The sequence below is a fragment of the Mesorhizobium sp. WSM4976 genome (assembly GCF_029625685.1).
In the GTDB taxonomy this organism is placed as follows: Bacteria; Pseudomonadota; Alphaproteobacteria; order Rhizobiales; family Rhizobiaceae; genus Mesorhizobium.
In genome coordinates this window covers 1-57,671 of the sequence record NZ_JARTVT010000009.1, presented here as the reverse complement: position 1 = coordinate 57,671, position 57,671 = coordinate 1, and the positions used below count along the sequence as shown (strand labels likewise).

Sequence of the window (57,671 nt, the reverse complement as noted above, 5' to 3'; positions counted from 1 at the left end):
TCGATCAGCAGCGCCTTGACGCCCGAGGTGCCCAGGTCGAGGCCGAGATACATGATTTCCTCCCATTGCCATTAATTTTTTCGGATCTCGAAAAAATCTGGCTTGGCCAGTTTTTAGGACAAGATCCGTCCCGGGTCAATTCTCAGACAAATTGGATGCCCGCCGCAGGAACAACGCCGACAGCGGGCTGTCGGGCCGGGCGAGCTGCCGCTCCGCGGTCAGCGCCCCCGCGAGCGCCTTGTCGCCGGCGCGCAACGCGGCCTCGATCAGGGTCAGGTCGATCACGTCGCGTTGCGCGTGACTGCCGCCAAAACGATGCGCGATTGAGCGTATCGGCCGGATCAGCCGCACGGCCTCATCGTACTTTCCCTCGCCGAAGGCCTTGATCGCGAGCGTCAGCGGATGGCCGACATCGCGCGTGAAGGCCGCGTTGTCGTCGCTGCCACGCATCGCTTCGCGCTGCGCCTCGAGCAGCGTCTTCGCCGGTGCCTCCAGCCCGGCGCCGACAAAGGCCATCATCGCGTGCGCGTCGTTGAAGGCGTAATTGCCGGCGGCGGCTTTCGGGATCCAGTTGGCGGCGAGTGCCGCCCAGCGGTCGCCGACATCGACGCCGCCGAGATGGAGACGCCACAGGATAGCCGACGCATCGACCATGTTGAGCGCCAATGTCGAGCGCGCCCCATAGATCGGTCCATCGTAGAGGTTGAGCACCTCGTCGGTTTCGCCGAGATCGTAGTGGAACAGCGCCAGGTGCCACCAATTGTGGATCTGGAGAAAACTCTCTTTCGACCAGGCCTCCGGGTTGGCGCGCATCCAGGCGATGCCGTCTTTCTGCCGGCTTTGCATTTCCATGACATGCGCCACCGCGTGCTGCGCCCAGCCGTCGCGCGGTTCGATCTCGATGGCTTGCCGGCCGAAGGACTCGGCGCGGGCATAGTCGCCCATTTCCTCCAGCCCGAAAGCCTGCATGCCGAGAACGGCGTGGTAGCCAGGCATGCCCTTCTGCCAGGCCGGCAGTGCCCGGCCGATGCGGTCGCGAAGCATGCGCGCATTGCCGGTGAAGAAATCGATCTGATGCCCAACCTGCAGCGCAAGCGCATCGCGCGGATTAACGATCGCGATATCCTCCAGGATACACGCGGCCTCATGCCAGCGTCCGTCGGCAAGATGACCAAGCGCCGCGACATGCGCCGCTTCGCGCGCGGTGGCGGCAAGGGGCAGCGCCGCCTGATGGCTTGACCTGGCGACCGCCGTCGCGTCCCGCTCGGTTGCGAGGCCGAACAGGTAACCTTTGAACACATGCGCCATGACAAAGGCCGCGTCATCGGCGATGGCGCGGTCGATCGAGCCGACCGGATCGCCGATGAAGCATTGCAGCTCGTGCACGGCGCGGGCGTAGGATGAGAACCCGGCTTCGGTCGCGCCCGAGTAAGCCAGGCCGAATGCGTCCTTCAGCGCCATTGGGTGTCCTTCGATGCTAGCAAATCGGCTCTCCGGAGCCCGATCCTAAGGCATCGCCATCCAAGCCGCCAAGTCGTGGTCGATAGTGCTTCCGGCCTGCCGGGCTGCGCGCCGGCTCAATTGCTGGAGCGCAGCGCCACCGTAGCGATGCCGGCGCCGACCAGCAGCGTGCCGCCGGCGCGGTTGAAGATGCGGATGGTCCTCGGGTTGCGCACGATCGCGCGGGCCCGCGACGCAATCAGCGCATAGCCGAAGGCGTTGGCGAAGGCCAAGGTCAGGAAAGTCGTCTCGAAGACCAGCATCTGCGTCCAGAAGTCGGCGTGCCGGTCGAGGAACTGCGGCAGGAAGGCAACGAAGAAGGTGATGCTCTTCGGGTTCAGCGCCGTCACCAGCCAGGCATGCCCCATCATTCTTGACGCCGAGACCGCGTCGGTGCGCGGCTCGGCTTTAAGCGCGCCGCCGGCGCGGAACAGCTTTATGCCGAGGTAGATCAGGTAGCCGGCGCCGATCACCTTGAGCACGGTGAACACCGTGGCCGAAGCCGCCAGCAGCGCGCCGATGCCGAGCATCGACAGCGTCATCGCGGTGAAGTCGCCAAGTGCCACGCCCACCGCCATCGGCAGCGCGGTGCGCCAGCCCTGGCCCAGCGCATAGGAGACGACCAAAAGGATCGTCGGGCCCGGAATGACGAGAAGGATGGAAGAGGCGGCGGCGAAGGCGGCCCAGTTTTCGAAGGACATTTCCCTGCTCCTTGAGCGCAAAGAACAGGATAAATCCCGGGGCCGTTGGGAATGTAAAGAGGCTGTGCGGAAAATCTTCCGCATGCCCCTGCGCCTTTGCGGGCCGATCAAGCAACCCTTGGTTAGGGTTAAGTTCGGGTTCGGCACTTTCACGCTTTATCAACCATGACTGGTGAAAATGCCGTTATCCGGCCGGACCGTGCTTCCCGCCGGCAGCGTAGGGTTTGGTGTATGCGCGAGTTGCCGCAAGGTTTGACGCCGCCTTCCAATGGCGCCGCAATCGATACCGAAATTCAGCTTTCCCGCCGCGCCGTGCTCTCCGGCGTCGGCGCCATGGCGCTGCTGGGCCTTGCCGGCTGCAGCACGACCGACACGCTCGACCTGCCGCAAATGCAGCTCGACAACACCGTCACCGGTTCCGTGCCGCCGATGCGTCCGGCGATCAGTGTCGACAAGAACATCACCGACCCGGACGTCATGTACGCCTCGCTCACCGATGGCGGTTTCGAGGTGCCGGCGGTGCCGTGGCAGAAGGTCAAGCCGCAGTTCCGCCGCCAGATCGTCGTCGACAAGACCGGCGAGGCGCCCGGCACCATCGTCGTGCATCTCGAGGAGCGAATGCTCTATCTGGTGCAGCCGGGCGGCGACGCCATCCGCTACGGCGTTGGCATCGGCAAGGACGGTTTCCGCTGGTCGGGCCGCGCCAACATCCAGTATGGCCGCGAATGGCCGGTGTGGACGCCGCCGCCGGAGATGATCCAGCGCAAGCCGGAACTGGTGAAGTGGCAAGGCGGCCAGCCCGGCGGCCTCACAAATCCGCTCGGCGCCCGCGCCCTCTACATCTACCAGAACGGCAAGGACACCGGCTACCGCATCCATGGCTCGCCCGAATGGTGGAGCATCGGCCAGGCCATGTCCTCGGGCTGCGTGCGTCTGATCAATCAGGACATCATCGACCTCTACAGCCGCGTGTCCAAGAAGAACCCGGTCGTCGTGGTCTGATTGCTCGTCAGTCCACTCTTCCGTTGCGCGATGCCGCAAGACAGGCGAAGGTGCCGTGAAAACCTTCGCCTCGGGAGATAAAAGGCATGGCTGGAACCTTCGTCATCGCGCAGGGCGGCGGCCCCACCGCTGTCATCAACCAGACGGTCGTCGGCGCCACGCTGGAAATCCGTAGGCGTCACCCCGGCGCCAGGGTGCTGGGTTCGATCCATGGCGTGCGCGGCATCCGCGACGGCAATTATGTGGATCTCTCCGCCATCCCCGAGGACAGGCTGAGGCTGATCGCCGGCACGCCGAGCGCCGCCCTTGGCTCGACTCGAGACAAGCCGGACGCAGCCTATTGCGAGGTCATCCTCAACGGCCTGAAAAAGGCCGGCGCCGATGCCTTCATCTATATTGGCGGCAACGACACCTCGGGCACGCAGCAGATCCTGACCGATGCCGCGGGCGGCTCGATCGCCTTCGTCCATGCGCCCAAGACCATCGACAACGACCTCGAGGAGAACGACCACACGCCGGGTTTCATCTCGGCCGCCGAATTCGTCGCCGGCGCGTTCCTGTCGGTCGATCTCGACTTCCGCGCTTTGCCGGGCATCTATGTCGGCATCGTCATGGGCCGGCATGCCGGCTTCCTCACCGCCGCCGCGGCCGCCTGGCAGCTCGATCCCGACAGCGGCCCACATCTGGTCTATGTGCCGGAGCGCGCCTTCTCGGCCGAGCGCTTCATCGAGGAGGTGCGTGAAAAGCTGGATCGCCACAAGCGCTGCATCGTCGCCGTCTCGGAAGGCGTCAGCACCGCTGATGGCAAGGCGCTGGTCGAAAGCCTGGTGCCGCCGGAAAAGCTCGAGCGCGACCAGCACGGCAACGTCAAGCTGTCGGGCAGCGACCTGCCGGCGGCGCTGGAGCGGGCTCTGGCCGAAGGCCTGCCGGGCAAGCGGGCGCGGGTCGACGCGCTGGGCTATATGCCGCGTGGCTATGTCGGCGCGATCAGCGCTGTCGACGCCAAGGAGGCTTTCGATGCCGGCGCCTTCGCAGTTGCCGTCGCCGACGAAGGCGGCGGCTCCGTCGCGCTGCAATATGACGGGTCGAAAACCGTGTTGAAGAAAGTGCCGCTGAAGGCGGTGGCGGGCAAGACCCGCCACATGCCCGACGATTTCATGCAGCCGGACGTCAACCAGCTTTCGGAGTCCGGCATGGCCTATCTCAGGCGGTTGGTGCCGGAGAAATACAAGGTCGGGAAGCCGTTTGTCTGATGGGCAGTCCGATGCCCGAGCTTATGGTTGGCGACTGGTTCGGCAAGGCGAACGTCGATGCCGCCACGACGATGCTGACCGAGCCCTTCGTGCATGATTTCGTGCGCGCCAACATCTGGCATTTGAAGGGCCGCGACGCGGACCTTCTGGTTGACACCGGCATGGGCATTCGTCCGCTGGCGCCAGAGGTCGACACGCCGCCCGGCAAGCCGCTCATCGTCGTCGCCACACATATCCATCTCGACCATGTAGGCTCGCTGCACGAATTTCCTCTCAGGATGGGACCGAAGGACAGCGCGGCGCAGTTCGCCAGCATGGATGATGCCGTCACCTACGCCTACATGTTCCACAATCTCGACGGCGCCGTCTCGAAGCTGCCGGCGCCGGGCTGGAAGGTGGCTGACTATCGCATTCCGTCCGCGCCGCTGACCCGCGCGCTCGACGAGGGCGACGTCATCGATCTCGGCGATCGGAAATTCCGTGTGCTGCACCTGCCCGGGCATTCGCCGGATTCGATCGCGCTTTTCGACGAGACCGATGGCCTCTTCTTCGCCGGCGATACGATCTATGACGGCATGCTGATCGACGACCTGCCGGATTCGGACCGCACGGCCTATTGCCGGACCATGCAGCGCCTGCTCGACCTGCCGATCCGCATCGGCCATGGCGGCCACGGTCCAAGCTTCGACGGCGCCAGAATGCGCGGAATTGCCTCCTCCTATCTGCGTCGGCGGGAACGGTTCGTGAGCGGCCTCTGAATTAAATCTTTGTAAGGTCACCCAAAGGCCCTGATTCGGGCCATTCCGCGTCCTAAATCTTGATTGTCGATCCGGCCGGCTGCCATGTGCGGCGAGGCAGGCATTTCCCGGTCGCCGACACGTCGACGGGCGCTCCCCAGAAGCGCCTGCGGCGCTGGATCAACCACTCGCCCGGACAGAACGACCATGTCACCATCAAGCATTCTTCGCAGACATCGCGTCGCCGCCCTGCTGGGCGCCGCGCTGATCATTTCGCCCGTCGTCGTTTCCTTTGCCCAGAGCGATGCGAGCCTCAGCACCGTAGCCGCGACGACCCAGACCCCAGTCGCCGGCATCACGGCCCCGAACGGCTCTTTCGCCCCGGTCATCGCCGTTACCAAGCCGGCCGTCGTCACCATCACTTCGATCATGAAGGCGCAGCCACAGCCGGGTAATGACGGTTCACCGCTCGGCGGCAATGTGCCATTCGACCAGTTCTTCCAGCAGTTCTTCGGTGACCAGGGCATGCCGATGCCGCGGACGCCGCCGCAGCAGCAGGGGCAGCGCTCCGAGGCGCTCGGCTCCGGCTTCATCGTCGGCGCGGACGGCACCATCGTGACCAACAATCACGTCATCGATGGCGCAAGCTCGATCAAGGTGACGCTCGACGACGGCACCGAGCTTCCCGCCAAGCTCGTCGGGCACGACGCCAAGAACGATCTCGCGGTGCTCAAGGTCAAGGCCGACAAGCCGCTGCCGACCGTCAAATGGGGCGATTCCAGCAAGCTGATGACCGGCGACCAAGTGCTGGCGATCGGCAATCCGTTCGGCATCGGCACCACCGTCACCGCTGGCATCGTCTCGGCGCGTGGCCGCGACCTGCATAGCGGGCCGTTCGACGATTTCATCCAGATCGACGCGCCGATCAACCACGGCAATTCCGGCGGTCCGCTGGTCGACGTCAACGGCAATGTCATCGGCATCAACACCGCCATCTATTCGCCCAATGGCGGCAGCGTCGGCGTCGGTTTTGCCATCCCGTCGGACCAGGCGCAGAAGGTCGTCGCCAAGCTGATGAAGGGCGGCGACATCGAATACGGCTATCTCGGCGTGCAGATCCAGCCAGTCACGCCGGATGTCGCCAGCGCCATCGGCCTCGACCATCCGGGCGGCGCGCTGGTTTCCCAGGTCACCGACGGGTCGCCGGCGGCCAAGGCCGGCATTGAAACCGGCGATGTCATCACCGGCTTCGGCGGCCAGGAAATCAAGGATCCCAAGGACCTGTCGCGCGCCGTAGCCGACGTGTCGCCCGGGGCTAAGGAAACCGTCAATATCTGGCGCAAGGGCAAGGCGATGCAGATCTCCGCCGATGTCGGCCGCAACGCCGAAGATCAGAAGACGGCGTCGAACGGCAATGAAGGCCGCAGCCCGTCGGCCGGACAGGGCTTGCGCGTTCCCTCGCTAGGCCTCGGCCTGACCGACCTCACGCCCGATATCCGCGACCAGCTCAATCTTGCCGGCAACCAGCATGGCGCGGTTGTCGAGCGGGTCAATCCGGACAAGGCGGCTTCGGCGGCCGGCATCCAGCCGGGCGATGTCATCGTCGGCGTCGACCAGACGCCGGTAAGGACGGCCAGGCAAGCCAATCAGGCGATCGCCGAGGCCGGCAAGTCCGGCAAGAAGTCGGTGCTCCTGCTGATCGATCGCGGCGACGCGCAGATCTTCGTCGCCGTGCCCTTTGCCGCCGGCTGAGAAGCGCTTCGACAAGGCCCGCCGGCATCTCCGGCGGGCCTTGCCTCAAGATTTCTGTTGCCCGCCGAGGCGTATTCGAGAACACTCCCCGCATCGTCCCACCGGTGCAGGAAGGCGTCTCCATGGTCACGCGCGGCTTCTTTTCCGGACGACGCCCTCCTTCCGACACCGACGCGCGCATTCCCCCCGGCCAGTATCTGGAGCAGGGCTTTCCCGTGCTCTCGGCCGGGCCGACGCCGCGCGTGCGCACCGAGGACTGGTCCTTCACGCTCAAGCAGGGTCCCAAGCCGATCAAGAAATGGAACTGGGCCGAGTTCAACGCCTTGCCGCAAAGCAAGATGACACGCGACATCCATTGCGTGACGGCCTGGACAAAATTCAACACGCCCTGGCAGGGCGTCATGATCGACGACATCCTCGCCGACGCCGGCATCGAGCCGCCGACCGCCTACACGCTGGCGCTGTCCTTCGACGGTTACTCCACCAATGTCCCGACCAAGGACCTCGTCACGGGCAAGGCGATGGTGGCGCTGCTCTATGAGGGCAAGGCGATCACGCCCGATCATGGCGGGCCGGCACGGCTATTGGTGCCGCATCTCTATTTCTGGAAATCGGCCAAATGGGTGAACGGCCTGCAGTTCACCGAGCGCGACGAGCCGGGCTTCTGGGAGCTGCGCGGCTATCATATGTATGGCGACCCCTGGCGCGAGCAGCGCTATTCCAGCGACCCGTGAGGGGCGATCCGTGAGCAGCAATCGATGACCGCCGAGCCGTCGCCGCAGTCGCCCTGGCAGGCAGCCACGATCACCCGCATCGAAAAGCGCACGCCGCGCGTCACCAGCTTCTGGTTCCAGCCGTCGCGACCTTTCACCCATCTGGCGGGCCAGCATGTCGATATCAGGCTGACGGCCCCGGACGGCTATCAGGCGCGCCGTTCCTACTCCATCGCTTCGGCGCCGGAAGCAGGCGGCGGCGTCGAGCTGGCGATCGAGCGTCTCGACGACGGCGAGGTCTCGCCCTTCTTCCACGACGTAGCCGCCGTCGGCGACGAGATCGATCTGCGCGGGCCGCTGGGCGGCCATTTCATCTGGGAGGAGGGTGACGGCGGCCCGATCCTCCTGGTCGGCGGCGGCTCGGGCGTCGTGCCGCTGATGGCGATGGTGCGTCATCGCACGCTGCGCAACAAGGCGGTGCCGGTCGCGCTGGTGTTCTCGGCGCGGATCTGGGACGAGGTCATCTTCCGCGACGAGCTGATCGGCTTGGACGACCGGCTTGACGGATTCAACCTGGTGCTGACGCTGACCCGTGAGCCGGCGAGGCGCCCCTCCGACTATTCTCGGCGCGTCGACGCCCGCATGATGGCGCAGGCCGCCGAGCGCCTGCCGAAGGCGCCGAGGCTCGCCTATGTCTGCGGCTCGAATCCGTTCGTCTCAGCCGCCGCCGACGCCTTGATCGGCGCCGGTGTACCGGCGGAAATCATCCGCACCGAGCGCTACGGGGTTTAGAAGCATGATCCCGAAAAGTGGAACCGGTTTTCGGAGGGGATCATGCTCCGACAAAGAGCTGGATCAGCATGGCGATTCAACGAAACGTCATTCTGATCCAGCGCGCCGATTGCTCGGCGAGAGTTCGCCAGGAGACGCGTCCTGGCACTGAACGGCGGTTCGGCAGGGCAGCGGCCGGCGAGGGTGATCCGACAACGGGTCCTCGCCTCGACCGACAAGCCTTCAGGCCTCGATGTCCAGCGCCGACAACGGCCTCGAGCAGCAGGCCAGGATATAGCCGTCATCGATCTCGTGATCGAGGATGCCGCCATTGTGGCTCATCGAGACCGCGCCCGAGACCTTTTTCACCTTGCAGGTTCCGCAGAGGCCGAACTCGCAGGCCGCAGGGATCCTGACGCCGGATGCGCGCGCCGTCTGCAGCACGGTCTGTCCGGCGACGCATTCCGCATCGACGTTTGAAAGCGAAAAGCGGACCGGCGTCACCGCCTCGGCGAGTGGCTTGGCCTCGTCACCGGCCGGCATCGCGAACGGCGCCGGGACTTCTTCCACGGTCGGCGCCGCGAAGCTCTCCTGATGGTAGCGGCTCATGTCGAAGCCGGCAGCCTCCAGCATCTGCCGCACGGCGCGCATGAAGGGGTCAGGCCCGCAGCAGAAGATCTCCCGCTCGCGGAAATCGGGCGCCAGAAGCGGCAGCCGGATAGCATCGATGCGGCCCATATGGCCGAACCAGCCCTCACGGCTCGACCTTTCCTCGATCATGAAACCGAGCGACAGGCCGGGCATGCGGCTGCCGAGCAGTTCGAGCTCCTTGCGGAAGATGATCTCTTCCGGCCGGCGCGCGCAGTTGACGAAGCCGACATCGGTCCAGGGCGCGCAGTCGTTCAGCCAGCGCAGCATCGACATCATCGGCGTAACGCCGGATCCGGCCGAAATGAACAGATATTTGGCCGCCGGATGGCTGTGCAGCGAGAAATCGCCGGCCGGCCCGTAGGCTTTCACATGGACGCCGGGCTTCAGATTGTCGAACATCCAGCGCGTGCCGACGCTTCCGGCCTGCGCTTTGACCGTCACAGAGATCGAGAACGGTCGCGACGGCGAGGACGACAGCGTGTAGGTGCGCATCAGCGGCCCGTCGGCCGTAGGCAATTCCAGCGTCACGAACTGCCCGGGCTTGTAGCGGAACCAGGTCTGATTGTCGGAGCGGAAGGTGAACGTCTTCACTTGCGGCGCCTCGTCGCTGACGCCGATCACTTCCAGCACCTGCAGCCTGTCGTTCCAGGGCGCCATCTCGTCGAGATGGCGATAGAGGCCGAGATCCGTCATCGCGTTCATCTCCTCAGCCCTCAGGCGACGCTGCGCAGCGCCGGGCGACCGTCTTCGGCGAGGCGCGGGCCGATGAAGGAGGCGTACCACTCGACGAACTGGATGACGCCACCCTCATGCAGCGCGGAATAGGGACCGGGCTCGTACGCCGGAGACAGGATGCCGAGCGCGTTTTCCTCCACGATTCGGCGGTCCTGATCGTTGGTCTCGGTCCAGACATGGGTGAGTTCTGTCAGATCGTAGTCGACGCCTTCCGCCGCGTCCTTGTGGACCAGCCATTTCGTCGTCACCGCGGTCTCGGTGGCGCTGATCGGCAGCACACGGAAGGTGACGGCATGGTCGATGAGGATGTGATTCCACGTGGTCGGATAATGGTAATGCATCAACGTCCCGATGCGATCGGCGGCGACGCCGGCGGACAGGTTTTTCGCCACGGCGCGCTTGCCGTTCATCGTGTAGCTAACGGCGTCGCGCAGCAGCGGTGCGCGCGTGGCGCGATATTGCCCGGCCGGATCGATCCGAAACCGGCTCGGCAGACCCGCCGCCTCGCATTTCGCCCAGTGCGCAAGGATTTCCGGGTCGCTGTCGGCGCCCTGCACACCTGTCACAGTCGGCGCTTCCGGGAAAGTCTTGCACAGTTCCGGATGGTTGCCGGCGCAATGATAGCACTCGCGGTTGTTTTCCCAGACGAGCTTCCAGTTGCCCTTTTCGATGATCGTCGATTCGAATGCGACCTTCGCCTCGCTCAACCGGTGCGGCAGGAGATAGGGTTCGATCATGGCGCGCATCGGCGCGAAGTCGGCCGGATCCTTTGCCAAACAAATGAAAATGTAGCCGCCGACGCTCTCGCAGGCCACGGGCCTCAGGCCGAACTGGCTTTTGTCGAAACCTTCCGCCATTTGGCGGGCAAACAGCAGCCGCCCGTCGAGTTCGTAAGTCCACTGATGGTAGGGACAGACCAGCTTGGCGGCAGTCCCCCTGTCGGTGTTGCACACGCGGCTGCCGCGATGCCGGCACGAGTTATGGAAAGCGTTGATCCTTCCCTTCTGGTCGCGGACCAGCACCACCGGATAGTCGCCGATCTGAACGGTGATGTAGCTGCCTGGTTTCGGCAGCTCGCAATCATGGCCGATGAACAACCAGTCGCGATACCAGATCAGCTCCATGTCGAGCTTGAAATAGTCGGGATCGGTGTAGAAGGGCTGCTCAAGCGAGTAGCCCGGCTTGCGGCTCTGCAGGAGCCTCAGCATCTCGTTACGCGCATCCATGTCCTGTCCTCGCATCAAGGGCTGAACTGGTGGTGATGGAGAAGAACGATCGCCACCGGCAGGGCCGGGCACGCGCCGTCCGCCTCTTGACCGCCCACCGCGATCAGTCGGGTTCAAAATGCCTCTGGCTGGTTTCCGGGCTTTGGAGCTGCCCTCGCGGGCGGTCGCAACACCTTCCCAGGCCCCTGGCCCAGTGGTCTCCCGTTGCGACTTCACTCCACCACCGTTGCGGGGGCAGCGCCGGATTTCGACCGGCTTCCCAATTCTCCGCCTCGTCGCGGCGAGGCGGCACCTGAGATGGCCTGATCTAACCACGACAGCCGGTTTTCCGTCGGCATGAAAACGACATCCCATCCATGCGGCGCGACAATAGGCGCCGTGTTCACGGTGCCGATTCCCGTCCCTTTCGCCTTGCCCTCCGGCTTCCGGGGCGAGGTTCGGGAGGGCTTTGATGGTTAATAGTATCAAAAAGTGACTATTAGCAGATTCTAAAATCGAACCGAACGGTTCGTTTCTGTTGACGGTGCGTGCAGAACGTTGTGAACGTCGGTGCTCGGACACACTTGGTGAGCCAACTGTCGAACTCAAATAACTTACTGATTTTATAGCATAAAAATTCGATCATAGGCATGCTTATGAAAACTTCAAGAGGCGGGTTCATGGTCCAGACGAAAAAACTTCGTGATTGGAATTCGGCAGTTGGCTCACCCAGATGAGCGCTGTCCGAACGACGCGATTTCATCCCCAAGACACGCCGCTAGACGGACTGAATAAAGATACTGGAGTAGCAAAAATGAAAAAGATTGTTCTCACTGCCGCGGCCCTTCTGGCGATTTCCGGCAGCGCCTTTGCCGGTAGCGACAATTATGGTTCGCAGGCTGCCAATCCGCCGGCCGCCACGGTCGACTCTTCTTACACCGCGTCGGTCCGCAAGTCCGAACCGGCTGAACAGAAGCCTGTCACCACGGGCGCCGACCACAACCTTTTCGGTAACAACTAACAGCCGACTTCGAACGGCGACGGGTTTGCCCGTCGCCTCGGTCGGATCAGGAAATTCAGGAGCACGAAAATGAAGAAGATCGTTCTTGCCGCCGTCGCCTTTTTGGCCGTTTCCGGCACCGCCTTTGCCGGTAGCGATAACTACGGTTCCAACGGCGCCCACCAGCCGGCCGTCGCGGTCGACTCGTCCTATACGGCATCTGTGAACAAGTCGAACTCGGCTGCCGCGCAGAAGCCTGTCACCACGGGCGCCGACCACAACCTTTTCGGCAACAACTAACAGCCGACTTTGAACCGGCGACGGACCCGTCCGTCGTCTCGGATCAAGAAATCCAGGAGTACGTAAAATGAAAAAGACTATTCTTGCCACCGCGGTTCTCATGGCGGTTTCCACGGCTGCTTTTGCGGGTAGCGATAACTACGGCAACAGCGGCGCCAACCAGCCGGCTCCCGCCGTGGATACGACCCGCACCTCGTCGATCGGAACCGACTCGCCTGTCTACAAGCTGCTGAATTCGTCGAGCGACGCGCAGAAGTCGGCTCCGCAGGGCAGCGACCGGGATCACTTCGGCAATCATTAACAGCCGACCGTGATTTTTGAAAACAGCAGCGGTGGGCCAAGGCCCGCCGCTTTTTCTTTGCCGCAGCGGCTCTGCGCGCTCAGGCCGCCTTCGCTTCCTCGCGATGCAGCGTGAAGGAATGGCCATCGGCGTCGAAGATGTGCAGATCGCCGGCGCTCGCGTTGAGCCGCAGCGTCTCGCCGCGCTTGACCTCGACATTGCCGGGCAGCTTGGCGACCAGCGGCAGATCGGCGCGGCCGATATCGATATAGACCAGCTGAACCTCGCCGAGCTGCTCAATATAGTCGACCTTGCCCTCGAAGAGGTAATCGGAACCGGTGGCGATCACGAGATCCTCCGGCCGCACGCCGAAACTCACCGCGGCGCCATTCGCCGAGGCTGGTGTCGCGATCGGCACGGTCGCCTTGCGGTCGCCGACATGGCTGACCACCGTCGGATTGCCTGCCTTCTCGATCTTTGCCGGCAATATGTTCATCGCCGGCGAGCCGATGAACTGGGCGACGAACAAATTGCCCGGCCGCTTGTAGAGCTCCATCGGCGTGCCGACCTGCTCGACCCGGCCTTCCTTCAGCACCACGATGCGGTCCGCCAGCGTCATCGCCTCAACCTGGTCATGCGTCACATAGATCATGGTGGTGTTCGGCATCGATTCCTTGAGCTTGGCGATCTCGATGCGGGTGGCGACGCGCAGTGCTGCGTCCAGGTTCGACAGCGGCTCGTCGAACAGGAACACTTTCGGGTTGCGCACAATCGCGCGGCCGATCGCGACGCGCTGGCGCTGGCCGCCCGACATCGCCTTGGGCAGGCGATCGAGATATTTGGTGAGTTGCAGGATTTCGGCCGCCTGGCGCACCCGCTTGTCGATCTCGGCCTTGCTTTCCTTGCCGATCTTCATCGAGAAGGCCATGTTGTCGTAGACGGTCATGTGCGGATAGAGCGCATAGGACTGGAACACCATGGCTATGCCGCGCTTCGACGGCGGCACGTCGTTCACCACCTCGCCATCGATCTTCAGCTCGCCCGAGGTGATCTCCTCGAGGCCCGCGATCGACCGCAGCAAGGTCGACTTGCCGCAACCCGAAGGCCCGACGAAGACGATGAACTCGCCCGATTTGATGTCGAGGTCGATGCCGTGAAGAATGTTGAGGTTGCCGTATGATTTCTTCACCTGGTTGAGCGTGACATCGGCCATGTTTTTCCTCTCCCGTTGATCTCTGTCTGCAAGTTCAATCGATGCGCCCGAACCAGGCGCCGTATCCGCCGAGCCGGACCGGCCCGCTGCCAGTCTGTCCCGAAAAGCCATGCCCGGGCAAGGGCTGCAGCGAGCCTCGGCCCAGATCGACCTCGGCGGGCTTGCCGCCGAGGTTGAAAACGCAGACGATCCGCTCATTGCCCTCGCGGCGGGTGAAGGCCACGGTGTCGCCGTCGCTTTCGATGAAGTCGATATCGCCCTTGACCAGCGCCGGATGCTGGCGACGAAAGGCGAGGAAGCGGCGGTAATGCTCGAGCAGCGAGGTTGCGTCGCCCTGTTGCACGTTGACGGCTTGCGACAGGTGCTTGCCCGGGACCGGCAGCCAGGGCTTCGCGGTCGAGAACCCGCCATTCTTGGCGGCGGCATCCCACACCATGGGCGTGCGACAGCCGTCGCGACCCTTGAACTCCGGCCAGAAGCGGATGCCGTAGGGGTCCTGCAGGTCCTCGAATTTCAGCTCGGCCTCGCCGAGGCCGAGCTCCTCGCCCTGATAGATGCACACCGAGCCGCGCAGCGACATCAGAAGCGCCGAGATCACCTTTAGATAGGCGGTCGAGTCTGCTTCGTTGGCCGCCCAGCGCGAGGCGACGCGCATCACGTCATGGTTCGAGAAGGCCCAGCACGACCAGCCGTCGCTGGCGACCCGGCCGAAGGCTTCCAGCACCGCGCGCACTTTCGCCGCGCTGATCTTCTCCGGCGCCAGGAAGTCGAAGGAATAGCACATATGCACGCGCTTGCCGTCGGCGGTATAGGCGGCGACAACTTCCAAGCCGCGCTGGGAGTCGCCGACTTCGCCGACGGCAGCCTGCGCCGGATATTCATCCAGAAGCGCGCGGAAGCGTTCGAGGAAGCCGAGATTCTCCGGCCGGCTCTTGTCGTAGATATGGTCCTGGTAATTGTAGGGATTGACCGCCGGCGCCGTCTGGTCATTGCGCTGTTCCGGCGGCAGCGGCGGGTTGTCCTCCAGCCCCTGGCTGTGGAAATAGAAATTGATCGTGTCGAGCCGAAAGCCGTCGACGCCGCGCTCCAGCCAGAAGCGGGTGATGTCGAGCAGCGCGTCCTGGACTTCCGCGTTGTGGAAATTAAGGTCGGGCTGCTCGGCCAGGAAATTGTGCATGTAATATTGCTGGCGGCTGGTGTCCCATTGCCAGGCCGAGCCGCCGAAGATGGACAGCCAGTTATTGGGCGGCGTGCCGTCCGGCTTGGCGTCGGCCCACACATACCAGTCGGCTTTCGGGTTGTTGCGGCTGGAACGGCTTTCCTTGAACCAGGGGTGGATGTCGGCGGTGTGCGACAGCACCTCATCGATCATTACCTTGAGGCCGAGCCGGTGGGCTTCCGTCACCAGCGCGTCGAAATCGGCCAGCGTGCCGAACATCGGATCGACGTCGCAATAATCCGACACGTCATAGCCGAAATCCTTCATCGGCGATTTGAAGAAAGGCGAGATCCAGATGGCGTCGACGCCGAGCGAAGCGATGTAGGGCAGGCGCTGAACGATGCCCTTCAGGTCGCCGATGCCGTCGCCGTTGGAGTCCTGATAGGAGCGCGGATAGATCTGGTAGATCACCGCGCCCCGCCACCAATCGCGGTCGATCGCAGGGTCTGGGGCGGGGTCTGGTCTCGAAGTCGCCTTCATAGCCGATTGCATGTCTTCAACCTCCTTTCACCGAGCCGGCAAGCAGCCCGCGGACGAAATAGCGCTGCAGCGAGAAGAACACGATCAGCGGCACGATGATGGTGATGAACGCCGATGTCGTCAGGATCTCCCAGTTGCCGCCGCGTGAGCCGAGCAGCGCGTTGAGCTTGGCCGTCAGCACGATCTGATCGGGCGCCGTGCCGAGGAAAACCATCGCCACCAGGAGATCGTTCCATACCCACAGGAACTGGAAGATGGCGAAGGAGGCAAGCACCGGGAACGACAGCGGCAGCACGATCTTGACGAAGATCTCGAAATCGCTGGCGCCGTCGATGCGCGCCGATTCCATGATCTCGCGCGGCAGGCCGGCGATGTAGCTCCTGAGCAGGTAGATGGCGAAGGGCAGGCCAAAGCCGGTATGCGCCAGCCAGATGCCGAGATAGGTCTTGGACGGCACGCCGAAGAAGGTGCCGACGCCGTTATAGAGCTTGAGCAGCGGGATGAGCGACATCTGCAACGGGACGACAAGGAGGCCGATAATGACGGCAATCAGCAGCGCCCGCCCCGGAAAGCGCATCCATGCAAGCGCATAGGCCGCGAAGGCCGCGATCAGGATGGGGATGATCGTTGCCGGAATGGTCACCGTCAGCGAGTTCATGAACGAGCGGCCGATGCCTTCGGAAAACAGCACGGCATCGTAGTTCGCGGTGGTGAATTTCGGCGGCGCCGAGGAGGCGAAATAGACGCGCTGGCCGCGGTCGCCTTCGAATGCCTTCGGCGAGGCGAGCACGAAGCTGCCGTCCGCATTAACCTGCAAGGTGACGCCGTCGCCGAGATCGGCCGCCGTGCCGGCCTTGTACTGCGTCGGGGCCGCCGCCTTGGTGCCGAAGGCGCTGATGGCGCGTTTGGCGCCGTCGCCGAAAACGTTGCCTTCGATGACATATTTGCCGTCCTTCTGCGTCTGCGCCGAGGCGGCCGGCAGCCGTCCGGCCTCGGTCTGGCTGGAACTGGCGAAGGAATTCCACCAGCCCGACGCGATGATCTGGTCCTTGTCGCGCAGCGACGATACGAGAATGCCGAGCGTCGGGATGGTCCAGATGACGACGAAGACCAGCACGGCGATATGAACCCCGAAGCGGCCGACGAAGGACTTTCCGGTGGACGCGGCCATCTCAATGCCCTCCCGTCTCTTTGTTGGCCTGGCGGATGTTCCAGACCATGATCGGAATGACCGCGATCATGATGATGATGGCGATGGTCGCGCCGCGGCCGAAATCGCCGCCGCCGCGGAACATCCAGTCGAACATCAGATTGGCCAGCACCTGGCTGTTCCATTGGCCGTTGGTCATGGTCAGCACGATGTCGAACACTTTCAACACCAGGATGGTGATGGTGGTCCACACCACCGCGATGGTGCCCCAGATCTGCGGCACCATGATCTTCCAGAAGATCTGGAACGGGTTGGCGCCGTCGATCACCGCCGCCTCGAGCGTCTCTTCCGGGATGCCGCGCAGCGCCGACGACAGGATGACCATCGCAAAGCCGGTCTGGATCCAGATCAGGATCACCATGAGGAAGAAATTGTTCCAGAACGGCAGCGATATCCACACCTGCGGCTGGCCGCCGAAATACTGAATAATGGCATTGAGCAGGCCGATCTGCACCTGGCCCTCGCCGCGATACTCGTAGATGAATTTCCAGATCACGCTGGCGCCGACGAAGGAAATCGCCAGCGGCAGGAAGATCAGGCTCTTGGCAATCGTGCCCCACCAGATCTTGTCGGTGAGCACGGCGATGATCAGCCCCAGGAAGGTGCAGGCCGCCGGCACCACCGCCAGCCACAGGATGTTGTTGAGGATCGAGTTGCGGAAATCGTGGTCGCCGAACGCCCACTCGTAATTGGCGAGGCCGACGAAATTCTGGCCGCCGCGATCGAGGAAGGAGAGCCGCAGCGTCTCGATGACCGGATAGATGAGATAGATGGTGAGGATGATCATCGCCGGGCCGACGAACAGCCAGGGCCGCACTAGTCCCTGACGGCGCAGATTGTCGACGGCTGCCGCGCCAGAGACGCCGCGCGACGGGAAAACGAGATCGAGCAGTTTGTTGGCGCCCCAGAAATAGGCGACACAGCCGCCGACGCCGATGATGATGACGAATATGGCCGAGAAAATCTGAGCCGCCATGGGTCCCTCTCCCTGCGCATGACCGGCCGGCCAGGGCTGGCGGTCGGATGCACCGACTTTCGGTTATTCGGAACAATCGAAACGCGAAGGCTTCCGGCGTGGACCGCCGGTCGGATCCGGGCCGTAGCCCGGATCCAGGTGGAGGATGAGGAGAATATCAGGCCGCGCGCGGCGGCCTGTTTGCCGGATGGCTACTTGATTGCATCCCAGCTTTTCTGGATGTCGGCGGCAACGTCCTGCGCGGACTTGCCGCCGACCAGGTCGATCATGCCGGTCCAGAACGAGCCCGCGCCGACCTTGCCGGGCATCAGGTCGGAGCCGTCGAACCGCACCGTGGTGGCTCCAACGAGGATCTCGCCCTGCTTCTTCAGCGCGTCGCTGCCATAGGCGTCCTTGTTGGCGGCCTTGAAGGGGGTGACGAAGCTCTTCTGCGCCATCCACAATTCATGCGCGAGCGGCATCTGCAGGAACTTGATGAACTCGCGCGAGGCCTTGGAGTCCTTGGTGATCATCACCAGCGTTCCGGCCACTTCCAGCGGCGTGCCCAGTTCCGGCTTGGAGGCGTAGGGCGGATAGGGGAAGAAGTCCGCATCCTGGCCGAGCTTCACGTTTTCTGGGAAGAAAGACGGAATGAACGATGCCTGATGGTGCATGTAGCACTTGGGCGGCACGGTGAAGAGGCCCTTCGGGCTGTCGCGGAAGTCGGTCGCCGCGACCGCCTTGGCGCCGCCGTCCACCATCTTGTCGTCGGTGGCGATCTTGCCGAAGACGTCGATGGCATTGACCACGGCCGGGTCGGTGAACGGGATTTCGTTCTTCACCCACTTGTCATAGACCTCCGGGGGCTGCGTGCGCAGCATGATGTCCTCGACCCAGTCGGTCGCCGGCCAGCCGGTGGCGCCGCCGGAGCCGAGCCCGATGCACCAGGGCTTGCCGCCATCCGCGATGATCTTCTTCTCAAGATCGGCGAGCTCTTCCTGGGTCTTCGGCACCTTGTAGCCGGCCTCCTGGAAATTATCCGGCGAGTACCAGACCAGGCCTTTCACGTCGATCTTGTAGGGGAAGGCATAGAAGCCAGGCTTGCCGTCCTTGCCGGTATAGGTGCCGAGCTTGGCCCATGAGTCGCCGGCGGCGTAGTTTTCCTTGATCCAGGCGGCGACGTCGTCGCCCAGGGGGGTCAGCACGCCCTTGGAAGCAAGGTCCTGGATCAGGCCAGGCTGCGGCAGGACGGCGATGTTGGGCGGGCTGCCGGCCTGGGTGTCGATGACGATCTGCTGCTCATAATTCTCGGACGAGGAATATTTGACCTCGGCGCCGGTCGCTTCCTGGAAATAGTCGAGGACCGAGCGCACGAGCGTCTCGTCCTCGCCGCGCCACGGCCCGAAGATCGTCAGCGTCTCGCCCTTGAGGTCGACCTTTTTGAGGTCGTCGTAATTCGCCCAATGAAATTTCGAATCCTCGCCCGGCTTGAACTTCAGTTCGGCATGGGCCGGCAGGCCAAGGGTGAGCGCAGCAAACGCAGCACCCAAGAGAAGCATTTTCTTCATCGCAGTCCTCCCAGTGTTGAGACAGTTCGGACGAAACCTCCATTTCGTCCGCCGACGCCCGCGGAACTGTGACTCAGCGAGAAGGCAATCGCAACCTTTCGAAGAGTGTTCCAAAGCGCTTTGGCTAACTTGATCTCGCCATTGAATTCTCACCAAGTCAAGAGGCTCATGTTGCTAATCGATTTAGAAGGCGCCCGAATGCTCCGACAAAGTGCGGTGCAGCAAGCTTTTTTGGCGCTGCAGCAGCAATTTCGGCTTCAAACACGGTCGGTGCGCCTCTAAGGTCGTCTCGTCTGGCAACTGCGCCCGGCATCATCGGATAGATTAAATTGAAAGCGCTTTGAGGCTGGAGGCCTCCGATGAACCTCAAGCAACTGTCGCACATGCTGTCGCTTTCGCAGACCACGGTCAGCCGGGCACTGAACGGCTACCCTGAGGTCAGCGAGGAAACCCGGCGCCGGGTGATGGATGCCGCCAAGCGCCATGGCTACCGGCCGAACCCCAGCGCGCGCCGGCTCGCCACCGGGAAGTCGGGCATGATCGGCTATGTGTTGCCGACGGGTGCAGCCGTCGACATCGATCCGCATTTCGTCGAATTCCTCTCCGGCCTGGGCGACTACGCCCGTTCGCATGAGCTCGACCTCGTGCTTTCGCCCGCCGATGCCGATGATGAGGAGACCACCTACCGACGCATCGTCGCCAACCGGCAGGTCGACGCCGTCTATATATCCTCGCCGCGTCCGGCCGACCGGCGGCTGGCCCTGGTCAACACGCTGGGCATACCCTATATCGTCCATGGCCGCAGCGAAGGTTTGGATTTCGATTATCCCTATCTCGACATCGACAATGAGGGCGCCTTCCATGAGGCGGCGCGGCTGCTGCTTCAACTCGGCCACAAGCGCCTGGCGCTGATCAATGGCAATGAGCGCGAGACCTTCGCCATCCACCGCGAGCGCGGCGTGCGGCGGGCGCTTGCCGCAAGCGGGATGACGCTCGGCGAGCGCCACATCCGCTCGGTGGCCATGACCGAGGAAAACGGCTATCGCGCCGCCCGTCGCCTGCTCGAGGAAGCCGAGCCGCCGACGGCGATCGTCTGTTCCAGCCTGATCATGGCACTGGGCGTCGTGCGCGCCGTGCGCGATCTTGGCCGGGCCATCCCGGGCGACCTGTCGCTGGTCGCCCATGACGACGTCTTCCCCTGGCTGCGGCCGGAGAATTTCCCGGTGCCGCTGTCGACGACACGCTCCTCGATCCGTCTCGCCGGCGCCCGCGTCGCCGAGCGCCTGGCGGCGCGCATATCGGGGCTGGAGGAGGGGGCGCGCGGGGAAGTTTGGCCGGTGGATTTGGTGGTGCGGGGATCGGTGGCCGGCGCGCCGGTGTAGGCCACCCGGTCCAACAGCTTCGCCGACTGCTTCCAGGCTACCGTTGCTGTCGTGGGACAACGATCCGCCTTCGGCTGCTTCTGATATTGAACGGCCACAACCGGTAAGCTAGGCCGGTCAACCGTCCTTCAGGGTGCGCCATTTGCCTACATTCCCGTTCACCGAAGCGGATCCGATCCAATACCCTGGGCCGCCGCCCAAGATTTCTGAGGTGGTGATCATCGGTGGCGGTGTCATCGGTGTAACGACGGCCCTGTTCCTTGCCTCCCGAAACATCCCGGTGACACTGCTGGAAAAGGGTCGCGTCGCCGCCGAACAATCCTCGCGAAATTGGGGCTGGATCAGAAAGCAGGGGCGGGACGCGGATGAACTGCCGATCGTCATCGAGGCAATCCGCCTGTGGCGGCAACTGGCCGAGGAATGTGGCGAAGACATCGGGCTAACCCAGACAGGCGTGACCTATCTGGCGAACGCGCACAAGGACATGGCCAAGTTCGAAGAGTTCATGAGGATCGCCGCGATCCATGAGCTCGACACGCGTCTCCTGGACGCGGGCGAAACCGCGAAACTCATCACCGGCATGTCGCGCAAATTCAAGGGCGCGATGACGACGCCCTCCGACATGCGCGCGGAACCGTGGTTGGCGGTGCCGGCGCTCGCCAGGCTTGCCGTGCGAAAAGGCGCCCGGATCGTGGAGAATTGCGCGGCGCGAACCCTCGACATCGCGGCCGGCAGGATCAAGGGCGTGTGGACCGAGGCGGGATATATCGAGGCCTCCACCGTGCTGGTCGCGGGCGGCGCCTGGTCCTCCCTGTTCCTGGCGAGGCACGGCGTATCCATCCCCCAGCTCAGCGTCCGGGTGACCGTGGCCGCAACGGAGCCCTTGCCCGAGATCTATGCAGGCGCGGCCGCCGACAATCACATCGCATTCCGGCGCAGGCAGGATGGCGGATATACGCTAGCCGCGGGCGGCAGCCACTTGCTGTACCTGGGGCCTGACGCATTCCGGCACTTCACCAAATATATTCCCGCTCTCAGGGACAATCCCTTCGGAACGCGCTATTTCCCCTTCGCTCCATCGGGCTACCCCGATGGTTGGGCGACGCCGCGCGATTGGGCGCCGGATTCAGAGAGTCCTTTCGAGAGAATGCGGGTGCTCAACCCGGCCCCAGAGCCGGCAAAGCTTCGTTCGATCGAGCGCAATTTCAAACAGCTTTTCCTACAGTTTGAGAAAGCTCGCTTGAAGGTCGGCTGGGGCGGCATGATCGACGCCATGCCTGACGTCGTCCCCGTGGTGGATCGGGTCCAGGCGATCGGCGGTCTTTTCGTCGCGACAGGAATGAGCGGCCACGGCTTCGGCATCGGACCTGGCATGGGCCGCGTCGTCTCCGACATGATCCAGGGAAACGATCCCGGCCACGACCTCAGCCGCTTCCGGCTGCCGCGCTTCTACGATGGAAGCCCTGTGCGGCTAGGGCCGGCGCTTTGAATCGGCCGCTCTCGCACCGCGCACAGGCTTGAGCTGCGCCATCGATCGCTCTTTTGGGAGAGCCGCCGTCAGGCGGCGCCGGCCGTCAGCGCTTTCCAGGCTGCATGCGAGTCCATGTAGTCCCGCCAGCGGGCGATTCTCCGATTTTCCAGCTCGATGATCGAACAGAACCTGTTCTGGTAGTCGGCGCCCGTCGCGAGGATCGTCCCATGGACTTCGTATTCGAGAATGATGACCTTGCCATTGTCCGCCTGGTTTACGATCAACCTGTCGGCGGACCGGAGCCTGATGCTGCCGACATATCCCCTGAACTGCTCCATCAGCTTGGCGCGTCCCCGGATCAGGCGAGGCCAGCCAAGGTCGTAGCCGACCTCGTAAGCGATGTCGTCGGAGAGGATGTCGAAGAAATGCTCACCGTCGACGAGATCCCCCAGCGCTCTTAGGACCAGGTCAAAATAGGGTTCGGCGCCCGCATAGGCGGAGTATTTCGTGCCAGGCATTCTGACTTCTCCACGAGTTGCAACTTCACTTTCCACGTGCTGCCGTTGTGGGATGGCTCCGCCCCTGTCCCTGATAAGCAAAACGTCCGATGACGGCCATCGGCTGCGTGGTCACCCGATCGCTTCCGGAGCCCATGCGGCCGCGTTTCGGCGGGCGAAGTCCTGGAAGCTGGTTGCCGGCCGGCCCGTTACCTTTTCGATATCGTCGTTCGGCCGTGACCCGTTGACCGAGGGTGGCAGGCAGGACGCCGGCGACGAGATCCACCTCGGCTGATACGTCCCTCGAGTTTGGGCCCAAGTCCATCTAGGCGAAAACCTCACTCCTTCGCTGCTTCCGCCGCCTTCGTATCGATCAGTCCATAGCCGAAATCATTGTCCCGCCCCTTGGGCCCGAGATCCTTCGCCGTTTCCGCCAGCGCCTTCTCGATCTCGTCGGCCGAGCGGTCGGGCGCGGCGTGGATCAGGTTCGCAATGGCGCCCGACACGACGGCGGCGGCGAAGGATGTGCCGGTCACCACGTCCGAGCCCGCTCCGCTCGGTGCCACCATCTCGACGCCCGGGGCCGAGATGAAGACATAGGCGCCGCGATTAGCCTGCGGCATCAGCCCGTCCCTGGCGTCGGTCGCGGTCACCGCGATGACGCCGTCGAAGGCGGCCGGGTAGCCATAGGGTGCCTTGGGGCCGTTGTTGCCCGCGGCCGCCACCAGCACCATCCCTTGCGCCCGGGCATTGCGGCAGGCGGTGCCGAGCAGGTCGTTCTTCGGACCGACGAAGCTCATATTGATGATGCGCACATTCTGCTCGGCCGCCCAGTCCAGCGCCGACAGGATGACGTCCATCGTCGACTTGCCGCCCTCGAAGGCACGCGCGTGATAGATTTTCGCGCCCGGCGCCATGCCCTCCAGTGGACCGACGCCGGCGATCAGCCCGTCCACAGAGGTGCCGTGGTCGCGCTTCTCGATCGGCACGTTGGGCATGGCGTCATATTGCTCGGCAATGACGCCGGCGAGCGCCGGGTTGGTGTCGTCGATGCCGGTGTCGATGACGGCGACGCGCACATTCTCGCCGCTTGCTTGGCTTGCGTCGAGCGCGATGCGGTCGAAGGCGTAGTTCACGATGCCAGCCGCCTGCTGCAGCGTGTAGATATGGTTCGGCTCGCGCCGCTGCGTCCGGCCGTCGGCGGCAAGCTGCGCCAGCACCACGCCGACAGGCCGCCCGTCGGTGATGCCGAAGCGCACCAGCGTCGAGCCAAGCAGCCGCGACTGGCGCTGCGAACGGACCTGCAGGCCGAAAGAATTGGCGATCTGCTGCACGACGCCGGCATCGCCGGCGACCGTCACCAGCACCTCGTCGGGCACGAACTCGCCGGCGATGGCGCGCGGCGGTTCAGCCAGATTGAGGCCTTGCGGCACGGTGACTGGCCCGCTCAGAGCAGGTGCGGGTCCGGTGTTGCCGGAACCGTTCGACGACGATGAGCCGTTGGACGGTGCTGGCGTTTGCGGCGCAGGGCCCGCCGGCGGGTTCGGAAAGAGATCGACGATCAGCGCCGGCAGGAACACCGCGCCGCCCGGAATGCCTGGCGTTCCTCCGCCATTCTTGGCACCGCCGTCCTTGTCGCAGTCGCTGCCGGCCGCTGTCGTGCGGTTCAGGCAATCGACCTGTTTTTGCGTCAGGCTGGGGTCGTTGGTCTGCGCGAACGAAGGAGCGGCGACCAAGGTCGCCGCGAGGATCACCGCACGAAGAATGACCGCCTTAGCCACCATCGACCGGTTTCCTTCCCTGGATCACAGTATCTGCGAAAGGCTGGGCGGCAACAAGGCCGACAAGCCTGTCGTAATCGGCCGCCGTGCTGGCCGGGATCGTCAAATGGAACACACCGTCGGCGGTCGGGCCGCCGGCGATCTTCAGTCCGTTCTGGCCGAGAAAGGCGGCGATGTCGGCCATCTTCGCATCCGGCTTGAACTTGACCAGGGCGAAGGGCAGCTTCGCCAGATCGCCCTGCGCCCCGGCCACCTCGAAATCGTTCCCCTTGCCGCCCGGCCGTTCGAAGGACTGCACGATGACCAGCGCCAGCAGCGCAGCGGCCGCCGCCCAGGCGACGCCGGCCGGCATCGCCGTCACCCGGCCGAAGACTTTCGCCAGCCAGGATTGGCCTGGCGCGCGCACCGGGCCGGCCTCGGCGTCGAGCGCCCTGGCAAAACGGCTGAGCGCATCGGCCGGCGGGCGGATCGCCTCGTTGGCGGCGGCGGTGCCGGAGAATTCGGCTTCCGCTTCGCCAAGGGCGGCCATCGCCGCCGGATCGGTGGCCAGCCACTCCTCGACGGCCTCCAGCTCGGCGCCTTCCAGCGAGCCGTTCAGATAGAACGGCAGCAGCGTCTCCATCTCGTCGCGGCGCGACATCTTTTCAGCGGCGCTCATGGCCACCCCCTGTCGTAACCGGCGGCCTTGAGGGCTTCGCCGAGTTTCTTGCGGGCGTAGAACATTCTCGTCTTGACGGTCGCGACCGGAATATCGAGCACCTCGCCGATCTCGGTGACGGACTGGCCATGGTAGTAGGCAAGATCGATCACCGTGCGGTGCTCTTCCGGCAAGGCATCGACGAAGCGGCGCAAGGCGGCGGCCTTGTCTTCCTTCATGGTGACGACTTCCGGCGTGTCGGCACTGTCGGGGACCTGTGCCGCATCATCGTCGTCGATCCAGTCTTCCTTCTTCTTGCGCAGCGAAGACAGCGCCTTGAAGCGGGCGATGCCGAGCAGCCAGGTCGAAACTTCAGAGCGGCCCTCGAAGCCGGGCGCCTGCTTCCACAGCTCCAGAAAAACCTCGTTTGCGATATCGTCGGCCATCATTTCCGATCCCGTCTGGCGCGCCACGAAGCGGTAGATTCGCGCGTGGTGACGCATGAACAGGAGCCGAACGGCGGCCCGGTCGCCCTTCGCGACCCGGTCTACAAGCGCGCGATCGGTTTCCGTCGCCGCGTTCATGGCCGGTCGAGCCGCCTGGCTCCTCGAAGCTCTGTCGCTGATCGGTTCAAAAAGGTTCACCCTCCGCCGAGGAATTTTCGGAGGCTAACCGAAGAAACGGAGCGTTGCCAGTAGGGGCACTCTTCCCTCTCCTTGTGGCAGAAGGTGGATCGGTGCGTAAGCGCCGAGACGATGGAGATGTTTCAGCGGAGTGAGGCGCTGGAGTTCCCTGGAGCCTCCCTCACCCGTGGCCTTCGGCGACACCTTCCCCACAAGGGCCACAAGAGGGAAGGAAAGACCGCGCTTACCTCAAAAACGCCTTCGCCTTCATCGTCTCGGGTATTTCCACGCCGAGCCGACTCAGCACCGTCGGCGCGAGTTGCAACTGGTCGAGCAGCTTGTCGGCCTCAGGCCCTTCGGCCGGCCCGAAATAATAAAGCGCGAAGTCCTGCATGTCGTCGTCATGGCCGCCATGGTGGCCGCGGTCGGTCTGGCCGTGGTCGGCCGTCACGATCACCTCATAGCCGGCGGCGCGCCACTGCGGCAGGAAGGCGGCGAGCATGCCGTCCATGGCGTAGCAGGCATGGTCCATCTCGATGCAGTCATGGCCGAAGCGGTGGCCCATCGAATCCAGCGTGCAGGTGTGCAGGATGCCGTAGTCGATGCCGTGGCGCTTCGCCAGCATGGTCAGCGTCGCGAACAGGTCGATGTCGCTCGGCGTCATCTGATTCTTGAGATTGTAGCCAGTCATCGTGTGGAAGCGGCCATGCGTGATCGGCCCGCTTGGATCGTCGAACTCCAAATCCTCGACAAGGTCGAACGGAAAGCTGCGGAAGAATTCCGACCAATAGGAATGGGTCACGGCGCCCGTCTTGCCGCCGGCCTTGCTCACCTCCGAGAAGATATCCGGCTGCGTGACGCGAAAACGGTTCTCGTTGGAAAGGATGCCATGCACTTGCGGCGTCACCCCTGTGTGGATCGAGGCGTAGCAGCAGGCGGAGGTCGACGGCAGCACGGAGCGCATCTTCCACACCTGCGCCTCGCCCGATTGCGCCCAGCCCTCGAGATTGCCCATCAGCCGGCGCCAGTTTCGGTAGGGCACGCCGTCGAGGATGATGAGCAGCAGTTTGGATTTGAGCGCCACGGAGCGTTCCTGTGATTGTTCTTCGAAACGAAAGCGCCGCGTGTCGCGTGGACAGGCGGCACGCTTGTCTAGGATTAGCCCCGGATGAAGCGTTCAGCCAGCACTCGTTGGGGGCGCAGCCGGCCGCATTGCAGCCGCATGACAACGGCCGGCCGGGTGCCGCTTTTGAGGTGGGCCTCTCTTTGTTTTGACGCAATTCCGGACGGAAGCCGCTTCACACGTTCTTGGAATTGCTTCAGTTTCCGGCGCTCTCCATGCGCCGCCCTTTGATCGCCTTCTCCAGCCAGCCGATTTCCATCTCGGGCACGGAGGACAAGAGCAGGTCCGTATAGGCGTCGAAGGGCGGCGTCAGCACCTTGCTCTTGGAGCCGTAGCGCACCACCTCGCCGCGATACATCACCGCGATCGAATCGGCGATCGACTTCACCGTTGCCAGATCGTGGGTGATGAACAGATAGGCGACGTTTTCGTGCTGCTGCAGGTTCAAGAGCAGCTTGAGGATGCCGTGCGCGACCAGCGGATCGAGCGCCGAGGTCACCTCGTCGCAGATGATCAGCTTCGGCTTGGCGGCGAGCGAGCGCGCGATGCAGACGCGCTGCTTCTGGCCGCCGGACAGCTCGGCCGGATAGCGATCGACGAAACCCTTGCCCATCTCGATCTCGTCGAGCAGTTCGGCGACACGCTTGTCGCGCTCGCGTCCCTTCATGCCGAAATAGAACTCGAGCGGCCGGCCGATGATGGTGCCCACCGTCTGGCGCGGATTCATCGCCACGTCGGCCATCTGGTAGATCATCTGCAGCTGGCGCAGATCCTCCTTCGGCCTGTCGGCCAGCCTGTTGGCAAGCGGCCTGCCGTCGAAGGTGACGGTGCCCTCCTCGGGAGGCAACAGGCCGGTGATGGCGCGCGCCAGCGTCGACTTGCCGGAGCCGCTCTCGCCGACCACGGCGAGCGTCTGGCCCGGGTAGATGTCGACCGAGACGTTCTTCAGTACCTTCACATGGCCACCGCCATAGGCGGCGGTGACGTTCTTCACCGATAGGAAAGGCGCCGTGCCCGGCTGCTGTTCCTTGTGCTCGATCTCATGCACCGAAACCAGCGCGTTGGTGTATTCCTGGCGCGGCTCCTTGATGATCTGCCGTGTGCCGCCCCACTCCACCAGCCGGCCATGGCGCAGCACCATGGTCTCGTCCGACACCTGGGCGACGACGGCAAGGTCATGCGTGATGTAGAGGGCCGCCACATGCGTGTCGCGAATGGCGTCCTTGATCGCGGCCAGCACGTCGATCTGCGTCGTCACGTCGAGCGCCGTGGTCGGCTCATCGAAGACGATGAGGTCGGGCTCCGAGCACAGCGCCATGGCCGTCATGACGCGCTGCAGCTGGCCGCCGGAGACCTGGTGCGGATAGCGCTCGCCGATCATTTCGGGATTGGGCAGACTGAGCTTCTTGAACAGCGCAACGGCTCGCTTCTCGGCCTCGGCGCGGGTCGCGGTGCCGTGCAGGAGGGCCGCCTCGACCACCTGGTCGATCAGCTTGTGCGCCGGGTTGAAGGCGGCCGCCGCCGACTGCGCGACATAGCAGACCTCGCGTCCGCGCAGCGCCCGCACGCCCTTGGGTCCGGCTTTCAGGATGTCGCGGCCGTTGAGGATCACCTCGCCGCCGGTAATGCGCACGCCGCCGCGGCCATAGGCCATGGACGACAGGCCGATGGTTGATTTGCCGGCGCCGGATTCACCGATCAGGCCGAGCACCTTGCCCTTTTCCAATGTCAGCGAGACATCGTGCACGAGCGTGATCGTCTTCGGCGCTTCGCCCGGCGGGTAGACTGTCGCCTCGATGCGGAGATTGCGGATATCGAGGAGCTTGCCTGAACTTGCCTTGGAGTCAGCCATCAGCCGCGTCCTCCCTTCAGACTCGTCGTGCGGTTGAGCACCCAATCGGCGACGAGGTTGACCGAGATCGCCAGCACGGCGATCGCCGCGGCCGGGATCAGCGCCGCCGGAATGCCGAAGACGATACCGTCCTTGTTCTCCTTGACCATGCCTCCCCAATCCGAATCCGGCGGCTGCACGCCGAGGCCGAGGAAGGACAGCGCCGACAGGAAGAGCACCGCGAAGATGAAGCGCACCCCGAGCTCCGCCACCAGCGGCGACAGCGCGTTGGGCAGGATCTCGCGGAAGATGATCCAGGCCTTGCCTTCGCCGCGCAGCTTCGCCGCCTCGACGAAATCCATGACGTTGATGTCGACGGCGACGGCGCGCGACAGCCGATAGACACGGGTGGAATCGAGGATGCCCATGACCAGGATCAGGGTCAGCGTGTTGGTCGGCAGCACCGACAACACGACGAGGCCGAAGATCAGAGTCGGGATCGACATCAGAAGATCGACGAAGCGCGACAGCAACGTGTCGAACCAGCCGCCGAACACCGCGGCCGTGAAGCCGAGGATCGAGCCCAGCGAGAAGGACAGCGCCGTCGCCGCCACCGCGATCTCCATGGTGATGCGGGCACCATAGATCATGCGCGAGATGAGATCGCGGCCGAGATTGTCGGTGCCGAGCCAATGAGCGGCCGACATCGGCTCCCACACGTCGCCGACGATCTCGCCATTGCCGTGCGGGGCGACCCAGGGCGCGAAGATGGCGCAGAACGCGAAAGCGCCGGTCAGGATCAGTCCGATCCAGGCGGTGACTGGGATTTGTCGTAGCGCCATTCGCCTCAGTTTCCCTTCTGGTCGTCTTGCTTCCGGCCCGTCATTTCGGATGTCTCAGCCGCGGATTGGCCACGATGGCGGCGATGTCCGCGACGATGTTGAGCGTGATGTAGACCGCGGCGAAGATCAGGCCGACCGCCTGCACCACCGGCACATCGCGCTTGGCGACATGGTCGACCAGATACTGTCCCATGCCCGGATATACGAAGATCACCTCTACCACCACGACGCCGACGATGAGATAGGCGAGGTTGAGCATGACGACGTTGACGACCGGTGCGATCGCGTTCGGGAAAGCATGCTTGCGGATGATGTCGAAGGGTTTCAGCCCCTTGAGCTCGGCCGTCTCGATATAGGCCGACTGCATGACATTGAGGATCGCCGCGCGCGTCATGCGCATCATATGGGCGAGCACCACCAGGGTGAGCGCCGTGGCCGGCAGCACCACGGCCTGCAGCCTTTCGAGGAACGGCGTGGAGTCATCCACCGTCGAGATGCTCGGGAAAATCTGCCAGTGCACGGCAAACACGAAGATCAGCACATAGCCGATGAAGAATTCCGGGAACGATGTCGAGGCCAGCGCCAGGCCGGAGATCAGCTTGTCGACGAAGCCGTCGCGATAGCGCACTGCGATGAGCCCGAGGATGACCGCCAGCGGCACCGCGACGATCGCCGCGCAGGCAGCCAGAAACAGCGTGTTCTTCAGCCGGGTGGTGATCGAGCTTGCAATGTCGAGCCCGCTCGACTGTGCCGTGCCGAAATCGCCATGCAGGATGCCCCACAGCCAGTGCACGTAGCGAAGCCATGCCGGGTCGTTGAGCCCGAGCTGTTCGCGCAGGTTCGCCAGCGCCTCCGGCGTGGCCGACTGGCCCAGGATCGCCTGGGCGACGTCGCCCGGCAGGATCTGAGTGCCGGCGAAGATCAGCACCGAGACAGCGAACAGAAGAACGAGGCCCAGCAAGATGCGCTGAGCGACCAGTCTCAGGATCGGAGACGACATCGGCAACCCGCAATGGTGAAGAAGGGATGACACCCGCCCTTCAGGCAGGCCATGAAAGCCGGAAAGGGCCGACTCGCGCCGGCCCTTCCTTATCCTCCGTCAAGCCTGCAGCCAGCACTCGATCAGCGCGTGGCCGTTGCTGAGTTCCTGCGCCGGGTTGTCGACCCAGCCTTCGACGCCCTTGCCGGTCGCGTCGACGAACTGGTTGAAGAACGGCACGATCAGGCCGCCTTCGTCACGCATGATCTCGCCCATGTCGCGATAGATCTTCTTGCGTTTGGCCTCGTCGAGCTCGCCGCGCGCAGCAAGCACCATCTTGTCGAAGTCGGGGCGCTTGAAGCGCGTGTCGTTCCAGTCGGCGGTTGAGAGATAGGCGGTCGAATACATCTGGTCCTGGGTCGGACGTCCGCCCCAGTAGGAGAGCGAGAAGGGCTGCTTGTTCCAGACTTCCGTCCAGTAGCCGTCGCCCGGCTCGCGCTTGATCTCGATCTTGATGCCGGCCTTGGCGCAGCTCTGCTGGTAAAGCTGTGCGGCATCCACGGCGCCGGGGAAGGCGACGTCGGAGGTGCGCAGCAGGATCGAGCCGCTATGGCCGGACTTCTTGTAGAGCGCGGCGGCTTTTTCCGGATCGAACTTGCGCTGCTCGAAATCGCCTGCGAACAGCGGATAGGCCTTGTTGACCGGCATGTCGTTGCCGACCTCGCCGTAGCCGCGCAGGATCTTGGTCAGCATCTCCTCGCGGTCCATCGCAAGCTTCAGCGCCATCCTGAGGTCGTTGTTGTCGAAAGGCGCGGTGTCGCAGAACATGTTGAAGGGATAGAAGCCGCGGCCCGAGGCGGCGCGGATCTTCACCCCGGGCAGCCGCTTGACCAGATCGACGATCTTCGGTTCGACGCGGTTGATCATGTTGACCTGACCGCCCTGGAGCGCGGCCATGCGCGCCGTCGGGTCGTTGACGACGACGATCTCGACCTGGTCGGCATGGCCGTATTTGTCGGCTTGCCAGTAATTGGCGAAGCGCTCGCCGCCATGCTTCACGCCAGGCTGGTTGACGGTGACCTTGTACGGCCCGGTGCCGATGCCGGCATCGGGCTTGTCGTTGCCGCCATTCGGCTGGATGATCAGGTGATAGTCCGCCATCAGGTAGGGCAGGTCGGCGTTCGGGTCCTTCAGCGTGACCACGACGTTGCTGCCATCGGCCTTGATGGTGTCGATGCTCTTCAGGACGCCCAGCGCGCCCGACTTCGACTTCTCGTCGCTGTGGCGCTTCAGCGTCGCCACCACGTCGTCCGGCGTCACTTCCTTGCCGTTGTGGAACTGGACGCCCTTGCGGATCTTCATCGTCCAGGTCTTGGCGTCCTTCGAGCTGCCGATTTCCTCGGCGATGAGATATTCGACGCCGCCGCCTGGCGCGAGCTCGACCAGCGTTTCGCCCCAGCACTTGCCGAAGGCGAATGGAACCTGGCTGAGGAAGGTCGCTGGATCGAGGCTGTTGGTGGATTCACCGCCCTGCAGGCCGGCCTTCAGCGTGCCGCCCTTGACAGGGCCGGCAGCGCGCACGGCGCTGGAGAGCAGCGAGTTGGCGAAAGTGGCGGTGACGCCGAGCGCGGCGGCGCGACCTAGAAAGTCACGACGGCTAAGCTTTCCGGCCGCGACTCGCCGGCTGAGATAGTCGAGTTCGTTTGACATTATGGTTCCTCACTCTGGGTATCCGACCTTATGGCCGTTTCTTGCTATTGGAGGAGATAATGACCGTAAGGGAAAGCGGCAGGCAAGACCGAATGCGACATGCGGTGGCGTAAATCGCACGTCGCATTGGACCAATCTTGCGCGCCTTAAACCAGGGAACGCGGAATCGTCTGCTCGAAATCGCGTTCGAAGACCAGCTTTTCGCGCTCATAGGCTTCGATTCTGGCGCTGACGATGAAGTTCCGGGCGTCCGATCGCATGTAGGCAAAGGTTTCGGTCCGCACCGACCAATCATTGCGCGACAATGTCTGCGTCCAATGCGTGGCTCCGGTGGCCGACAGCGGATCGTCGGGATGTATCGCCCATGTCTCGCGCACGATGCTGCCATTGATCAGCCCGTGGTCGAGATCGCGCACCTCGCCGAAATCGTCGGTTATGGAAAGCGTGACCAGGCCGGTCTTCTCGTCGCGGTCGACATGGCGTTCGGAATTCGCCGGCCGGATCGTCTTGGTCGCCCAGGGCGTCGCGCCTTCGGGCTCAGCAAACCAAACCTCATCGCCTTTCGCCAGCGGACGCAGCGGCAGCTTTAGCGTAGCCTTCCCGAGATCGAGTTGCACCGGTTCCGGCGAGGGCCAGATCATCGGCCAGTAGGCGGTCGAAACGGCGACGCGAAGCTTGTGGCCGGCCGGCACCCGATAGGCGCATTGGTCGAGCACGACGCGCGCTGAAACGGTCTCGCCCGGAATCAGGGCCTGCGGGAACTCATGCGAATTGCGGTGCGTGAGATTGAGCACGCCGTATGAGATCAGCTCCGAGGCGCCATCTGGGTGCACGTCGCAGAGCCGCACCGCAATGTTGGCCTGTGGCCGATCGGAGGCAAACCGGATCTCGAGTTCCGGCGCGCCGACAATGTCGATCGCCTCGCCAAATGCTGGCTGGTCGAAGCAAACCGACAGCGCGTCGTCGAGGCGCTGGTCCCCGGGCAGTTCCGGCCCGAAGGTGAAGGGAAAATATTCGCCGCCTGCAAGGCCGCAGGTCTGTGGCGAAGCGACGATCGAGGGTTTGGCCCCCGCCGCAACGAGTTCGATCGCTTCAATCTTGATGTTTGAGGACGGCCATTCCTGCTCCGCCACCCATCGGCCCGGCCGCTCGGGATGCCAGCGGGCCGGGCGCACGCTATCCATGACATAGGCGCGGTAGTCCGGATCGGCCTCGACGCCGGTTTCCGTGCCCTTCAGCCAGCGGTCCCACCAGCGCAGCGCCTCCTGCAGGAAGCCGATCGCCGGATTGGGCCCGGCGTAATGCGGGTATTTGTGGATCCAGGGGCCGACGATACCCTTGGCCGGCGATTGGATGCCGGTGACGAGATTGGAGATGGTGTTGCGGTAGCCGTCATGCCAGCCGCCGATCGACAGCACCGCCGCTTTGACCGCTGAAAAATCCTCGCAGATCGAGCCGCGCTTCCAATAGGCGTCGCGGTGCTGGTGGCCGAGCCAGAGCGGCAAAAGGAAGGGCTGGTTCTCCAGCCGGCTGAGCCATAAGTCGCGCCAGCGATTGCCGCCGGCAATCGCCGGATCCGGCGGCCGGGACGAATAGGACAGCATCGTCGAGGCCCAGCCGAAATTTTCGAGCAGCAGGCAGCCGCCCTTGTAATGGATGTCGTCGGCATAGCGGTCGACGGTCGAGCACAGGCTGATCACCGCCTTCAGCGCCGGCGGCTGTTTCGCTGCCACCTGCAGGCAGTTGAAACCGCCCCAGGAGATGCCCATCATGCCGACATTGCCGTTGCACCAGGGCTGCGCCGCCGCCCAGGCGATGACGTCGCAGGCGTCCTGCAGTTCCTGCTCGGAATATTCATCGTCCATCAGCCCTTCGGAATCGCCATTGCCGCGCATGTCGACGCGGATCGAGGCATAACCGTGCCCGGCGAAATAGGGATGGGTGAGCTGGTCGCGAAAAATGGTGCCGTCGCGCTTGCGGTAGGGCAGATGCTCGAGGATAGCGGGCACGGGATTGTCGGCCGCATCCTCGGGCATCCAGATGCGCGCCGACAGTCGGCAGCCATCCGGCATAACGATGCCCATATCGGGAAATTCAACGACTTTGCGGGGGAATTCTGTGACGGTTTTCATGGCAGGGCACATGATGAAGGCCGCGCCGCTCCGTCGTGGGCCAGCCGGCGAAATCCGCTGGTCAATCCGCGTCAGTTCAAGGGAATGTCGTTCTCTGCCTTGTTCGCCTGATAGGCGTCGGAGAGCTTGTCATAGCGCTCCGAAATCCTGCCGATCCTTGCCTCCAGCCGCTTGCGCTCGCCCTCGGGCAGCTCACGCACCTGTCGGCGGATCGAAAAACTCTTCCAATAGGCGTTCTCGGCATTGTAGCCGCCGGGGTCGAGGGTGAAGACCTCTTTCAGGATTTTCAGATCGTGCGGAATGGCGAAGCTGTCGCGCGAATCCTCGTGACTGAAGAGATAGTAGAAATTGTCGAAGCCGGTCCAGGTGATCGCCGACAAACACAGCGAGCAAGGTTCATGCGTGGCGAGAAACAACGCATCCTGGGTGTCGACGCGCTCAGCCTTGGGCATCTCATAAAAACGCTTCAGGCAATGCACCTCGCCATGCCAGAGCGGGTTTTCGATCTCGTTGTTGGTCTCGGCCAGCACCAGCGAACGGTCGTCTTTCCTGAGGATGGCGGCACCGAACAGCTTGTTGCCATGGGCAACGCCTTCAGCGGTCTTCGGCACGATGTCGTGCTCGATCACGTCGAGCAGGCGGTCGATCAGCGAAATGTCGGTCATGAGATAGGCAGCTTTCAGGGAAGGTGGATCTCGTAAGGATGCGAGAAGTAGAACTCTTCGAGATTGGAACCGTCCCCGCCGCGGTCGACGATAATAAAATCCTGTTCCTCGCCGATCGGCGTCAGCACGCCGTGCCACAGGTTGGGGCGGTAGTTGATGCCTTGTCCGGGCCCCGCGAGAAAGGCGTGCGGCTCGCCCGGCCCATCCTTGGCGTCATGGCAGACGACGACCAGGAACGGTCGCGGCGAAAGCGGGATGAAGGCCTGGCTGCCGAGCGGATGACGCTCGACCATGGTGAGCTTCAGCGGCATCTCGTAGGGCGTGCCGCGCACCATCGAGATCAGCACACGCGCATTCGGGCCGGCCGCTTCCGCCGTAGCGAGGTCGTGATAGCGCATCGCCTTGCCGCCATTGATCGGGTAGCGGTTGTCGCCGCCCATGTCGATGACGTCGCCGAACGGCGCGAAGGTCTCGCGGGTCAGCGGTTGGGCGACGATGCGGCTCACCGCGCCTTGCCTCCAAGGTAGCCGCCCCCAAGGCAACCGCCAAGCCTGGCGTGGCGGTTGACGTCCTTGTAGAGCAGATAGCGGAAATTGCCGGGGCCGCCGGCATAGCAGGCCTGCGGGCAGAAGGCGCGCAGCCACATGAAGTCGCCGGCCTCGACCTCGACCCAGTCCTGGTTGAGACGATAGACCGCCTTGCCTTCCAGCACATAGAGCCCGTGCTCCATCACATGCGTCTCGGCAAAGGGAATGACCGCGCCCGGCTTCAGCGTGACGATGGTGACATGCATGTCGTGGCGCATGTCTGCCGGGTCGACGAAGCGGGTCGTTGCCCAGCGCCCTTCCGTGCCCGGCATCGGGCTCGGCGCCACCTCCTGGTCGCTCGAGAAGAACGCCTCCGGCACGTCGAGGCCGTCGACAGCCTCATAGGCCTTGCGGATCCAGTGGAAGCGGACGGCGGCGCCGCTCTCGTTGCGCACCGTCCAGCCGCTCGCCGGCGGCAGGAAGGCGAAGCCGCCGGGGACAAGCACATGCTTTTTGCCGGCAAGCGAAACGGTGAGCTCGCCCTCGACGACGAACAGCACGCCCTCGGCGCCGGCGTCGAGTTCGGGCCGGTCGCTGCCGCCGCCGGGCAGGACCTCGACGATATATTGCGAAAACGTCTCGGCGAAGCCCGAGAGCGGCCTTGCGATGATCCAGGCCCTCGTCTTGTCCCAGAACGGCAGCGGGCTGGTGACGATGTCCTGCATCACGCCCTTGGGGATGACGGCATAGGCCTCGGTGAAGACGGCACGGCCGGTCAAAAGCTCATTCTGGCCGGGATGGCCACCCTGCGGCGCATAATAGGTTCGCTCGGACGTCTTGATCATATCCATGGGGATCCCTGGCGTTACTGCGGGAGCATGTCTTTCAGCCGAAGCAGTGCGATGCGCTCGACCTGTTTGCAGGCGGTGTCCAACTCGGCACCGCGGCTGTTGCCGATGCGCGCTTCGAACTCCGCCAGGATCTGGTCCTTGGTCTTGCCCTTGACCGCGATGATGAAGGGGAAGCCGAAGGTGGTGACATAGGCGGCGTTGAGTTTCGAGAACAGCTCGCGCTCCTGGTCGGTCAGCGCATCGAGCCCGGCGGAGGCCTGCTCCCTGGCCGATTCCGGCGTGAGCCGCTTGGCCGTAGCCAGCTTGCCCGCTAGGTCCGGATGGGCGTTGAGCACGGATAGCCGCTCGGCTTCGCTCGCCGCGCGGAACACGCGGCAGAGCGCGTTGTGCAGGCCGCCCGCGCTGTCATGCGCGGGTCCAAGCTCCAATTCGTAGGCGCGCTCGGCGATCCAGGGCGAATGCTCGAACACGCCGCCGAAGGCATGCACGAATTCCTCGAACTCCATCCGTGACGGTCGCAGCGCCGGCGCCTGGTAGGGATGCGTCTCGCGCCAGTGCCTGGCGATGTCGATGCGCCGGGTCAGCCACACCTTGTCATGAGACTTCACATAATCGACGAAGCGCTTCAGCGCCGCCACCCGACCGGGGCGGCCGACCAGGCGGCAATGCAGGCCGATATTCATCATGCGCGGCCGCCCTGCTTTGCCCTCGGCATAGAGCGTGTCGAAACTGTCCTTCAGATAGGCGAGGAACTGGTTGCCGGAGTTGAAGCCCTGCGGCGTCGCGAAGCGCATGTCGTTGGCGTCGAGCGTGTAGGGGATGACGAGCTGCGGCGTCTCCAGCCCGTCGCGATCGAACCAATAGGGCAGCTCGTCGTCATAGGTGTCGGAGACATAGTCGAAGCCGCCTTCTTCGGCGACGAGCCGCACCGTGTTCACCGAGGTGCGCCCAGTATACCAGCCCGTCGGTCGCGTGCCGGTCACTTCGTAATGCAGGCGGATTGCCTCATCGAGGTCGCGCTTCTCATCCTCGGCCGCATGGTCGCGGTAATCGATCCATTTCAGCCCGTGCGAGGCGATCTCCCAACCGGCTTCCTGCATCGCCGTGACCTGGTCGGGCGAGCGGGCTAGAGCAGTCGCTACGCCGTAGCAGGTCACCGGCACCTGCGCTTCGGTGAACAGTCGGTAGAGCCGCCAGAAGCCGGCGCGGGCGCCGTATTCATAGATCGATTCCATGTTCCAGTGGCGCTGGCCGACCCAGGGCGCCGCGCCGACGATCTCCGACAGGAATGCTTCGGAAGCCTTGTCGCCATGCAGCACGCAGTTCTCGCCGCCTTCCTCATAATTGACGACGAACTGCACCGCGACATGCGCGCCGCCGGGCCATTTCGGATCCGGCGGATTGGCCCCGTAACCGCGCATGTCCCTATCGTAACGCATCGCCGCTCCTACCCGCTTGTTGCACCGAAGATATCGAAAGGAGTGCTGCTGCATTCCCCCGAAAATTTTTGAAAGTGCTTTTTGCCGCACTCCGCTCGACCGGGGCTTATGCATCGCCTTTAATTGGCGCACAATTGACCTGAAACTATACGGGATGGGAGGCGGCCAGTGGCAGAAACGTCGAAAGCCGATGGTGGGCGCCTGACCACCCATGTGCTCGACACCGCAACCGGACGGCCTGCAAAAGGCCTGTCGATTGGGCTTTTCCGCATCGAGGGCCAGAATCGCACCCATCTCAAGACCGTGGCCACCAATGACGATGGTCGCTGCGAGGCGCCGCTGCTCGCCGGCTCCGATTTCCGCATTGGCGAATATGAGCTGGTCTTTGCCGCCGGCGACTATCTGCGCGGCCAAGGCATCAAGCTGCCGGAGCCCGCTTTCCTCGACATCGTGCCGATCCGCTTCGGCATGGCGGAAGCGCGGCATTACCACGTGCCCCTCTTGATTTCGCCCTATGGCTACTCGACCTATCGGGGGAGTTGAGACATGGCAGGGATCCGTAACGAGCTACGCTTCATTCTGAACGGCGGCGACGTAGCCCTGAAAGACGTCGCACCCGATGCGACGCTGCTCGACTGGCTGCGGCTCAACCGCTCGCTGCGTGGCACCAAGGAAGGCTGCGCGGAGGGCGATTGCGGCGCCTGCACTGTGCTGGTCGGCAAGCTCTCCGCCGAAGGGCTCGTCTATGAAAGCGTGAATGCCTGCATCCGTTTCATGGGTTCGCTCGACGGCACCCATGTTGTGACGGTCGAGCACCTGCGCGGCGACGGCAACCAGCTGCATCCGGTGCAGCAGGCGATGGTCGATTTCCACGGCTCGCAATGCGGCTTCTGCACGCCGGGCTTCGTCATGTCGCTCTATGCGCTCTGGATGAAGACACCCGACCCGTCCAACGCGGCGATCGAAAAGGCGCTGCAAGGCAATCTCTGCCGCTGCACCGGCTATGAGGCGATCATGCGCGCCGCGCACGCCATTTCGAGCTATGGCAAGGCGGCGAAGGACCCGCTGGCGGTGGAGCGCAAGGACATCACCGCGCGGCTGAAGGCATTGCGCGATGGCGCCAGGGTCGAGATCGGGTCGGGCAAGGCGCGATTGATCGTGCCCGCCAATGTCGACGATTTCGCCGCCGTGCTCGAGAAGGAGCCGGGCGCCACCATCGTCGCCGGCTCGACCGATGTGGGTCTTTGGGTCACCAAGCACATGCGCGACATCTCGCCGGCGGTCTTCGTCGGCGGCCTCGACGGCCTGCGCACGACGTCGGAGAAGGATGGCGTCATCACCATCGGCGCCGGCGTAACCTACACGGAGGCCTTCGAGACGCTGTCGAAGCGCATCCCGGCCCTGGGACCGCTGATCGACCGCATCGGCGGCGAGCAGGTGCGCAATATGGGCACGATCGGCGGCAACATCGCCAACGGCTCGCCGATCGGCGACACACCACCGCCGCTGATCGCGCTCGGCGCGCAGCTCACCCTGCGAAAGGGCAAGACCCGCCGCACGATCCCGCTCGAAACCTTCTTCATCGCCTATGGCAAGCAGGACCGTCAGCCCGGCGAGTTCGTGGAAACGGTCCACGTGCCGGTGCCGGCAAAGGGCACGAAGTTTGCGGTCTACAAGGTCACCAAGCGGCGCGACGAGGACATCACCGCGACGCTCGGCACTTTCTATCTGATCCTGGCAAAAGACGGTACCGTGGCCGACATCCGCATCGCCTATGGCGGCATGGCGGCGACGCCGAAGCGCGCTACGGCGGTCGAGAAGGCGCTGATCGGAAAGCCTTGGAACGAAGCGACGGTGGAGGCGGCGATGCCCGGATACGCCCAGGATTTCACGCCGTTGACCGACATGCGGGCGACCGCCGAATACCGGGCGCTGGCGGCGAGGAACCTTCTGCTGCGCTTTTATGTCGAGACGACCGGGACCAAGGCGCCGCTCCGGGTGTCGCGCAGCGAGGCGGCCTGATGACCAAGCATGTTCCGAACCTCAGGGCCCAGAAGATTTCGGGCGGTGTCGCCAGCGACCAGCGGCACGATTCCGCGCACAAGCATGTCAGCGGCACGGCGGTCTATATCGACGACATGCCGGAGCCGGCCGGCACGCTGCATGGCTGTCTCGGCCTGTCCGCTGCGACGCATGCGACGATCACGAAAATAGACCTGTCGGCGGTGCGCGCCGCGCCCGGAGTCGTCGACGTGCTGACGGCAAAGGACGTGCCGGGCGAGAACGACATTTCGCCCACCGGCCGTCATGACGAGCCGGTGCTCGCCGACGGGAAAGTCGAGTTCTACGGCCAGGCGATCTTCTGCGTCATCGCAGAGACACGCGAACAGGCCCGCCGCGCGACCCGGCGGGCCAAGGTCGAATACGAGCAGCTGCCCTTCGTCACCGACATCGGCGCGCTAGACCCGCGCAAGGACAAGCTGGTCACGCCGCCGCTCACATTGAGGCGTGGCGACGCGGCAGCGGCGATCAAGGCTGCGCCGCGCAGGCTCAAGGGCAGGATGCGCCTCGGCGGCCAGGAGCATTTCTATCTCGAAGGCCATATCGCCATGGCCGTCCCCGGCGAGGACCAGGACGTCACGATCTATTCCTCGACCCAGCATCCGAGCGAAGTCCAGCATATGGTGGGCCATGCGCTGGGCATCCCGAGCAATGCCGTCACCGTGGAAATCCGCCGCATGGGCGGCGGCTTCGGCGGCAAGGAAACGCAGGGCAACCAGTTCGCGGCACTCGCTGCGATCGCCGCCAAGCGCCATCATCGCGCGGTCAAGATCCGGCCCGATCGCGACGACGACATGACCGCGACCGGCAAGCGGCACGATTTCCTGATCGACTACGAGGTCGGCTTCGACGACGACGGCAACATCCTGGGCGTTGACTTCATGTTCGCCGCGCGCTGCGGCTTTTCCTCGGACCTCTCCGGCCCGGTCACCGACCGTGCGCTGTTCCACTGCGATAACACCTATTTCTGGCCGGCGGTGCACGCCCAGTCGGCGCCGCTTTATACCAACACGGTCTCCAACACGGCCTTTCGCGGCTTCGGCGGCCCGCAAGGCATGGTCGGCGCCGAGCGCGTCATCGACGAGGTGGCCTTTGCCCTCGGCAAGGATCCGCTCGAGATCCGCAAGAAGAATTTCTACGGCACCACCAATCGCAACATCACGCCTTATCACCAGACGGTTGAGGACAATGTCATCCAGCGCATCATCGCCGAGCTGGAGGCAAGCTCGGACTATGCGCGGCGGCGGCGCGAGATCGGTGCCTTCAACGCCAACAGCCGCTTCATCAAGCGCGGCCTGGCGCTGACGCCGGTCAAGTTCGGCATTTCCTTCACCGCCACGCACTACAACCAGGCCGGCGCGCTGGTGCATGTCTACACCGACGGTTCGGTTCATCTGAACCATGGCGGCACCGAGATGGGGCAGGGCCTCTATCTCAAGGTGGCGCAAGTCGTGGCGGAAGAATTCCAGATTGACCTCGATCAGGTGAAGATCACCGCGACGACCACCGGCAAGGTGCCGAACACCTCCGCCACCGCGGCTTCCTCGGGTTCCGACCTCAACGGCATGGCGGCGCAGAATGCCGCCCGTCAGATCAAGGACCGGCTGACCAACTTCGCTTCGGAAAAATATCAGGTCCCGCGCGACCAGGTGTTGTTCCTGCCCAACCGGGTTCGCATCGGCAACCAGGAGATACCTTTCGGCGATCTCGTCAAGCAGGCCTATATGGCCCGCATCCAGCTTTCGGCGGCCGGCTTCTACAAGACGCCCAAAATCCATTGGAACCGCGACAAGGGTGAGGGTCGTCCCTTCTATTACTTCGCCTACGGCGCTTCCTGCTCGGAAGTCTCGGTCGACACGCTGACCGGCGAATATGTGGTCGAGCGCACCGACATCCTGCATGAAACCGGCCGCTCGCTGAACCGTGCCATCGACCTCGGCCAGGTCGAGGGCGGCTTTATCCAGGGCATGGGCTGGCTGACCACCGAGGAACTGTGGTGGGACGACAAGGGCCGGCTGCGTACCCATGCGCCGTCGACCTACAAGATCCCGCTCGCCTCCGACAGGCCGAAAATCTTCAACGTCACGCTCGCCGACTGGTCGGAGGCGAACGAGCCGACCGTGCATCGCTCCAAGGCCGTCGGCGAGCCGCCTTTCCCGCTTGGCATGTCGGTTCTGCATGCGCTTTCCGACGCCGTCGCGAGCGTCGAGGATCACAGGATCTGCCCGCGCCTCGACGCGCCGGCAACGCCTGAACGGGTTCTGATGGCGATCGAGCGCCTGAAGCGGGAAGCCGCAAACCCGGCCTGAATCTGCCTAAACGTGCAGATCGAGGCGCAAAACGCTATATTTCCAGGATGGAAATGCGGACGATGAACTCGAAAGTGCAAAGCCTGAAGGCGTTCCTCGGCCAAACTGGCCGTATAGCGCTCGTCGAGGTCGCGGCCACCAGGGGTTCGACGCCGCGCGAGGCCGGCGCCTTCATGCTTGTCTCGACATCGGCCATTTTCGGCACGATTGGCGGCGGCCAGCTCGAATATATGGCGATCGACAAGGCGCGCCAGATGCTGCGCTCTTCACCTCGGGACAATGGGGAGAGTGGGCCGGCCCGCATCGAGGTCGATGAGGTCTGCGCCACGTTTGAGGTCCCGCTCGGGCCGGAAATCGGCCAATGCTGCGGCGGCCGCGTCGAGGTTTCGATCCGTCTCGTCGATGAGTTGCTGGAGCAGCAGCTGATTGCCAACGCTCAATCGGAAGAGGCGCGTCTTCCCCACGTCTATCTCTTCGGCGGTGGCCATGTCGGCCAGGCGCTGGCCGCGTCGCTGGCGCTGCTGCCCATCCACGTCGTCGTCGTCGAAACCCGATCCGAGGCATTGGAAGGTATGCCGGAAGCGGTGGAGACTCGGCTGACGCCGATGCCCGAAGCTGTGGTGCGCGAAGCGCCGGCCGGCTCGGCCTTCGCTGTCCTAACCCACGACCATGCGTTGGATTTCCTGATCGTCGCCGAAGCGCTGAAGCGCGACGACACCGCCTATGTCGGCATGATCGGCTCCAAGACCAAGAAGGCGACCTTCAGGAGGTGGTTCCTGAAGTCCGTCGAGGGCAGCGAAGCTGAGTTCAACCGCCTTGTATCGCCGATCGGCGGCAATGCGGTGAAGGACAAGCGCCCGCCGGTTATCGCCGCACTTGCCGCCGCCGAGATCATGACGGCGCTGTTCTCGCATGCGGCGCGAATGTCCGGCGCGAATGCTTTCGAAAAGGCCATGGACGGCTGACGTCTGACTGCGCTCCCTGGGGGCGCCAAAGCTGACAGCTATGACTGCCGCTCACAGCTGCTCGTCGCTTTCTTCGTTTCCCAATTCGAGTTGAACCGTGTTTTCTGCGCGCCTGACCAATACGAGGCGAGAGACATGGATGTTTTGCGCATAGCAGCCTTTTCGGACGGCAACACCGGAGGCAATCCCGCCGGCGTGGTGATCGGCGAGGTCTTGCCTGACGCGGCCGACATGCAGCGCGTCGCGGCCGAAGTGGGCTTCTCGGAAACCGCCTTCGCCGCGCCTGAAGGCGAAAGCTGGCGCGTGCGTTATTTTTCGCCGGAGTCGGAGGTGCCGTTTTGCGGCCATGCCACCATTGCGCTCGGTGCGGCGCTGGTCAGGAAATTCGGCCGCGGCATCTTCAAGCTGAGGCTCAACCAGGCCAACATCACCGTCGAAGGGTTTCGCGACGGCGCCAACTTCGCCGCGGCGCTGCAGTCGCCGCCGACGCGCAGCCGGCCGGCTTCGTCGGAACTGGCGGGCGAAGCGCTCGCCTTGTTCGGCTATGAGCCGGGCGATCTCGATCCCGCCATTCCGCCGGCACTGGTCCACGGCGGCGCCGATCACCTCGTGCTGGCGCTGAAATCGCGCAAGGCGTTGGCTGCGATGGCTTACGACTTGAAGCAAGGCCAGTCCTTCATGCGGCGCGAAGGCTTTGTCACCATCCTGCTCGCTTATGCCGAGACACCGCGCCTCTTCCACACGCGCAATCCCTTCGCTTCCGGCGGCGTCTACGAGGATCCGGCGACAGGCGCCGCCACTGCGGCCTTCGCCGGCTATCTGCGCGATCTCGGCTGGCCGCATGGCGGCGCCATCGACATCGTCCAGGGCGAGGATATGGGTATGCGCTCGCGCCTCCATGCAGACATCCCGCCGGCTCCCGGCAGCTCGATCAGGGTGTCCGGAACGGCCAGGTTAATGGATTAGATCCTAGATCGGCCGTTTCAGGCCGAGATGTTCGCGCAAAGTGCGGCCTTCATAGTCCTTGCGGAACAGGCCGCGCCGCTGCAGCTCCGGCACCACCAGTGTCGCAAAGGCGTCGAGCTCGCCAGGGAACCAGGATGGCATCACGTTGAAGCCGTCGGCCGCGCCGCCTTCGAAGCGGACCTGCAATTCGTCGGCGATCTCTCTGGCCGTGCCGACCACGCGCCAATGGCCCCGCGCGCCGGCAAAGTAACGCGCGAGCTCGCGAATCGAAAGCCCGTCGCGGCGCGCCTGCTCGACGACCAGCGCCTGTCGGCTTTTCATGCCCTCGCTCTCCGGCAGTTCGGGCAGCGGCCCTTCGATCGGGTAGCGGCCGAGGTCGGAGATGCTGAGATAGCTGGAGAGCAGCGCCACGCCGACATCGTCGGGAATCAATTCCTGCAGCGCATCGTATTTCGCCTGCGCCTCAGCTTTCGTGGCGGCGACGATCGGCGCTACGCCGGGCATGATCTTCACATCGTCCGGCTGGCGTCCGTAAGCGGCGACCCGCCCTTTGAGATCGTCATAGAAGGCCTTGGCTTCCTCGAAAGTCTGCGCCGCCGAGAACACGACATCGGCGGTGCGCGCGGCCAAATCCTTGCCGTCGTCCGAGGCGCCCGCCTGCACCATCACCGGCGCGCCTTGCGGCGAGGGCGGTATGTCGAGCGGGTCTCGCACCGTGAAGCTTTCGCCATCATGGCCGGCAGGCTTGCGGTGCCAGAGCCCGGTCGTCACGGTGGCGAACTCGCGCGCCCGCGCATAGCGGTCGGCATGCGGCCGCAGCCCCGTCGCGCCGAAATTCGCCGCCTCGATCGGGCTCGCCGAGGTGACGAGATTCCAGCCGGCCCGCCCGCCGCTCAGATTGTCGAGCGAGGCAAACATGCGCGCCAGCTCATAGGGTTCGTTGTAGCTGGTCGATGCCGTCGAAACGAGGCCGATGCGATCCGTCTGCGCGGCCAGCGCCGAAAGCAGGCTGATCGGCTCGAAGCCGATTGAGCGCGACGTCTGGCTGGCGATCTGGACATTGGCCTCGCGCAAGCCGGCCGCATCCTCGCAGAACACCATGTCGAACTTCGCCGCTTCGGCCGTGCGGGCAAGTTGTATGTAGTGGTCGATGTCGATACCGGCCGTGACATGCGCGTCCGGGTGACGCCAGGCGGCGATATGGTGTCCCGTCGCCCAAAGGAAGAGGCCGAGCTTCATTTGGCGCGCGGTCATTTTGCGCCTCCTTCGCCGAGCCCAAGACGCGCGCGCAACGTCGCGCCCTGCTGGCCCCGGCCGGCGAGGCCGTGGCGTTGGAGTTCCGGCAAGACACGGTCGGTAAAACTCTGAAGCGCCGTGACACCAGCCGGCAAAACAAGATTGAAGCCGTCACAGCCACTCGAGCCCGGCAAGATTCGAAGCCTGTCGATAGGCGGCTCGGATTCAATGGCGATCGTCAGCAGCACCTTCACGACTTCCGGTTGGCGGCCGGTGGCAAGCGCTCGGCGTCTCAAGTCGGCGGTCGCAGCATTCGCGGCCTCGGCCGATTGTTCCTCGACCAGGATGATGTCGGCGACGCGGCTCGCGAAATCGCGATCGGTCTCGCTTAAGCCGGACATGACCAGCACAGGCGTGTCCTGCGGCGAGCAGGCGACATTGAGCGGCCCGCGGACCACGAAGAACTCGCCCTTATGATCGAGGAAATGCATCTTGTCGGGATCGTGGAACCGACCGCCCACCTTGTCGAACAGCAAGGCATCCGCGTCCCAGCCCTGCCATAACCCCTGGACGATGCCGATATATTCTTCCCCGCGGCGGCGGAAATCGTGATCGGAGAACCCTTCCGGGCGGCTGAAATTCACTGCCTCGCGCGGGTTCTGCTCCAGCGTGGCGTTCCAGCCGATGCGGCCATGGCTGATGATGTCGAGCGAAGCAAACCGGCGCGCCAGATTGTAGGGCTGGTGCGCGAGCGTCGAGGCGCTGGCCACGAGCCCGATCCTGTTGGTCACCGTCGCCAGGGCGGCCAGCAGTGTCGTGGCTTCGAACAGGCTGGTCGATGGCACATCGGCGGAGTCGGAAATGATGACCATGTCAACGCCCGCCCCTTCCGCCTTCCGCACGAAGGCGCTGATTTGGCCGAAGTCCGGGACGTCTCGCCCGTCGGTCGTGGCGATGTTTAGAGAAACGGCGAGATGCATGCGGTGGCCCATTTGGCTGCGGGCGACGTCTCGCAGCCATTCGGCTACCAACCTAGGCCGGCTTTCGCGCAAGGCAACCGGCGCGGGTGGGCCACGCGGCTATCACTTTCCAGCCAGAATATCCTTGATCAGCCGCTGGCAGCGCTCGGCCATGAAATCGAGCAGCAGCCGCACCTTTGGGTCCTGCAGCTTCTTGTGCGGATAGACGGCGGCGAACTGCACCGGCGTCGGTGGCGTCTGGGGCAGTATCACCTTCAGCCGCCGGTCGCGGATGAAGGGCTCCACCTCGAAACGCGGCTTGTTGATGATGCCGCGCCCCGACAGCGCCCAGCCGGTCAGCACGTCGCCGTCGTCGGTGTCATAGGGCCCGTGCACCTCGAATTTCTGTGGGCCGGTCGGCGTCTGCAGCGTCCAGACATATTCGCGCGCGCCGGCATAGCGCAGCATCAGGCAGTCGTGCTTCCTGCCGACCAGTTCCTGCGGCTCGGCCGGTTCGCCGCGCGCCTCCAGATATTTCGGCGCCGCCACCAGCACGCGCTCGCATTCCATGATGCCGCGCATCCTGAGGCTGGAATCCTCGATGATGCCGAGGCGGAAGGCGACGTCGATGCCTTCCTTCATGATGTCGACATTGTGGTCGGAGAGCCTGAGCCGCACCTCGATATCGGGATATTTGTCATGGAAATCCGGAATGCCCGAAGCGATCAGCCGGCGGCCAAGGCCGAGCGGCGCCGTAACCCTGATCGTGCCGCGCGGCTGGCCGGAAAGCGCTGCGACCGCCGCTTCCGCCTCGGTGATCGCATCCAGCACCTGCTTGGCGCCGGTGTAGAACACCGTGCCGTGCTCGGTCGGCATCAATTGCCTTGTCGTACGGTTGAACAGCCGCACGCCCAGATGCTTTTCCAGTTCCTTGATCCGGTTGGAGGCTACTGCCGGCGAAATGCGCATGTCACGCCCCGCCGCCGACAGATTGCCGAGCTCGACGACGCGGACGAAGACGGCAATGTTGTCGAGATAGGCCATGTGTGGCTCTCAAACGGCTATGAAGGGTAAGCCTAGTATTTTACATTTTTTTTTGAAAGTCATCGCGCACCTCGCCTCTTTTCGTTTCGGCGCGAGCCCGTAAAGTCGCTCTCATCGGCAGGGACGAGTGCAATGACGGATTTCGCGATTTTCTGGGACTGGCTGAGTTTTGCAGTCCGCTGGCTGCATGTCATCACCGGCATCGCCTGGATCGGCTCGTCTTTCTATTTCGTCGCGCTCGACCTCGGTCTGCGCCAGCGCCCCGGCCTGCCCGCCGGGGCCTTCGGCGAAGAGTGGCAGGTGCATGGCGGTGGCTTCTACCACATCCAGAAATACCTGGTGGCGCCCGCCGAGATGCCGGAGCACCTCACCTGGTTCAAATGGGAGTCCTACGCCACCTGGCTGTCGGGCTTCGCCATGCTCTGCGTGGTCTACTATGCCGGCGCCGATCTGTTCCTGATCGACCCCAATGTGCTCAACATATCGGCGCCGGTCGGCATCCTCTTGTCGATGGCTACCATCGGCGTCGGCTGGGTCGTCTACGACCTGCTCTGCCGCTCGCCGCTGGGCAAAAGCGACACCGGGCTGATGCTGGTGCTTTACTGCGTGCTGGTGTTCATAGCCTGGGGGCTTACGCACCTCTTCACCGGCCGCGCCGCCTTCCTGCATCTCGGCGCCATCACCGCCACGATCATGTCGGCCAATGTCTTCATGGTCATCATCCCCAACCAGAAGATCGTCGTCGCCGACCTGATCGCCGGCCGCAAGCCGGACCCGAAATACGGCAAGATCGCCAAGCAGCGCTCGCTGCACAACAACTACCTGACCTTGCCGGTCCTGTTCCTGATGCTGTCGAACCATTACCCGCTGGCGTTCGGGACGCAGTTCAACTGGGTTATCGCCTCGCTGGTCTTCATCATCGGGGTGCTGATCCGGCACTATTTCAACACGGTCCACGCGCGCAAGGGCAACCCGACCTGGACATGGCTCGGTGCTGCCGTGCTGTTCATGATCATCGTCTGGCTCTCGACGGTGCCGAAGGTGCTGACCGGCGAGCCGAACACCTCCGCCGCTTCGGCCGCCGCCCAGGTCTATATCGCCTCGGCGCATTTCCCGGCGGTGCGCGACACGGTGCTTGGTCGCTGCTCCATGTGCCATACGGAAGAGCCGGTTTATGAAGGCATCTACCATGCGCCGAAGGGCGTGCTGCTCGACACCGACGAGCGCATCGCCGAGCACGCGCGAGAGATCTACATCCAGGCCGGCCGGGCGCATGCCATGCCGCCCGCCAACGTTACCCAGATCACCGACCAGGAACGGGACCTTCTGGTCGCCTGGTTCGAAGGCGCCGGAAAGTAAGCATGACCTCAAAACTTCTGCGCGGCCGCACGCTCTCCTTCCTGCGCTGGCCCGAAACGGTCGACGATCATTCCGCCTGGCGCTACGAGGAGGATGGCGCCCTGTTGATCGAAAACGGCAAGATCGTTGCCGCCGGATCTTATGCGGAAGTCCTGAAGAAGGCGGGCGCGAGCGTCGAGACGATCGACCATCGCCCGCATCTCATCCTGCCGGGCTTCGTCGATGCCCACGTGCATGTGCCGCAGATGCAGGTCATCGCCTCCTACGGCGCCGAGTTGCTCGATTGGCTGAACAAGTACACCTTTCCCGAAGAGTCGAAATTCCAGAACGCGCAACACGGCCGCCGCATCGCGCGTCTGTTCCTCGATGAGATGCTGCGCCACGGCACGACGACAGTGGCTGCCTATTGCTCCGTGCACAAATCATCGGCCGAGGCTTTCTTCGCCGAGTCGCATGAACGCAACATGCTCAACATCGCCGGAAAGGTGATGATGGATCGCAACGCGCCGGACGGTGTGCGTGACACGCCGCGGAGCGGCTATGACGATACGAAGGCGCTGATCGCCGAATGGCACGGCAAGGGCCGTCAGCTCTACGCAATCACGCCGCGCTTCGCCATTACCTCCTCGCCCGAGCAGATGGAGATGGCCGGCGCGCTTTGCCGCGAGCATCCCGACCTCCACATGCAGACGCATCTGTCGGAGAACCACGCCGAGATCGCCTTCACGCAGGAGCTTTATCCCTGGTCGCGCGACTACACCGACGTCTATGAACACTACGGGCTGTTGGGCAGGAAAAGTCTGTTCGGCCACTGCATTCATCTTTCCGAACACGAGGCGAACGCCTTGTCGCAGTCGGGGTCGGTCGCGGTGTTTTGCCCGACCTCCAACCTCTTCCTCGGCTCCGGCCTGTTCGACTATCAGCGTTACCGCCGTCGCGAGAATCCGCTCAGGATCGCCGCAGCCACGGATGTCGGCGGCGGCACCAACTATTCGATGCTGCGCACCATGGACGAGGGCTACAAGGTGATCGCGCTGAACGGCGAGAAGCTGAACCCCTTCCAGTCCTTCTGGCAGCTGACGCGCGGCAATGCCGAGGCGCTATCGGTGGCCGACAAGGTCGGCACGCTGGACGAAGGCACCGACGCCGACACCGTCGTGCTCGACGCCCGTTCGACGCCGGGCATGCGGCTCAGGATGGAAACGGTCGAAACGCTGGCCGAGGAACTTTTCCTGCTGCAGACGCTGGGCGACGATCGCGCCGTGCGCGAGGTCTATGTGGCGGGCCGTCCGGCGAAGAGCGCGATTGTCGCATAGATTAAATGCGCTGGTCGCTTGACCCGGCGTCAGCCATCGGCCAAAGCGTGCGTCGACATTGACAGGGGAAACGCCATGGCCACCGCCGACGACATCGCTCTGATCAAAAAACAGGAAGCCACGCTGGTCTTCGCGGCCTTCGACGAGGCCGTCGCCTTCAAGATCGGCTCTGCCATCCGAGACAGGGCTTTGAAGGAAGACCTGCCGATCATCGTCGACATCAGGACCTTCGACCGGCCGCTCTTCTACGCCGCCATGCCGGGCTCTAACGCCTCCAATCCCGATTGGGCGCGGCGCAAGATCAATGTCGTGAAGCGCTATCTGCGAAGCACCTACCGTCTTGTGCTGGAGCAGCAGCGTCCCGACCGCACCTTCAAGGTCGGAGAAGCGCTTGACATCGCCGATTATGTGCTCGCGGGCGGCGGCTTTCCGGTCACGGTGAAGGGCGCGGGCGTCATCGGCGTTATCGCCGTTTCCGGCCTGCCGGAGCGCGAGGATCATGGCGTCGTCGTCGATGCTCTGTGCGCCCTCCTTGGCATCGATGCGAGCGGGCTCGCGCTGCCGCCGGAAGAAAAATGACCGATCCGAAAAGCTTTCTCACGTCGATCTTCTTCGCCGCTGTTGCCGCCGCCGACCCGAAAAAGACGATCCGCAATCATCTGCCGGCGAAGCCGAAGGGCCGCACCATCGTCATCGGCGCCGGCAAAGGCTCGGCGCAGATGGCGGCGGCCTTCGAGAAGGTCTGGGACGGCCCGATCGACGGCCTTGTCGTCACGCGCTACGGCTATGGCGCAAGATGCGAGCGCATCGAGATCATCGAGGCGGCGCATCCGGTGCCGGACGCCGCTGGCCTCGAAGCCTCGCGCCGGCTGCTGGAGAAGGTGCGGGGTCTGACCGCAGACGATCTGGTGGTGGCGCTGATTTCCGGCGGCGGCTCGGCCCTGCTGCCGTCGCCTGCTCCCGGCCTGACCCTGGCCGACGAGATTGCCGTCAACGAGGCGCTGCTTGCCTCCGGCGCGCCGATCGCGGCGATGAACACCATCCGCAAGCATGTCTCGACCATCAAGGGCGGACGCCTGGCTGCTGCCGCTCACCCGGCGCGCGTGGTGTCGCTGGTGGTTTCCGACATTCCAGGCGACAACCCGGCGCTGGTTGCCTCGGGACCGACCGTTCCCGACACCGGCAGCCGCGAGGATGCTCTGGCCTCGATCGCCGCTTACGGCATGAAGCTGCCCGCCTCGGTCATGGCGCATATCGGGTCGCCGGCCGCCGATGCGCCGCGCCCCGACGATCCACGCTTTGCCGGCAATGAGGTTCACTTGACCGCCTCGGCCGGTGTGTCGCTGGAGGCGGCCGCCGCGGAAGCGAAACGGCAAGGCATCGAAGCGGTTATCCTGTCCGATGCAATTGAGGGTGAGGCCCGCGAGGTCGGCGGGGTCCACGCGGCGATTGCCCGCGAGGTGGCGACCCGCAACCGCCCCTTCCAGAAGCCCGTTCTGATCCTGTCCGGCGGCGAGACCACCGTTACACTCCGCGCCAAAGGCAAAGGCGGCCGCAACTCGGAATTCCTGCTCGCCTTCGCCATCGGCATCGAGAGCGTGAACGGCATCCACGCCTTAGCCGCGGATACCGACGGCATCGACGGCTCGGAGAACAATGCCGGCGCCTTTGCCGACGGCTCGACTGTGTCGCGCATGCGTGCGGCCGGCGTCGATGCCAAGGCGATGCTTGCCGGCAACAACGCCTGGACCGCTTTCAACGCGGTCGGGGATTTGTTCGTGCCGGGTCCGACGGGCACGAATGTGAATGATCTGAGGGCAGTCCTGGTTAGGTAGCGCGGAGCCCCACAGAGGTCGTCATTGCTCCGCCCGTCGATGAGAAGCGATGGACGTTTCGGCGAATCGCAGAGGTCGCACGACCGTGCAACGGCATCCGCCGGTGCGAGCTCCGATAAGGGACCTAAATCGATCACGACCCCATCAATTCCCTCACCTTCCGCATATCCCGCAGAAACCGCTCCTTCTCGGCCTCCTTGTCCTCTTGATCGCGGATGCGCAGGATGAAGGAGGGGTGGATGGTGAGAAATACGCGCAATCCATCCTCGCGCTCGACCACTTCGCCGCGCATCTTGGTGATCGGCACCGCCTTGCCGAGCAGCGACTGCGCGGCCGTCGCGCCAAGCGCCACCACGAGGTTCGGCTTGATGAGATCCAGCTCCTTGTCCAGCCACCAGCGGCAGGCCTGGATCTCGCCGGCGTTGGGCTTGGAGTGGATGCGCCTTTTTCCGCGCGGCTCGAATTTGAAATGCTTGACCGCATTGGTCACATAGACCTTGCGGCGGTCGATCTCGGCGTCGTCCAATATGCTGTCGAACACCTTTCCCGCCGGCCCGATGAAGGGCTTGCCGGCGAGATCCTCCTGGTCGCCGGGCTGTTCGCCGACGAAGATCACAAAGGCGTTGTCCGGCCCTTCGCCGAACACAGTCTGCGTCGCGTCGCGCCAGAGCGGGCAACGGCGGCAGCCTTTCGCCTCTTCGCGCAGCTCCGGAATGTCTTCGGCCTCTGGCGCCACCACATCGGCTGGCTCGGGCGTCGGCCAGTGCTTGGCCTTCACCTTGGCATGGTGCGGTGCTGGGCTGGTTGGCATCCGGTCGATCATGGCTGACGCGGCTCCGTCCGCTCCTGCTATCAGATCTGGAATGAGCGAGGCCTCGGGAAGGTTCCGCCAATATTTCTTGGGCATCTCCTTCTGCATCGCCTTCACCTTGAGCCGGGCGGGATTGAAGATGTTTTCGAAATAGGTCCGCCAGAGCGCCTCGGCATCGTCTTGCGCCGGCGCGTCGCGCCTGGCCGCACCCGGCCCGATCGCCAGCCGCTCGCCGTCCCAGTCGGCCGAGGCAAGCGGGGTCAGGATCGTCCAGCGCATCCCGGTGAAACGGCGCACGAAAAAATCGGCATTGCGCTCGACGATGAAATGGTCGGGCTCGAACCACGCGACATAGCGCTCGTCCGCGCCTTCGCCGATCTTCCGGAAGCGCACGAAGGCGCGCATCTTGTGGATGTCGCGGTGCACCGCCTTCTCTATCGCCTCCAGCCGCCGGATATCGGGATCGGTTGCGATCGAAAGCAGCTTCGGCTCCGAGCGCAACCGCCAAAGCAGCCGGTAGAGCAAGCTGAAGCGCTCCGGATCGCAATGGCAGATCACCGTCTCGGCGCGCTCGACGAAGTCGCGCGGCACGACCAGCCGCGCATCGGCTTGCGCAGCCGGCAAATCGCTGGCGCCGTCTTCGCCATCCGGCTCGACCTGCCACGCGACATCTTCCGGCGGAATATCGTTCGTCGCCAGCCGCCGCGCGGCATCCCGCCAGCCGGCAAAATCGGTCTGGCTTTCGAGTCGGACGACATGGATGGCGAGGTTGAGTTGGGCTCTTGCCATGGTCAGAACAATGAAAGCTGCTCGCAGGAACGGGTGATCACCTGGCGCAAACCGGCCTTGTCGGTCAGCGCGCCGGGCGACCAGCCCTCCGCGATGATGAAGGGCCGCACCTTGTTGACCGAATGGCAAAGCCGGCTCACATCCTCCAGCCGCAGCCGGCGGTGGCGGCGTGTCTCGATGATCCTGTCGATCACCTTGGTCCCGAGCCCGGGCACGCGCAGCAGAGCTTCCCGCTCGGCGCGGTTGACGTCGACCGGGAACCGGCCACGGTTGCGCAGCGCCCAGGCAAGCTTGGGGTCGATGGCAAGGTCGAGCATCCCGTCATTGCTGCCTGCCAGGATCTCCGGTTGCGAGAAGCCGTAAAAGCGCATCAGCCAGTCCGCCTGGTATAGCCGGTGCTCGCGCATCAAGGGTGGCTTCTGCAATGGCAGCGCAGAGGACGAATCCGGGATTGGGCTGAAGGCGGAGTAGTAGACGCGGCGCAGGTGATAGCTGCCGTAAAGCCGGGCGCTGGCGCGCAAAATGCCGTCGTCGGAGGTCCTATCGGCGCCGACGATCATCTGCGTCGACTGGCCGCCCGGCGCGAATCGCTCGCGCTTTCGGCTCTGCAGCGTCGGCTCGCCCTTCTCCTCGATTTTGCAGCGCAGCTTGGCCATCGAAAGCCGGATCCTTTCCGGCTTCTTTTCCGGCGCCAGCTTCTTGACGCCTTCGTCCGTCGGCAGCTCGACATTGATCGACAAGCGGTCGGCATAGAGGCCGGCTTTCTCGATCAACTCGGCCGATGCCTCCGGGATGGTTTTCAGATGAATATAGCCGCCGAACTTTTCCTCGATCCTGAGCCTGCGCGCCACCTCGACCATCTCGCCCATCGTCTCGTCCGGCGAGCGGATGACGCCCGAGGACAGGAACAGCCCCTCTATGTAGTTGCGCCGGTAGAAATCCATGGTGAGCTTCACCACCTCCTCGACGCTGAAGCGAGCGCGCCGCACATTCGAGGAGGAGCGGTTGATGCAATAGCTGCAGTCGTAGATGCAGAAATTGGTCAGCAGGATTTTCAGGAGCGATATGCAGCGCCCGTCCGGCGCGTAGGAGTGGCAGATGCCGGAACCCTCGGTCGAACCGATGCCGCCCGATCTCAGCGAGTCGCGTTTCGCTGACCCTGACGACGCGCAGGAAGCGTCGTATTTTGCGGCATCGGACAGGATCGCCAGTTTCTCGCGGACGGAAAGCACAGCCATCTGTTCATGATATGTTCCAGAAATGCAATTGGCTATAACTTTTGATTGCCGTCGGCAAAACGTGATCGCTTGGCTATCGGGCGGGCCTCACACCTCGTGCAGATAAAGGTGGTAGTCCAGCTCGCTGACGGTGCGGGCGACGCGCAGATATTCCGCCTGCTTGATCGCGACGAAGGTGCGATGCAGGTCGGGGCCGAGCGCCGACTTCAGGAAATCGGAGCCCTTGGCTGCCTCGATTGCGGCGCGCCAGTCGGCCGGCATGGTCGATCTTTCGCTCGCCTGCTCGTAGCCGTTCCCGGTCGTCTCCGGCCCCGGATCCAGCCCCTCGTCGAGGCCCTTGACGATGCCGGCCAGCACCGTCGCCGCCACCAGATAGGGATTGGCGTCGACGCCCGACGGCCGGTGCTCGATGCGCCGGTTCCTGGCATCGCCCGCCGGCACGCGCAGCGCCACCGATCGGTTGTTGACGCCCCATGTCGGTGCCACCGGCGCATAGGATTGCGAGACGAAGCGGCGCCATGAATTGGCGTGGGGCGCAAACACCAGCATCGATTCCGCCATGGTGTGGATCAACCCGCCAAGCGCATTGAGCAGCTTCGGCGACCATTTCTCGCCGGCAGCCTCGGTAAAGACGTTTTTGCCGGCGTCGTCCTGCAGCGAAACATGGAAATGCATGCCCGACCCGGCATAGGCCTCGATGGGCTTGGCCATGAAGCAGGCGGTCACGCCGTGCCGCCGCGCTTGCGCCCTCACCAGCCGCTTCAGCATGATGAGGTCGTCGGCTGCTCGCATCACGTCCTTGCGGTAGTTCAGCGTCAGCTCGTACTGGCCGGGCGCATATTCGGAAATGACCGTTTCGGCCGGAATGCCTTGCGCCTGGGCCGCGGCATAGATGTCGGAAAACAGCGGCTCCATGCCGTGCAGATGGTCGACCGAATAGACTTCCGTCTTCGCCGAACGGCGCCCGTCGAGCACCGCGCGGGCAGGCTGCACCTTGCCGTCCGCGTCGCGCTCGTTGGACAGCAGGAAAAATTCCAGCTCGAAGGCGCCGGCCGGATGCAGGCCGCGCGCCGCCAGCAGTTCCACCTGCCTTGCCAGCACCAGCCGCGGGTCGGAGGTCATCGGCTGTCCGTCGAGATGGTACATCGACATCAGCACCTGGCCGCGGGCCGGATTGGTGCCGTAGAGCGGCACCAGCGTGCCCGGGATCGGCCATGCCCGCAGATCGCCGTCGCCGGTGTCCCATACCAGCCCGGTTTCGTGCACATCCTCCCCGGTGATGTCTAGGCCGAGGATCGAGATCGGCAGATGCCGGCCGTTCTCGAAAATCCCCATCACCTCGTGCCGGCGCACGATCTTGCCGCGGCCGATGCCGTTGGCGTCGGTGAGCACGATGTCGAACGCCTCGATCTCCGGATGCGCGTCGAGAAAGGCCTTCGCCTCGGCGGGCGTCGAGCCGGAAGGGGACATGGTAACGGCGTTCGGATTGTCCATGGCCGCTTTTCTCACGCCGTAAGCCGGGCCGCAACCGCGGCGAAGGCGGCGATCAGCCGGCTCACCTGCGCGGAAGTTGTCACCGGCGAGATCAGCATCATGTTGTGGAACGGCGCGATCAGCACGCCGCGATTGACCAGCGCGACATGGATGGCGGCTTCCAATTCCGGCGCATGCGCCTTCTCGGCCTCGCCGCCATTATGCAGCGGCCCGGGCGCGCAGATGAATTCGACGCGGGCGCCGACCCGCGCGACATGCCAGGGCAGCTTGTTTCGTTGGATGACGGCGGTCAGCCCCGCATCGAGCCGGCGCGCCAGCCGGTCCATATGGGCGTAGGCATCCTCCGTCATCACCTCTTCCAACGTGGCGCGCATCGCCGCGAATTGCAGCGGATTGGCGGACAGCGTCGTGCCCATGCCGGAATAGCCTGGCTCCTTGGTCCGATTGTAGGCGCCGTAGCGCGTGGCGACCCCCTCGCTCATCCCCCAGATGCTCGCCGGCACGCCGCCCGCCACCGGCTTGCCGAGCACGAACAGGTCCGGCTCCAGCCCGTGCTTGCGTGTGTAACCGCCGGGTCCCGTCGAAATCGTGTGCGTCTCATCGATCAAGAGCAGCGTGCCGGACGCTCGGGTCAGGCGCCGCAGCGCGTCATGGAAGCCTGGATCCGGCAGCACCATGCAGGAGTTGGTCAGCACCGGCTCGGTGATGACACAGGCGACGTCGCGGTCCGCAAGCGCTGCTTCCAGGGCTGGGATGTCGTTGAACTCGACGATCTTCGTCGCCCGCGTCAGGTCACGGAACTCGCCGGCCAATCCGGGCCGGTTCACCGGCTTGCCGTCGATCAGCCGCACCATCGTCTCGTCGACCGAGCCGTGATAGCAACCATTGAAGACCAGGATCTTTTCGCGGCCGGTCACGGCGCGGGCGACGCGCAGCGCGAAGCGGTTGGCGTCGGTGGCGGTCGTGGCGATCTGCCAATAGGGCAGGCCGAAGCGCTGCTGCAGGAGTGGGCCGATCGCCAGCGCATCCTCGCTGGGCAGCATGTAGGTCAGACCCCGGGCCGCCTGCCGGCGTATGGCGCGCGCGACCGCCGGCGGCGAGTGGCCGAGCATCGAGCCGGTGTCGCCCAGGCAGAAATCGTCGAGCCTGTTGCCGTCGATATCGGTGATGGTGGCGCCCTTGGCGCCGTCGACCAGGATCGGGAATGGCGTCGGCCAGTCGGTCATCCAGTGCATCGGCACGCCGCCGAGGAAGCCGGCGATGCCGTTGCCGAGCTTCGCCTCGGAGTTCAGCCGCGCCTTGCGGAAGGCGGCCGCCTCCGTCTCGCGCAATTCGGCGATGCGGGCGATGTCGATGCCGCCGATGGAATTCCTGGAACTGTCCGATGCCTGCATGAAAACCCCTGTGTTTCGCGCGGCACTCTGCCCATGGCTTGGCAAAACTGCAATTGGCCGTGGAGGGGGCGGGCGTTGGGGCAGGCAGTAGGGCAGTAGGGCAGTAGGGCAGTAGGGCAGTAGGGCAGTAGGGCAGTAGGGCAGTAGGGCAGTAGGGCAG

General features: G+C 64.1%; 51 protein-coding genes and 1 riboswitch (1 of these 52 running past the window's edge). Of the genes, 20 read left to right on the top strand and 31 right to left on the bottom strand.

Annotation, left to right across the window (positions count from 1 at the left end; genetic code table 11):
• From xylB to P9272_RS12730, 3 genes are all read right to left on the bottom strand, one after another.
• Positions 1–53, bottom strand: the 5' portion of a protein-coding gene (gene xylB, locus P9272_RS12740) for a xylulokinase (protein WP_278160815.1). Its footprint begins 1,402 nt before the window's first position; the window shows 53 of its 1,455 coding nt (coding positions 1–53); it begins with the start codon at positions 51–53; its stop codon lies off the left edge, out of view.
• Between the two features lie 82 nt (positions 54–135).
• Entirely contained in the window at positions 136–1,461 is a 1,326-nt protein-coding gene (locus tag P9272_RS12735; RefSeq protein WP_278160814.1) for a tetratricopeptide repeat protein, read from the bottom strand.
• A 116-nt stretch (positions 1,462–1,577) separates the two neighbouring features.
• Positions 1,578–2,201: a LysE family translocator gene (locus tag P9272_RS12730; protein WP_278160813.1), complete on the bottom strand. Its 624-nt coding sequence runs from the start codon at positions 2,199–2,201 to the stop codon at positions 1,578–1,580.
• A 333-nt stretch (positions 2,202–2,534) separates the two neighbouring features.
• Here P9272_RS12730 and P9272_RS12725 point away from each other — a divergent pair, with 333 nt between their 5' ends.
• The 6 genes from P9272_RS12725 (at position 2,535) to P9272_RS12700 (ending at position 8,450) form a co-directional block, all read left to right on the top strand.
• Positions 2,535–3,203, top strand: coding sequence for a L,D-transpeptidase (locus tag P9272_RS12725; protein WP_278160927.1), 669 nt, complete (start codon positions 2,535–2,537; stop codon positions 3,201–3,203).
• A gap of 86 nt (positions 3,204–3,289) precedes the next feature.
• Entirely contained in the window at positions 3,290–4,456 is a 1,167-nt protein-coding gene (locus tag P9272_RS12720) for a diphosphate--fructose-6-phosphate 1-phosphotransferase (RefSeq protein WP_278160812.1), read from the top strand.
• An 11-nt stretch (positions 4,457–4,467) separates the two neighbouring features.
• Positions 4,468–5,214: an MBL fold metallo-hydrolase gene (locus P9272_RS12715; protein ID WP_278160810.1), complete on the top strand. Its 747-nt coding sequence runs from the start codon at positions 4,468–4,470 to the stop codon at positions 5,212–5,214.
• A gap of 186 nt (positions 5,215–5,400) precedes the next feature.
• Complete coding sequence (locus tag P9272_RS12710; RefSeq protein ID WP_128259916.1) at positions 5,401–6,945, top strand: DegQ family serine endoprotease; 1,545 nt, start codon at positions 5,401–5,403, stop codon at positions 6,943–6,945.
• Between the two features lie 122 nt (positions 6,946–7,067).
• The gene (locus tag P9272_RS12705) at positions 7,068–7,679 is read left to right on the top strand and encodes a molybdopterin-dependent oxidoreductase (protein WP_128259917.1); all 612 of its coding nucleotides are present in this window, start codon (positions 7,068–7,070) and stop codon (positions 7,677–7,679) included.
• Positions 7,680–7,703: 24 nt separating this feature from the next.
• Positions 7,704–8,450: a ferredoxin reductase gene (locus tag P9272_RS12700; RefSeq protein WP_278160809.1), complete on the top strand. Its 747-nt coding sequence runs from the start codon at positions 7,704–7,706 to the stop codon at positions 8,448–8,450.
• Positions 8,451–8,672: 222 nt separating this feature from the next.
• On the opposite strand, the gene P9272_RS12695 is transcribed toward P9272_RS12700, so the two are convergent.
• The gene (locus P9272_RS12695) at positions 8,673–9,773 is read right to left on the bottom strand and encodes a hybrid-cluster NAD(P)-dependent oxidoreductase (RefSeq protein WP_128259919.1); all 1,101 of its coding nucleotides are present in this window, start codon (positions 9,771–9,773) and stop codon (positions 8,673–8,675) included.
• 20 nt (positions 9,774–9,793) lie between these two features.
• The gene (locus tag P9272_RS12690; protein WP_278160808.1) at positions 9,794–11,041 is read right to left on the bottom strand and encodes an aromatic ring-hydroxylating dioxygenase subunit alpha; all 1,248 of its coding nucleotides are present in this window, start codon (positions 11,039–11,041) and stop codon (positions 9,794–9,796) included.
• A 108-nt stretch (positions 11,042–11,149) separates the two neighbouring features.
• Positions 11,150–11,352, bottom strand: a riboswitch (cobalamin riboswitch).
• A gap of 482 nt (positions 11,353–11,834) precedes the next feature.
• Between P9272_RS12690 and P9272_RS12685 the strand changes: the two genes are divergently transcribed.
• From P9272_RS12685 to P9272_RS12675, 3 genes are all read left to right on the top strand, one after another.
• A complete protein-coding gene (locus P9272_RS12685) occupies positions 11,835–12,041 on the top strand; it encodes a DUF680 domain-containing protein (RefSeq protein WP_128259921.1) in 207 nt (68 codons plus the stop codon).
• A 69-nt stretch (positions 12,042–12,110) separates the two neighbouring features.
• Positions 12,111–12,320 (top strand): DUF680 domain-containing protein, encoded by a 210-nt coding sequence (locus tag P9272_RS12680; protein WP_278160807.1) that lies wholly within the window; start codon positions 12,111–12,113, stop codon positions 12,318–12,320.
• 67 nt (positions 12,321–12,387) lie between these two features.
• Complete coding sequence (locus P9272_RS12675; RefSeq protein WP_128259923.1) at positions 12,388–12,621, top strand: DUF680 domain-containing protein; 234 nt, start codon at positions 12,388–12,390, stop codon at positions 12,619–12,621.
• A gap of 79 nt (positions 12,622–12,700) precedes the next feature.
• Here the strand turns inward: P9272_RS12675 and ugpC are convergent, their stop codons facing one another.
• From ugpC to P9272_RS12650, 5 genes are all read right to left on the bottom strand, one after another.
• Complete coding sequence (gene ugpC, locus P9272_RS12670; RefSeq protein ID WP_128259924.1) at positions 12,701–13,813, bottom strand: sn-glycerol-3-phosphate ABC transporter ATP-binding protein UgpC; 1,113 nt, start codon at positions 13,811–13,813, stop codon at positions 12,701–12,703.
• Positions 13,814–13,847: 34 nt separating this feature from the next.
• A complete protein-coding gene (locus tag P9272_RS12665; RefSeq protein ID WP_278160806.1) occupies positions 13,848–15,524 on the bottom strand; it encodes an alpha-glucosidase in 1,677 nt (558 codons plus the stop codon).
• A gap of 4 nt (positions 15,525–15,528) precedes the next feature.
• Complete coding sequence (locus P9272_RS12660; protein WP_128259926.1) at positions 15,529–16,683, bottom strand: carbohydrate ABC transporter permease; 1,155 nt, start codon at positions 16,681–16,683, stop codon at positions 15,529–15,531.
• Position 16,684: 1 nt separating this feature from the next.
• Positions 16,685–17,698, bottom strand: a complete 1,014-nt coding sequence (locus P9272_RS12655) for a sugar ABC transporter permease (RefSeq protein ID WP_128259927.1) — start codon at positions 17,696–17,698, stop codon at positions 16,685–16,687.
• 191 nt (positions 17,699–17,889) lie between these two features.
• Entirely contained in the window at positions 17,890–19,245 is a 1,356-nt protein-coding gene (locus tag P9272_RS12650; RefSeq protein ID WP_278160805.1) for an ABC transporter substrate-binding protein, read from the bottom strand.
• Positions 19,246–19,604: 359 nt separating this feature from the next.
• Between P9272_RS12650 and P9272_RS12645 the strand changes: the two genes are divergently transcribed.
• Complete coding sequence (locus P9272_RS12645; RefSeq protein WP_278160804.1) at positions 19,605–20,627, top strand: LacI family DNA-binding transcriptional regulator; 1,023 nt, start codon at positions 19,605–19,607, stop codon at positions 20,625–20,627.
• A gap of 142 nt (positions 20,628–20,769) precedes the next feature.
• A complete protein-coding gene (locus P9272_RS12640) occupies positions 20,770–22,116 on the top strand; it encodes an FAD-binding oxidoreductase (RefSeq protein WP_278160803.1) in 1,347 nt (448 codons plus the stop codon).
• 68 nt (positions 22,117–22,184) lie between these two features.
• Here P9272_RS12640 and P9272_RS12635 read toward each other — a convergent pair whose 3' ends face one another.
• From P9272_RS12635 to puuE, 14 genes are all read right to left on the bottom strand, one after another.
• Complete coding sequence (locus P9272_RS12635; RefSeq protein ID WP_278160802.1) at positions 22,185–22,616, bottom strand: nuclear transport factor 2 family protein; 432 nt, start codon at positions 22,614–22,616, stop codon at positions 22,185–22,187.
• Positions 22,617–22,933: 317 nt separating this feature from the next.
• Positions 22,934–24,379 carry a S8 family serine peptidase gene (locus tag P9272_RS12630; protein WP_278160801.1) on the bottom strand — a complete coding sequence of 482 codons (1,446 nt, stop codon included), beginning with the start codon at positions 24,377–24,379 and terminating at the stop codon, positions 22,934–22,936.
• Positions 24,369–25,034 (bottom strand): anti-sigma factor, encoded by a 666-nt coding sequence (locus P9272_RS12625; protein WP_278160800.1) that lies wholly within the window; start codon positions 25,032–25,034, stop codon positions 24,369–24,371. The genes P9272_RS12630 and P9272_RS12625 overlap by 11 nt, the downstream gene beginning before the upstream one ends.
• A complete protein-coding gene (locus tag P9272_RS12620) occupies positions 25,031–25,597 on the bottom strand; it encodes a sigma-70 family RNA polymerase sigma factor (RefSeq protein ID WP_278160799.1) in 567 nt (188 codons plus the stop codon). Before P9272_RS12620 ends, P9272_RS12625 begins: the two co-directional genes overlap by 4 nt.
• 283 nt (positions 25,598–25,880) lie before the next feature.
• Entirely contained in the window at positions 25,881–26,720 is an 840-nt protein-coding gene (locus tag P9272_RS12615; RefSeq protein ID WP_278160798.1) for an alkaline phosphatase family protein, read from the bottom strand.
• Between the two features lie 235 nt (positions 26,721–26,955).
• Positions 26,956–28,611 carry an ABC transporter ATP-binding protein gene (locus P9272_RS12610; RefSeq protein ID WP_278160797.1) on the bottom strand — a complete coding sequence of 552 codons (1,656 nt, stop codon included), beginning with the start codon at positions 28,609–28,611 and terminating at the stop codon, positions 26,956–26,958.
• On the bottom strand, positions 28,611–29,432 hold the full coding sequence (locus P9272_RS12605; protein ID WP_128259938.1) for an ABC transporter permease: 822 nt from the start codon (positions 29,430–29,432) through the stop codon (positions 28,611–28,613). Before P9272_RS12605 ends, P9272_RS12610 begins: the two co-directional genes overlap by 1 nt.
• A gap of 40 nt (positions 29,433–29,472) precedes the next feature.
• A complete protein-coding gene (locus P9272_RS12600; protein ID WP_278160796.1) occupies positions 29,473–30,432 on the bottom strand; it encodes an ABC transporter permease in 960 nt (319 codons plus the stop codon).
• A gap of 99 nt (positions 30,433–30,531) precedes the next feature.
• Positions 30,532–32,121 (bottom strand): ABC transporter substrate-binding protein, encoded by a 1,590-nt coding sequence (locus tag P9272_RS12595; RefSeq protein WP_278160795.1) that lies wholly within the window; start codon positions 32,119–32,121, stop codon positions 30,532–30,534.
• A gap of 146 nt (positions 32,122–32,267) precedes the next feature.
• Positions 32,268–34,253 (bottom strand): CocE/NonD family hydrolase, encoded by a 1,986-nt coding sequence (locus P9272_RS12590; protein ID WP_278160794.1) that lies wholly within the window; start codon positions 34,251–34,253, stop codon positions 32,268–32,270.
• A 71-nt stretch (positions 34,254–34,324) separates the two neighbouring features.
• Positions 34,325–34,918 (bottom strand): nucleoside deaminase, encoded by a 594-nt coding sequence (locus P9272_RS12585; protein WP_278160793.1) that lies wholly within the window; start codon positions 34,916–34,918, stop codon positions 34,325–34,327.
• 14 nt (positions 34,919–34,932) lie between these two features.
• On the bottom strand, positions 34,933–35,424 hold the full coding sequence (locus P9272_RS12580) for an ureidoglycolate lyase (RefSeq protein WP_278160792.1): 492 nt from the start codon (positions 35,422–35,424) through the stop codon (positions 34,933–34,935).
• Complete coding sequence (locus P9272_RS12575) at positions 35,421–36,296, bottom strand: bifunctional allantoicase/(S)-ureidoglycine aminohydrolase (protein WP_278160791.1); 876 nt, start codon at positions 36,294–36,296, stop codon at positions 35,421–35,423. Before P9272_RS12575 ends, P9272_RS12580 begins: the two co-directional genes overlap by 4 nt.
• A 14-nt stretch (positions 36,297–36,310) precedes the next feature.
• A complete protein-coding gene (gene puuE, locus P9272_RS12570) occupies positions 36,311–37,735 on the bottom strand; it encodes an allantoinase PuuE (protein WP_278160790.1) in 1,425 nt (474 codons plus the stop codon).
• Between the two features lie 168 nt (positions 37,736–37,903).
• Here puuE and uraH point away from each other — a divergent pair, with 168 nt between their 5' ends.
• The 5 genes from uraH (at position 37,904) to P9272_RS12545 (ending at position 44,036) form a co-directional block, all read left to right on the top strand.
• Positions 37,904–38,278 carry a hydroxyisourate hydrolase gene (gene uraH / locus P9272_RS12565; RefSeq protein ID WP_278160789.1) on the top strand — a complete coding sequence of 125 codons (375 nt, stop codon included), beginning with the start codon at positions 37,904–37,906 and terminating at the stop codon, positions 38,276–38,278.
• Between the two features lie 3 nt (positions 38,279–38,281).
• On the top strand, positions 38,282–39,757 hold the full coding sequence (gene xdhA, locus P9272_RS12560) for a xanthine dehydrogenase small subunit (protein ID WP_278160788.1): 1,476 nt from the start codon (positions 38,282–38,284) through the stop codon (positions 39,755–39,757).
• A complete protein-coding gene (gene xdhB, locus P9272_RS12555; RefSeq protein WP_278160787.1) occupies positions 39,757–42,105 on the top strand; it encodes a xanthine dehydrogenase molybdopterin binding subunit in 2,349 nt (782 codons plus the stop codon). Before xdhA ends, xdhB begins: the two co-directional genes overlap by 1 nt.
• A 62-nt stretch (positions 42,106–42,167) precedes the next feature.
• Entirely contained in the window at positions 42,168–43,070 is a 903-nt protein-coding gene (xdhC, locus tag P9272_RS12550) for a xanthine dehydrogenase accessory protein XdhC (protein ID WP_278160786.1), read from the top strand.
• Positions 43,071–43,205: 135 nt separating this feature from the next.
• A complete protein-coding gene (locus tag P9272_RS12545; protein ID WP_278160785.1) occupies positions 43,206–44,036 on the top strand; it encodes a PhzF family phenazine biosynthesis protein in 831 nt (276 codons plus the stop codon).
• Between the two features lie 3 nt (positions 44,037–44,039).
• On the opposite strand, the gene P9272_RS12540 is transcribed toward P9272_RS12545, so the two are convergent.
• From P9272_RS12540 to P9272_RS12530, 3 genes are all read right to left on the bottom strand, one after another.
• Positions 44,040–45,290, bottom strand: a complete 1,251-nt coding sequence (locus P9272_RS12540; protein ID WP_278160784.1) for an LLM class flavin-dependent oxidoreductase — start codon at positions 45,288–45,290, stop codon at positions 44,040–44,042.
• Entirely contained in the window at positions 45,287–46,252 is a 966-nt protein-coding gene (locus P9272_RS12535; protein ID WP_278160783.1) for an LLM class flavin-dependent oxidoreductase, read from the bottom strand. The genes P9272_RS12540 and P9272_RS12535 overlap by 4 nt, the downstream gene beginning before the upstream one ends.
• 102 nt (positions 46,253–46,354) lie before the next feature.
• Positions 46,355–47,275: a LysR family transcriptional regulator gene (locus P9272_RS12530; RefSeq protein WP_128259953.1), complete on the bottom strand. Its 921-nt coding sequence runs from the start codon at positions 47,273–47,275 to the stop codon at positions 46,355–46,357.
• Between the two features lie 132 nt (positions 47,276–47,407).
• Here P9272_RS12530 and P9272_RS12525 point away from each other — a divergent pair, with 132 nt between their 5' ends.
• The 4 genes from P9272_RS12525 (at position 47,408) to P9272_RS12510 (ending at position 51,785) form a co-directional block, all read left to right on the top strand.
• On the top strand, positions 47,408–48,634 hold the full coding sequence (locus P9272_RS12525; protein WP_128259954.1) for a urate hydroxylase PuuD: 1,227 nt from the start codon (positions 47,408–47,410) through the stop codon (positions 48,632–48,634).
• A gap of 2 nt (positions 48,635–48,636) precedes the next feature.
• Entirely contained in the window at positions 48,637–49,950 is a 1,314-nt protein-coding gene (gene guaD, locus P9272_RS12520) for a guanine deaminase (protein WP_128259955.1), read from the top strand.
• A gap of 75 nt (positions 49,951–50,025) precedes the next feature.
• A complete protein-coding gene (locus P9272_RS12515; RefSeq protein WP_278160782.1) occupies positions 50,026–50,529 on the top strand; it encodes a heme-degrading domain-containing protein in 504 nt (167 codons plus the stop codon).
• Positions 50,526–51,785, top strand: a complete 1,260-nt coding sequence (locus tag P9272_RS12510) for a glycerate kinase (protein ID WP_278160781.1) — start codon at positions 50,526–50,528, stop codon at positions 51,783–51,785. Before P9272_RS12515 ends, P9272_RS12510 begins: the two co-directional genes overlap by 4 nt.
• 133 nt (positions 51,786–51,918) lie before the next feature.
• Here P9272_RS12510 and P9272_RS12505 read toward each other — a convergent pair whose 3' ends face one another.
• The 4 genes from P9272_RS12505 to P9272_RS12490 all read right to left on the bottom strand — a co-directional run bounded on the left by P9272_RS12505 (position 51,919) and on the right by P9272_RS12490 (position 57,511).
• The gene (locus P9272_RS12505; RefSeq protein ID WP_278160780.1) at positions 51,919–53,385 is read right to left on the bottom strand and encodes a UdgX family uracil-DNA binding protein; all 1,467 of its coding nucleotides are present in this window, start codon (positions 53,383–53,385) and stop codon (positions 51,919–51,921) included.
• A gap of 2 nt (positions 53,386–53,387) precedes the next feature.
• Positions 53,388–54,623 (bottom strand): putative DNA modification/repair radical SAM protein, encoded by a 1,236-nt coding sequence (locus P9272_RS12500; RefSeq protein WP_278160779.1) that lies wholly within the window; start codon positions 54,621–54,623, stop codon positions 53,388–53,390.
• 87 nt (positions 54,624–54,710) lie between these two features.
• Positions 54,711–56,117, bottom strand: a complete 1,407-nt coding sequence (locus P9272_RS12495; RefSeq protein WP_278160778.1) for a glutamine synthetase family protein — start codon at positions 56,115–56,117, stop codon at positions 54,711–54,713.
• Positions 56,118–56,128: 11 nt separating this feature from the next.
• Entirely contained in the window at positions 56,129–57,511 is a 1,383-nt protein-coding gene (locus tag P9272_RS12490; protein ID WP_278160777.1) for an aspartate aminotransferase family protein, read from the bottom strand.
• Between the last annotated feature and the right edge of the window lie 160 nt (positions 57,512–57,671).

Coding starts and splice junctions, on each gene's coding strand:
- P9272_RS12735 (WP_278160814.1), bottom strand. CDS start 1,461: ATGGCGCTGAAGGACGCATTCGGCCTGGCTTACTCGGGCGCGACCGAA.
- P9272_RS12730 (WP_278160813.1), bottom strand. CDS start 2,201: ATGTCCTTCGAAAACTGGGCCGCCTTCGCCGCCGCCTCTTCCATCCTT.
- P9272_RS12725 (WP_278160927.1), top strand. CDS start 2,535: ATGGCGCTGCTGGGCCTTGCCGGCTGCAGCACGACCGACACGCTCGAC.
- P9272_RS12720 (WP_278160812.1), top strand. CDS start 3,290: ATGGCTGGAACCTTCGTCATCGCGCAGGGCGGCGGCCCCACCGCTGTC.
- P9272_RS12715 (WP_278160810.1), top strand. CDS start 4,468: ATGCCCGAGCTTATGGTTGGCGACTGGTTCGGCAAGGCGAACGTCGAT.
- P9272_RS12710 (WP_128259916.1), top strand. CDS start 5,401: ATGTCACCATCAAGCATTCTTCGCAGACATCGCGTCGCCGCCCTGCTG.
- P9272_RS12705 (WP_128259917.1), top strand. CDS start 7,068: ATGGTCACGCGCGGCTTCTTTTCCGGACGACGCCCTCCTTCCGACACC.
- P9272_RS12700 (WP_278160809.1), top strand. CDS start 7,704: ATGACCGCCGAGCCGTCGCCGCAGTCGCCCTGGCAGGCAGCCACGATC.
- P9272_RS12695 (WP_128259919.1), bottom strand. CDS start 9,773: ATGACGGATCTCGGCCTCTATCGCCATCTCGACGAGATGGCGCCCTGG.
- P9272_RS12690 (WP_278160808.1), bottom strand. CDS start 11,041: ATGGATGCGCGTAACGAGATGCTGAGGCTCCTGCAGAGCCGCAAGCCG.
- P9272_RS12685 (WP_128259921.1), top strand. CDS start 11,835: ATGAAAAAGATTGTTCTCACTGCCGCGGCCCTTCTGGCGATTTCCGGC.
- P9272_RS12680 (WP_278160807.1), top strand. CDS start 12,111: ATGAAGAAGATCGTTCTTGCCGCCGTCGCCTTTTTGGCCGTTTCCGGC.
- P9272_RS12675 (WP_128259923.1), top strand. CDS start 12,388: ATGAAAAAGACTATTCTTGCCACCGCGGTTCTCATGGCGGTTTCCACG.
- ugpC (WP_128259924.1), bottom strand. CDS start 13,813: ATGGCCGATGTCACGCTCAACCAGGTGAAGAAATCATACGGCAACCTC.
- P9272_RS12665 (WP_278160806.1), bottom strand. CDS start 15,524: ATGCAATCGGCTATGAAGGCGACTTCGAGACCAGACCCCGCCCCAGAC.
- P9272_RS12660 (WP_128259926.1), bottom strand. CDS start 16,683: ATGGCCGCGTCCACCGGAAAGTCCTTCGTCGGCCGCTTCGGGGTTCAT.
- P9272_RS12655 (WP_128259927.1), bottom strand. CDS start 17,698: ATGGCGGCTCAGATTTTCTCGGCCATATTCGTCATCATCATCGGCGTC.
- P9272_RS12650 (WP_278160805.1), bottom strand. CDS start 19,245: ATGAAGAAAATGCTTCTCTTGGGTGCTGCGTTTGCTGCGCTCACCCTT.
- P9272_RS12645 (WP_278160804.1), top strand. CDS start 19,605: ATGAACCTCAAGCAACTGTCGCACATGCTGTCGCTTTCGCAGACCACG.
- P9272_RS12635 (WP_278160802.1), bottom strand. CDS start 22,616: ATGCCTGGCACGAAATACTCCGCCTATGCGGGCGCCGAACCCTATTTT.
- P9272_RS12630 (WP_278160801.1), bottom strand. CDS start 24,379: ATGGTGGCTAAGGCGGTCATTCTTCGTGCGGTGATCCTCGCGGCGACC.
- P9272_RS12625 (WP_278160800.1), bottom strand. CDS start 25,034: ATGAGCGCCGCTGAAAAGATGTCGCGCCGCGACGAGATGGAGACGCTG.
- P9272_RS12620 (WP_278160799.1), bottom strand. CDS start 25,597: ATGAACGCGGCGACGGAAACCGATCGCGCGCTTGTAGACCGGGTCGCG.
- P9272_RS12610 (WP_278160797.1), bottom strand. CDS start 28,611: ATGGCTGACTCCAAGGCAAGTTCAGGCAAGCTCCTCGATATCCGCAAT.
- P9272_RS12605 (WP_128259938.1), bottom strand. CDS start 29,432: ATGGCGCTACGACAAATCCCAGTCACCGCCTGGATCGGACTGATCCTG.
- P9272_RS12600 (WP_278160796.1), bottom strand. CDS start 30,432: ATGTCGTCTCCGATCCTGAGACTGGTCGCTCAGCGCATCTTGCTGGGC.
- P9272_RS12595 (WP_278160795.1), bottom strand. CDS start 32,121: ATGTCAAACGAACTCGACTATCTCAGCCGGCGAGTCGCGGCCGGAAAG.
- P9272_RS12590 (WP_278160794.1), bottom strand. CDS start 34,253: ATGAAAACCGTCACAGAATTCCCCCGCAAAGTCGTTGAATTTCCCGAT.
- P9272_RS12585 (WP_278160793.1), bottom strand. CDS start 34,918: ATGACCGACATTTCGCTGATCGACCGCCTGCTCGACGTGATCGAGCAC.
- P9272_RS12575 (WP_278160791.1), bottom strand. CDS start 36,296: ATGGATATGATCAAGACGTCCGAGCGAACCTATTATGCGCCGCAGGGT.
- puuE (WP_278160790.1), bottom strand. CDS start 37,735: ATGCGTTACGATAGGGACATGCGCGGTTACGGGGCCAATCCGCCGGAT.
- xdhA (WP_278160788.1), top strand. CDS start 38,282: ATGGCAGGGATCCGTAACGAGCTACGCTTCATTCTGAACGGCGGCGAC.
- xdhB (WP_278160787.1), top strand. CDS start 39,757: ATGACCAAGCATGTTCCGAACCTCAGGGCCCAGAAGATTTCGGGCGGT.
- xdhC (WP_278160786.1), top strand. CDS start 42,168: ATGAACTCGAAAGTGCAAAGCCTGAAGGCGTTCCTCGGCCAAACTGGC.
- P9272_RS12545 (WP_278160785.1), top strand. CDS start 43,206: ATGGATGTTTTGCGCATAGCAGCCTTTTCGGACGGCAACACCGGAGGC.
- P9272_RS12540 (WP_278160784.1), bottom strand. CDS start 45,290: ATGACCGCGCGCCAAATGAAGCTCGGCCTCTTCCTTTGGGCGACGGGA.
- P9272_RS12535 (WP_278160783.1), bottom strand. CDS start 46,252: ATGCATCTCGCCGTTTCTCTAAACATCGCCACGACCGACGGGCGAGAC.
- P9272_RS12530 (WP_128259953.1), bottom strand. CDS start 47,275: ATGGCCTATCTCGACAACATTGCCGTCTTCGTCCGCGTCGTCGAGCTC.
- P9272_RS12525 (WP_128259954.1), top strand. CDS start 47,408: ATGACGGATTTCGCGATTTTCTGGGACTGGCTGAGTTTTGCAGTCCGC.
- guaD (WP_128259955.1), top strand. CDS start 48,637: ATGACCTCAAAACTTCTGCGCGGCCGCACGCTCTCCTTCCTGCGCTGG.
- P9272_RS12515 (WP_278160782.1), top strand. CDS start 50,026: ATGGCCACCGCCGACGACATCGCTCTGATCAAAAAACAGGAAGCCACG.
- P9272_RS12510 (WP_278160781.1), top strand. CDS start 50,526: ATGACCGATCCGAAAAGCTTTCTCACGTCGATCTTCTTCGCCGCTGTT.
- P9272_RS12505 (WP_278160780.1), bottom strand. CDS start 53,385: ATGGCAAGAGCCCAACTCAACCTCGCCATCCATGTCGTCCGACTCGAA.
- P9272_RS12500 (WP_278160779.1), bottom strand. CDS start 54,623: ATGGCTGTGCTTTCCGTCCGCGAGAAACTGGCGATCCTGTCCGATGCC.
- P9272_RS12495 (WP_278160778.1), bottom strand. CDS start 56,117: ATGGACAATCCGAACGCCGTTACCATGTCCCCTTCCGGCTCGACGCCC.
- P9272_RS12490 (WP_278160777.1), bottom strand. CDS start 57,511: ATGCAGGCATCGGACAGTTCCAGGAATTCCATCGGCGGCATCGACATC.